Origin of the sequence: Janthinobacterium sp. BJB401 (assembly GCF_013372745.1) — a bacterium.
In the GTDB taxonomy this organism is placed as follows: Bacteria; Pseudomonadota; Gammaproteobacteria; order Burkholderiales; family Burkholderiaceae_D; genus Janthinobacterium; species Janthinobacterium rivuli.
Genome location: NZ_JABXFH010000001.1, coordinates 226395 through 282907, shown reverse-complemented (window position 1 = coordinate 282907; position 56513 = coordinate 226395). Strand labels below are relative to the sequence as shown.

The 56513-nt window shown below is 64.8% G+C and carries 52 protein-coding genes (2 of these 52 cut by a window edge); 17 read left to right on the top strand and 35 right to left on the bottom strand.

Going from position 1 to position 56513, the window contains the following annotated elements:
- Positions 1–414 carry the 5' end (the start) of a DNA-binding protein YbiB gene (gene ybiB, locus HWE17_RS01270; protein WP_176387494.1) on the bottom strand. The gene continues 579 nt to the left of window position 1, outside the view, so 414 of the gene's 993 nt are visible here — the first part of the coding sequence; the start codon lies at positions 412–414; its stop codon lies off the left edge, out of view.
- Positions 415–571: 157 nt separating this feature from the next.
- On the opposite strand from ybiB, the gene HWE17_RS01265 reads away from it, so the two are divergent.
- The gene (locus HWE17_RS01265; RefSeq protein ID WP_176387493.1) at positions 572–1249 is read left to right on the top strand and encodes a hypothetical protein; all 678 of its coding nucleotides are present in this window, start codon (positions 572–574) and stop codon (positions 1247–1249) included.
- Between the two features lie 143 nt (positions 1250–1392).
- Entirely contained in the window at positions 1393–2454 is a 1062-nt protein-coding gene (locus HWE17_RS01260; protein ID WP_099401498.1) for a 3-deoxy-7-phosphoheptulonate synthase, read from the top strand.
- Positions 2455–2569: 115 nt separating this feature from the next.
- On the opposite strand, the gene HWE17_RS01255 is transcribed toward HWE17_RS01260, so the two are convergent.
- Positions 2570–2977: a nitrite reductase (NAD(P)H) small subunit gene (locus HWE17_RS01255; protein ID WP_099401499.1), complete on the bottom strand. Its 408-nt coding sequence runs from the start codon at positions 2975–2977 to the stop codon at positions 2570–2572.
- 208 nt (positions 2978–3185) lie between these two features.
- Here HWE17_RS01255 and tsaD point away from each other — a divergent pair, with 208 nt between their 5' ends.
- Positions 3186–4226 carry a tRNA (adenosine(37)-N6)-threonylcarbamoyltransferase complex transferase subunit TsaD gene (gene tsaD, locus HWE17_RS01250; RefSeq protein ID WP_035821911.1) on the top strand — a complete coding sequence of 347 codons (1041 nt, stop codon included), beginning with the start codon at positions 3186–3188 and terminating at the stop codon, positions 4224–4226.
- A 10-nt stretch (positions 4227–4236) separates the two neighbouring features.
- Here the strand turns inward: tsaD and eutC are convergent, their stop codons facing one another.
- The 21 genes from eutC to ybaK all read right to left on the bottom strand — a co-directional run bounded on the left by eutC (position 4237) and on the right by ybaK (position 25427).
- On the bottom strand, positions 4237–5010 hold the full coding sequence (gene eutC / locus HWE17_RS01245) for an ethanolamine ammonia-lyase subunit EutC (protein ID WP_099401500.1): 774 nt from the start codon (positions 5008–5010) through the stop codon (positions 4237–4239).
- Between the two features lie 8 nt (positions 5011–5018).
- The gene (locus tag HWE17_RS01240; protein WP_176387492.1) at positions 5019–6407 is read right to left on the bottom strand and encodes an ethanolamine ammonia-lyase subunit EutB; all 1389 of its coding nucleotides are present in this window, start codon (positions 6405–6407) and stop codon (positions 5019–5021) included.
- 43 nt (positions 6408–6450) lie between these two features.
- Positions 6451–7914, bottom strand: a complete 1464-nt coding sequence (locus HWE17_RS01235) for a TIGR01777 family oxidoreductase (RefSeq protein WP_176387491.1) — start codon at positions 7912–7914, stop codon at positions 6451–6453.
- On the bottom strand, positions 7911–8549 hold the full coding sequence (locus HWE17_RS01230) for a DUF4166 domain-containing protein (RefSeq protein WP_176387490.1): 639 nt from the start codon (positions 8547–8549) through the stop codon (positions 7911–7913). Before HWE17_RS01230 ends, HWE17_RS01235 begins: the two co-directional genes overlap by 4 nt.
- Positions 8546–9100, bottom strand: coding sequence for a GbsR/MarR family transcriptional regulator (locus HWE17_RS01225; protein ID WP_099401503.1), 555 nt, complete (start codon positions 9098–9100; stop codon positions 8546–8548). The genes HWE17_RS01230 and HWE17_RS01225 overlap by 4 nt, the downstream gene beginning before the upstream one ends.
- A 67-nt stretch (positions 9101–9167) precedes the next feature.
- On the bottom strand, positions 9168–10286 hold the full coding sequence (locus HWE17_RS01220; protein WP_369681697.1) for a fatty acid desaturase: 1119 nt from the start codon (positions 10284–10286) through the stop codon (positions 9168–9170).
- Positions 10283–11398: a sterol desaturase family protein gene (locus HWE17_RS01215; protein ID WP_099401505.1), complete on the bottom strand. Its 1116-nt coding sequence runs from the start codon at positions 11396–11398 to the stop codon at positions 10283–10285. The genes HWE17_RS01220 and HWE17_RS01215 overlap by 4 nt, the downstream gene beginning before the upstream one ends.
- Entirely contained in the window at positions 11395–12018 is a 624-nt protein-coding gene (locus tag HWE17_RS01210; protein ID WP_255206072.1) for a phosphatase PAP2 family protein, read from the bottom strand. The genes HWE17_RS01215 and HWE17_RS01210 overlap by 4 nt, the downstream gene beginning before the upstream one ends.
- 11 nt (positions 12019–12029) lie before the next feature.
- Complete coding sequence (locus tag HWE17_RS01205) at positions 12030–13325, bottom strand: F390 synthetase-related protein (RefSeq protein WP_176387489.1); 1296 nt, start codon at positions 13323–13325, stop codon at positions 12030–12032.
- Positions 13322–14152 (bottom strand): MBL fold metallo-hydrolase, encoded by an 831-nt coding sequence (locus HWE17_RS01200; protein ID WP_176387488.1) that lies wholly within the window; start codon positions 14150–14152, stop codon positions 13322–13324. The genes HWE17_RS01205 and HWE17_RS01200 overlap by 4 nt, the downstream gene beginning before the upstream one ends.
- On the bottom strand, positions 14145–15182 hold the full coding sequence (locus tag HWE17_RS01195) for an NAD(P)-dependent oxidoreductase (protein ID WP_176387487.1): 1038 nt from the start codon (positions 15180–15182) through the stop codon (positions 14145–14147). Before HWE17_RS01195 ends, HWE17_RS01200 begins: the two co-directional genes overlap by 8 nt.
- 10 nt (positions 15183–15192) lie before the next feature.
- A complete protein-coding gene (locus HWE17_RS01190; RefSeq protein WP_099401510.1) occupies positions 15193–16173 on the bottom strand; it encodes a 3-oxoacyl-[acyl-carrier-protein] synthase III C-terminal domain-containing protein in 981 nt (326 codons plus the stop codon).
- A 49-nt stretch (positions 16174–16222) separates the two neighbouring features.
- Positions 16223–17131, bottom strand: coding sequence for an ion transporter (locus HWE17_RS01185; protein ID WP_099401511.1), 909 nt, complete (start codon positions 17129–17131; stop codon positions 16223–16225).
- Between the two features lie 80 nt (positions 17132–17211).
- Positions 17212–18963 carry a cation:proton antiporter gene (locus HWE17_RS01180; protein WP_099401512.1) on the bottom strand — a complete coding sequence of 584 codons (1752 nt, stop codon included), beginning with the start codon at positions 18961–18963 and terminating at the stop codon, positions 17212–17214.
- Positions 18964–19080: 117 nt separating this feature from the next.
- Complete coding sequence (locus HWE17_RS01175; protein ID WP_176387485.1) at positions 19081–20313, bottom strand: metal-dependent hydrolase; 1233 nt, start codon at positions 20311–20313, stop codon at positions 19081–19083.
- 102 nt (positions 20314–20415) lie between these two features.
- Positions 20416–22077, bottom strand: coding sequence for a GDYXXLXY domain-containing protein (locus tag HWE17_RS01170; RefSeq protein WP_176387484.1), 1662 nt, complete (start codon positions 22075–22077; stop codon positions 20416–20418).
- Positions 22074–23033 carry a DUF2157 domain-containing protein gene (locus HWE17_RS01165; protein WP_176387481.1) on the bottom strand — a complete coding sequence of 320 codons (960 nt, stop codon included), beginning with the start codon at positions 23031–23033 and terminating at the stop codon, positions 22074–22076. The genes HWE17_RS01170 and HWE17_RS01165 overlap by 4 nt, the downstream gene beginning before the upstream one ends.
- A 37-nt stretch (positions 23034–23070) precedes the next feature.
- Positions 23071–23361, bottom strand: coding sequence for a DUF427 domain-containing protein (locus HWE17_RS01160; protein WP_176387480.1), 291 nt, complete (start codon positions 23359–23361; stop codon positions 23071–23073).
- A 70-nt stretch (positions 23362–23431) separates the two neighbouring features.
- Positions 23432–24103 carry a DsbA family oxidoreductase gene (locus HWE17_RS01155; RefSeq protein ID WP_176387478.1) on the bottom strand — a complete coding sequence of 224 codons (672 nt, stop codon included), beginning with the start codon at positions 24101–24103 and terminating at the stop codon, positions 23432–23434.
- 90 nt (positions 24104–24193) lie between these two features.
- Positions 24194–24838 (bottom strand): glycerol-3-phosphate 1-O-acyltransferase PlsY, encoded by a 645-nt coding sequence (gene plsY, locus HWE17_RS01150; RefSeq protein ID WP_235211734.1) that lies wholly within the window; start codon positions 24836–24838, stop codon positions 24194–24196.
- A gap of 97 nt (positions 24839–24935) precedes the next feature.
- A complete protein-coding gene (ybaK, locus tag HWE17_RS01145; RefSeq protein WP_176387476.1) occupies positions 24936–25427 on the bottom strand; it encodes a Cys-tRNA(Pro) deacylase in 492 nt (163 codons plus the stop codon).
- Positions 25428–25464: 37 nt separating this feature from the next.
- On the opposite strand from ybaK, the gene HWE17_RS01140 reads away from it, so the two are divergent.
- Positions 25465–26436, top strand: a complete 972-nt coding sequence (locus HWE17_RS01140) for an endonuclease/exonuclease/phosphatase family protein (RefSeq protein WP_176387470.1) — start codon at positions 25465–25467, stop codon at positions 26434–26436.
- 20 nt (positions 26437–26456) lie between these two features.
- On the opposite strand, the gene HWE17_RS01135 is transcribed toward HWE17_RS01140, so the two are convergent.
- Complete coding sequence (locus tag HWE17_RS01135) at positions 26457–28988, bottom strand: bifunctional diguanylate cyclase/phosphodiesterase (RefSeq protein ID WP_176387468.1); 2532 nt, start codon at positions 28986–28988, stop codon at positions 26457–26459.
- Positions 28989–29378: 390 nt separating this feature from the next.
- Between HWE17_RS01135 and HWE17_RS01130 the strand changes: the two genes are divergently transcribed.
- The 4 genes from HWE17_RS01130 (at position 29379) to HWE17_RS01115 (ending at position 35118) form a co-directional block, all read left to right on the top strand.
- Positions 29379–30611 carry an efflux RND transporter periplasmic adaptor subunit gene (locus HWE17_RS01130; RefSeq protein WP_176387467.1) on the top strand — a complete coding sequence of 411 codons (1233 nt, stop codon included), beginning with the start codon at positions 29379–29381 and terminating at the stop codon, positions 30609–30611.
- A 3-nt stretch (positions 30612–30614) separates the two neighbouring features.
- A complete protein-coding gene (locus HWE17_RS01125) occupies positions 30615–33728 on the top strand; it encodes an efflux RND transporter permease subunit (RefSeq protein ID WP_176387466.1) in 3114 nt (1037 codons plus the stop codon).
- A gap of 356 nt (positions 33729–34084) precedes the next feature.
- On the top strand, positions 34085–34807 hold the full coding sequence (locus HWE17_RS01120) for an MgtC/SapB family protein (RefSeq protein WP_035821955.1): 723 nt from the start codon (positions 34085–34087) through the stop codon (positions 34805–34807).
- Positions 34807–35118, top strand: coding sequence for a hypothetical protein (locus HWE17_RS01115; protein ID WP_176387465.1), 312 nt, complete (start codon positions 34807–34809; stop codon positions 35116–35118). The genes HWE17_RS01120 and HWE17_RS01115 overlap by 1 nt, the downstream gene beginning before the upstream one ends.
- Here the strand turns inward: HWE17_RS01115 and HWE17_RS01110 are convergent.
- A complete protein-coding gene (locus tag HWE17_RS01110) occupies positions 35110–36507 on the bottom strand; it encodes an ATP-binding protein (protein ID WP_176387464.1) in 1398 nt (465 codons plus the stop codon). The genes HWE17_RS01115 and HWE17_RS01110 overlap by 9 nt on opposite strands.
- Positions 36500–37180 carry a response regulator transcription factor gene (locus HWE17_RS01105; protein WP_035821962.1) on the bottom strand — a complete coding sequence of 227 codons (681 nt, stop codon included), beginning with the start codon at positions 37178–37180 and terminating at the stop codon, positions 36500–36502. Before HWE17_RS01105 ends, HWE17_RS01110 begins: the two co-directional genes overlap by 8 nt.
- A 236-nt stretch (positions 37181–37416) precedes the next feature.
- On the opposite strand from HWE17_RS01105, the gene HWE17_RS01100 reads away from it, so the two are divergent.
- The 3 genes from HWE17_RS01100 to HWE17_RS01090 are packed head-to-tail and all read left to right on the top strand — an operon-like array spanning position 37417 to position 42903.
- Positions 37417–38541, top strand: a complete 1125-nt coding sequence (locus HWE17_RS01100; protein ID WP_176387463.1) for an efflux RND transporter periplasmic adaptor subunit — start codon at positions 37417–37419, stop codon at positions 38539–38541.
- Positions 38534–41629, top strand: coding sequence for an efflux RND transporter permease subunit (locus HWE17_RS01095; RefSeq protein WP_176387461.1), 3096 nt, complete (start codon positions 38534–38536; stop codon positions 41627–41629). Before HWE17_RS01100 ends, HWE17_RS01095 begins: the two co-directional genes overlap by 8 nt.
- Positions 41626–42903 carry a TolC family protein gene (locus HWE17_RS01090; RefSeq protein ID WP_176387459.1) on the top strand — a complete coding sequence of 426 codons (1278 nt, stop codon included), beginning with the start codon at positions 41626–41628 and terminating at the stop codon, positions 42901–42903. Before HWE17_RS01095 ends, HWE17_RS01090 begins: the two co-directional genes overlap by 4 nt.
- A 69-nt stretch (positions 42904–42972) precedes the next feature.
- Here HWE17_RS01090 and HWE17_RS01085 read toward each other — a convergent pair whose 3' ends face one another.
- From HWE17_RS01085 to HWE17_RS01060, 6 genes are all read right to left on the bottom strand, one after another.
- On the bottom strand, positions 42973–43176 hold the full coding sequence (locus tag HWE17_RS01085) for a hypothetical protein (RefSeq protein ID WP_099401527.1): 204 nt from the start codon (positions 43174–43176) through the stop codon (positions 42973–42975).
- Positions 43177–43256: 80 nt separating this feature from the next.
- A complete protein-coding gene (gene xerD, locus HWE17_RS01080; RefSeq protein ID WP_255206071.1) occupies positions 43257–44174 on the bottom strand; it encodes a site-specific tyrosine recombinase XerD in 918 nt (305 codons plus the stop codon).
- Entirely contained in the window at positions 44171–44683 is a 513-nt protein-coding gene (locus HWE17_RS01075; RefSeq protein ID WP_176387457.1) for a methylated-DNA--[protein]-cysteine S-methyltransferase, read from the bottom strand. The genes xerD and HWE17_RS01075 overlap by 4 nt, the downstream gene beginning before the upstream one ends.
- Before the next feature lie 425 nt (positions 44684–45108).
- Positions 45109–46389 carry a TRAP transporter large permease gene (locus HWE17_RS01070; protein WP_034746868.1) on the bottom strand — a complete coding sequence of 427 codons (1281 nt, stop codon included), beginning with the start codon at positions 46387–46389 and terminating at the stop codon, positions 45109–45111.
- Complete coding sequence (locus HWE17_RS01065) at positions 46386–46958, bottom strand: TRAP transporter small permease (RefSeq protein ID WP_034746865.1); 573 nt, start codon at positions 46956–46958, stop codon at positions 46386–46388. The genes HWE17_RS01070 and HWE17_RS01065 overlap by 4 nt, the downstream gene beginning before the upstream one ends.
- 116 nt (positions 46959–47074) lie before the next feature.
- Entirely contained in the window at positions 47075–48073 is a 999-nt protein-coding gene (locus HWE17_RS01060; protein WP_035821979.1) for a TRAP transporter substrate-binding protein, read from the bottom strand.
- A 130-nt stretch (positions 48074–48203) separates the two neighbouring features.
- On the opposite strand from HWE17_RS01060, the gene HWE17_RS01055 reads away from it, so the two are divergent.
- Entirely contained in the window at positions 48204–50228 is a 2025-nt protein-coding gene (locus HWE17_RS01055) for a PAS domain S-box protein (protein WP_255206070.1), read from the top strand.
- A 32-nt stretch (positions 50229–50260) separates the two neighbouring features.
- Positions 50261–50845 carry a response regulator transcription factor gene (locus HWE17_RS01050; protein WP_035821983.1) on the top strand — a complete coding sequence of 195 codons (585 nt, stop codon included), beginning with the start codon at positions 50261–50263 and terminating at the stop codon, positions 50843–50845.
- 100 nt (positions 50846–50945) lie between these two features.
- Here HWE17_RS01050 and HWE17_RS01045 read toward each other — a convergent pair whose 3' ends face one another.
- Both HWE17_RS01045 and HWE17_RS01040 read right to left on the bottom strand, forming a co-directional pair.
- Positions 50946–51773, bottom strand: a complete 828-nt coding sequence (locus HWE17_RS01045; RefSeq protein ID WP_176387455.1) for a siderophore-interacting protein — start codon at positions 51771–51773, stop codon at positions 50946–50948.
- A gap of 22 nt (positions 51774–51795) precedes the next feature.
- The gene (locus tag HWE17_RS01040) at positions 51796–52344 is read right to left on the bottom strand and encodes a PadR family transcriptional regulator (protein ID WP_255206069.1); all 549 of its coding nucleotides are present in this window, start codon (positions 52342–52344) and stop codon (positions 51796–51798) included.
- A 218-nt stretch (positions 52345–52562) separates the two neighbouring features.
- Between HWE17_RS01040 and HWE17_RS01035 the strand changes: the two genes are divergently transcribed.
- Positions 52563–52940: a DUF3052 family protein gene (locus HWE17_RS01035; protein WP_176387452.1), complete on the top strand. Its 378-nt coding sequence runs from the start codon at positions 52563–52565 to the stop codon at positions 52938–52940.
- A gap of 7 nt (positions 52941–52947) precedes the next feature.
- Here the strand turns inward: HWE17_RS01035 and queG are convergent, their stop codons facing one another.
- Entirely contained in the window at positions 52948–54039 is a 1092-nt protein-coding gene (queG, locus tag HWE17_RS01030; RefSeq protein WP_176387449.1) for a tRNA epoxyqueuosine(34) reductase QueG, read from the bottom strand.
- Between the two features lie 78 nt (positions 54040–54117).
- Between queG and tsaE the strand changes: the two genes are divergently transcribed.
- The 3 genes in view from tsaE to HWE17_RS01015 are tightly spaced (at most 14 nt apart) and all read left to right on the top strand, a layout consistent with a single transcriptional unit that may run on beyond the window.
- Positions 54118–54606: a tRNA (adenosine(37)-N6)-threonylcarbamoyltransferase complex ATPase subunit type 1 TsaE gene (tsaE, locus tag HWE17_RS01025; protein ID WP_034746843.1), complete on the top strand. Its 489-nt coding sequence runs from the start codon at positions 54118–54120 to the stop codon at positions 54604–54606.
- On the top strand, positions 54570–55967 hold the full coding sequence (locus HWE17_RS01020; protein ID WP_035821991.1) for an N-acetylmuramoyl-L-alanine amidase: 1398 nt from the start codon (positions 54570–54572) through the stop codon (positions 55965–55967). Before tsaE ends, HWE17_RS01020 begins: the two co-directional genes overlap by 37 nt.
- 14 nt (positions 55968–55981) lie before the next feature.
- Positions 55982–56513 carry the 5' portion of a D-hexose-6-phosphate mutarotase gene (locus HWE17_RS01015; protein WP_176387448.1) on the top strand. It continues 305 nt past the right edge of the window, so the window shows 532 of its 837 coding nt (coding positions 1–532); its start codon is at positions 55982–55984; the stop codon falls past the right edge of the window.

Genomic DNA, 56513 nt, shown 5'->3' with positions numbered 1-56513 from the left:
GCGGCCCGGATCGCTGGTCACGCCATGCACGAGCACGGGTGCGCCCGCGCGCGCCAGCAGCAGCGCCAGCAAGGCCGTCAAATTCGCCATCTTGCGCGCGCCGTTGTAGCTGGGAATGATGATCGGTGCGAATTCACCGGCCGGCGCGGCCAGCGGTGCAAACGATGCTTCGGCAGCGTCGAGGAAGCCGGCGATCTCGTCGACCGATTCGCCCTTGATGCGCATCGACAACAAAATACCGCCCAGTTCCAGGTCCGACACGCGGCCCTCGAGCATGGCGCGGTACAGGGCATGGGCATCGTCACGCGTCATGCTGCGCGCGCCGTTCTTGCCGCGTCCTATTTCTTTAATGAAACGTGCTGCGGGGAATGGCTCTCCGGCCACATCGGTATGGGGTATGGAAACAGTCGTCATGGCGCCAGCTTACACGGATTTTTTCCCTTGCAGAGGGGCAGGAAGACGCCATAGGCGACTATGCAACAGTCTTTCCAGCTATTTCCTGGATGAAGTGCATCGAGACTGCATCCAAACGCGCCAGCGCTGCGTATAAGACTGCACAGGGGGACTCATCATGGAACACGCAAGCAAAGGGGAAAGCGCCTTCGTCGGCATCGAAACGAGCAAGCTGCTGCTGAAAGCCGTGCTGCTCTCGGGCGGCGAAGTGCTGTGCAAGGTGCTGGAAAACGACGTGGCCGGCTACCGCTGGCTGCGCAACTGGCTGCAAAAGAACGACGTGCCCGTCATGGGATTGCGCGTCTGCATGCGCCTCGATATGCCGTTCAGCGAGGCGCCAGCCCGCATGCTGGCGGACATGGGCATGCTGGTCTGCGATGCCCAGCCAGCGCAGCTGGAGGAATATATCCGCAGCCATGGCTTGCCCGATGACGCGGCGCACAGCGCCGTGGTGCTGGCCAACTACTGCGCGCACAGGCGCCCCGCGCGCTGGACGCCGCCCTCGCCCGCCTATGTGGAACTGCGCCTGTGGCTGCGCCGCCTGCACGCGATGGAAGGCGTGCGCCAGCAGGAATCGGCGCGCCTCGGTGCGCATCTGCAGGCCGGCCAGCATGCGCTGCACGCCCTGCTGTGCCAGCAAATCGCCTGCCTGGACGCGCAGATACGCCAGCACGAAAGCGCCATCCTCGAACATGTGCGGCGCCATCCTGGCCTGCCCCGGCCGCCCGAGCTGGCCGGCAACTACCAGCGCATCGCCCGCTACAGCGTTGGCGCCAGCCTGGCCGGCGGCCATTGAGCGCACAGGGGGCCGGCGGCGTGCCGGCCATGCCATAAAAACAACTGATGCATTCCCGTTTTGCTCCCATCCCCGCCGCCAGGCCGCATTTCCGCTACACTATTGTCTCTTAAGAACGCAATAGCGAAAGCCGAGCCAGAATCATGAATACGCCAGACATCGAAAATATCAACGTCACCTCTTTCGCGCCCATGCCGACACCGGCCGAACTGCACGCCAGGCTGCCCCTGTCGGAAAGCGCCTTTGACACCGTCAGCCGCGGCCGCGAAGCGCTGCGCAACATCATCGACCGCAAGGACCAGCGCCTGTTCGTCGTCGTCGGTCCGTGCTCGATCCACGACCCCGTCGCCGGCCTCGATTACGCGCGCCGTCTGAAAGCGCTGCAAGAGGAAGTCAAGGATACGATGCTGCTGGTGATGCGCGTGTATTTCGAAAAACCGCGTACCACCACGGGCTGGAAAGGCTATATCAACGACCCGTACATGGACGATTCGTTCAAGGTCAACGAAGGCATGGAAAAGGCGCGCCAGTTCCTGCTCGACGTGTGCGAACTGGGCCTGCCCACGGCCACCGAAGCGCTGGACCCGATCTCGCCGCAATACCTGGGCGACCTGATCGCCTGGACCGCCATCGGCGCGCGCACGACAGAATCGCAGACGCACCGCGAAATGTCGTCCGGCCTGTCGACCCCGGTCGGCTTCAAGAACGGCACCGATGGCGACATCAGCATCGCGGTGAACGCGATTTTGTCGTCGGCGCACCCGCACTCCTTCCTGGGCATTAACGGCGAAGGCAACGTCGCCATCGTGCGCACGCGCGGCAACGCGTATGGCCACGTCGTGCTGCGCGGCGGCGATGGCCGCCCGAACTACGATTCGGTCTCGATCGCCATCGCCGAACAGGCACTGGCCAAGGCCAAGCTGCCGGCCAACCTGGTGGTCGACTGCTCGCACGCGAACAGCTATAAAAAGCCGGAACTGCAACCGCTGGTGATGGCCGACGTGGTCAACCAGATCCGCCAGGGCAACCGCTCGCTGGTGGGCGTGATGATCGAATCGAACATCATCGGCGGCAACCAGAAAATCCCGCAAGACCTGTCGCAACTGACCTACGGCTGCTCCGTCACCGACGGCTGCATCGACTGGGACACGACGGCCACCATGCTGCGCGATGCGCATGCGCATTTGGTCAATCGCCCGGCGTAAATACACGGCCAACAATGTTGTCGGATTACGGCCCTGTGGGCCTAATCCGACCTACCCGGCCGGGCGTAGGTCGGCTTAGCGCGCAGCGCGTAAGCCGACACCACCACGAGGCATATCACGCCATCTGCACATGCGGCAGCACGGCGAACGATCCCGCCAGCGCCTGTTCCGCCTTGCTGGCCGGGATATTGAGTTCATTGACGTCCAGGTAGATACGCCCGTCCAGGATGCGCACGGCGTACAGGCGCGCCATGCCCTGCACGGGCGCCACCAGGCGGCCCGAATCGAGCTCGATGATCCAGCTGTTCTTCGGCCCCATCAGGTTTTTCTCCATCAGCACCCCATGCGCCAGCGGGCCGCCCAGGCAAGGCACCGTGTCGAGCAGCGCGTACACCGTGTCGTCAGCCGCGCGAAACAGCGCCACGCCCGGCAAGTCCTGCCACGCCAGTCCCCGCTGCACCATGCGCGCGCCCGCCAGCGGCATGTCCTTCAGGCGGCAAATCATTTTCCATTGTTCCGGCATTGCTAGCTCCTTGAAAAAGGCACACGCTTGCCTAAGCAAGAGCGATGCCAGTGCCGCACAGGCGCAAAGCAGCCAGAATCCCGGGCAAAACCGGCCCGCGCCGCACTGCGCAAGTGCACACTGCCGCCGAAATGGTGCGCCGGCAGCACGGTGGACTGGCCGGCTTTCCTTTACAATGGCGGATTACTCCTCCCTATTTAGCACCTTCATGATTGTTCTTGGCGTCGAATCCTCCTGTGACGAAACCGGCCTGGCCTTGTACGACACGCAACGCGGCCTGCTGTCGCACGCCCTCTATTCGCAAGTCGCCATGCACGAGCAATATGGCGGCGTGGTGCCGGAACTGGCGTCGCGCGACCATATCCGCCGCGCCATCCCGCTGCTGGAAGAAACCCTGACCAAGGCCGGCATCACCCTGCCCGAAATCGACGCCATCGCCTACACGCAGGGTCCGGGACTTGCCGGCGCGCTGCTGGTCGGTTCCTCCGTTGCCTGTAGCCTGGGCCTGGCGATTAACAAGCCGGTGCTGGGCATCCATCACCTGGAAGGCCATCTGCTGTCGCCATTGCTGGCATCCGAACCGCCGGAATTTCCCTTCATCGCCCTGCTGGTATCGGGTGGCCACACGCAGCTGATGCGCGTCGATGGCGTGGGCCAGTACACGATGCTGGGCGAAACGCTCGATGATGCGGCCGGCGAAGCGTTCGACAAGTCGGCCAAGCTGCTGGGCCTCGGTTATCCGGGCGGCCCCGCCATTTCGCGCCTGGCCGAATTCGGCGACCCGCTGGCGTATAAACTGCCACGCCCGATGCTGCACTCGAAGGATTTCAACTTCAGCTTTTCCGGCCTGAAGACGGCCGTGCTGACGGTGGTGAAAAACCATGAAGAAAAAGTCATCGCGAACATCTGCGAGCAGGACAAGGCGAATATCGCGCGCGGCTTCGTCGACGCCATCGTCGACGTACTGACGGCCAAATGCGTGGCGGCCCTCAAGCACACGGGCTTGAAACGCCTGGTGATCGCCGGCGGCGTGGGCGCCAATGCGCAATTGCGCGCCTCGCTCAACGCGGCGGCCGCCAAGAAGCGTTTTAAAGTGTATTACCCGGAGCTGGAATTCTGTACCGACAACGGCGCCATGATCGCCTTTGCCGGCGCCATGCGCCTGCAAATCAATCCCGACGCCGCCAAGCACGATTACTCGTTCAACGTGCGCCCGCGCTGGCCGCTGGACGAAATCCGCGAAGTCTGATCACCACCGATCACTCCAGCAGGAAGTTGCGCGCGCCCGCCAGGGCCGCGCCCTCTTCCACCGTTTCATCCTTCAATGCCACGCCCGACAGCTGCCTGGTAAAGGCCTGCGACAGCAGATAATGCAGCCGGTACGCCGCCTGCGCATACGCCAGCCCCTCGGGGCGCACGTTCGAAATGCAGTTGCGGCGCTCGTCCAACAGTCCCACCTTGGGCGCCCACGTCAGGTACAGGCCCAGGCTGTCCGGAGAACTCAAGCCCGGTCGCTCGCCGATCAGCACCAGCACGGCGCGCGCCTGCAATAACTCACCCACCTCGTCACCGACGGCCACTCGTCCCTGCGCCACGATGTGCAGCGGCGACAGCGTCCACGCTTCCAGCGCCAGCCGTTCGCGCAGGGCGGCCAGGAACGGCGCCGCGTGACGCTGCACGGCCAGCGCCGACAGGCCGTCGGCCGCCACCAGTGCCAGGTCGATTCCCTTGCTACCTCCGGCCAGCCGCGCGCGTGAAGCGTCGTCGAGGCGGCGCCCCAGGTCGGGCCGTTGCAGATACTCGGCGCGCGTGGCGGCCGCGCTGTGCAGCTGCACGCAGCCTTGCCCCTGCGCGGCCAGGACGCGCGCCAGAGCGTCGCCATCGAGCGCCAGGTGCACGGCGTCGCGCGCCTGCGCGTGGGCCAGCTGGAAGGCCAGCTGCGCCTTGGTCGGCACGCTGACGCCGCACAGTCCCAACGCAATGCGCGCCGCCGTATGCGCGCGCAGGGCCTGCCACGGGGTTTTCTCGTCCATGCGTCCTCCTAGTCGTCCAGGCGCAGCAGGGCCGCCTGAAAGGCCGGCGCCAGCGCTTCGCTCAAGCGGCCCTGCGCATCCGTGATCCGCATGCGCGCCAGCCAGGCTTCGAATTCCGGCGCAGGGCGCAAGCCCAGCACCCGGCGCGCATACAGGGCGTCGTGGAACGAAGTGCTCTGGTAGCCGAGCATGATGTCATCCGCGCCCGGCACGCCCATGATGAAATTGCAGCCGGCCACGCCCAGCATGGTCAGCAAGGCGTCCATATCATCTTGATCCGCTTCCGCATGGTTGGTGTAGCACACGTCGCAGCCCATGGGCAGCCCAAGCAGCTTGGCGCAGAAATGGTCTTCCAGCCCCGCGCGCATGATCTGCTTGCCGTCGTACAGGTATTCGGGGCCGATGAAACCGACGACGGAATTGACCAGCAGCGGCTGATACGCGCGCGCCACCGCATACGCGCGCGCCTCGCACGTCTGCTGGTCCATGCCGTGGTGGGCGCCGGCCGACAGCGCGCTGCCCTGGCCCGTCTCGAAATACATGACGTTGTTGCCCACCGTGCCGCGCCCCAGCGACAGGGCCGCCGCCTGGCCCTCGGCCAGCAGGGACAAGTCGATGCCAAAGCTGCGGTTGGCCGCCTGCGTGCCCGCCACCGACTGGAACACGAGGTCGGCGGGCGCGCCGCGGCGGATCGCCTCGATGGTATTGGTGATGTGCGTGAGCACGCAGGACTGGGTGGGAATTTGGTATTGATCGATGACGGCGTCGAGCAGGTGCAGCAGCGACACCACCTGCGCCACATTGTCGGTGGCCGGATTGATGCCGATCACGGCGTCGCCGCTGCCCAGCAGCAGGCCATCGAGGATGGAGGCGGCAATCCCCGTGGCGTCGTCCGTCGGGTGGTTCGGCTGCAGCCGCGTGGACAGACGGTTTTCCAGGCCCAGGGTATTGCGAAAGGCCGTGACGACCCGGCACTTGCGGGCCACCAGCACCAGGTCCTGCAGGCGCATGATTTTCGAGACGGCGGCCGCCATTTCCGGCGTGATGCCGGCGGCGACGCGCGCCAGCGTTGGCGTATCCGTCGCGTCATCGAGCAGCCAGTCGCGGAAGTCGCCCACGCAAAAGTGCGCGATGGGAGCAAAGGCGGCACGCTCGTGGCTGTCGATGATCAGGCGCGTGACTTCATCCTCTTCGTACGGTACCAGCGCCTCGCTGAGGAACAATGACAGCGGTACGTCGGCCAGCGCCAGCTGCGCCGCCACCCGCTCGCGCGCGTTCGATGCCGACACGCCGGCCAGCACGTCGCCCGAACGGGGCGGCGAGGCCTTCGCCAGCAGCTCTTTCAGGCTGGCGAACTGGTAAACATGGCTGTCTATCGTATGGCTGAAGCGGGTCATAGATTGTGCTCCAAGGCATCCCAATGGCCCATTCTACGCCAGGCTACAGGCTGCGCAGCGCCCCTTCCAGCTGCGGATAGCGGAAGGCGAAGCCGTCGGCCAGCAAACGGCGCGGTGCGACCCTTTGGCCTTCCACCAGCAAATCGGCCTGCTCGCCCAGCAAAGTGCGCATGAGGAAGGCCGGCGTGGGCATGACGCTGGGGCGATGCAGCACGGCGCCCGCCACCTGGGCGAAGCGGCGCTGCGCGATGGCTTCCGGCGCGCAGAAGTTATACGCGCCGCCCACTGCCTGCTCTTCGCTGCGGCGCGCCAGATGGGCGATGCCGCGGATGACGTCGCGCACATGCACCCACGTGACCCACTGCTTGCCGCTGCCCAGCGGGCCGCCCACGCCGAAGCGTATCGGCAGCAGCATCTGCGGCAGCGAACCCTGATGACCGAAGACGAGGCCAAAGCGCATGCAGCCCACCTGCACGCCAAATTTCTCCGCCTGGCGCGCGGCCGCTTCCCACTCCTGGCACAGCTGGGACATGAAGATGGCTTGCGGCGCGCTGTCTTCCGTCAATTCCGTCGGATCGCCCTGCGGCTGCACGCCGTAGTAACCGATGGCCGATGCCGACAGCAGCACCCGTGGCTTGTGCTGCGCGCGGGCGATCCACGCCACCAGTTCCTGCGTCAGCGCGACGCGACTGCGGCGCAAGGCCGCCTTGCGCGCGTCCGTCCATCGATGCCCGACGATGCGCGCACCGGCCAGGTTGACCACCATGTCGATGCGCTGCGCATCCGCTAATTCGTCGAACGACTGGATGCAATGCACCTGGCCGTCGAACGTCCACGCGGCCTGTTTCGGCTGGCGCGTCAGCACCGTCACCGCATGGCCGTCGGCCAGCAAGGCGCTGACCAACTGCTGGCCGATGAAGCCCGTGGCGCCCGTCACCAGCACGGACTGCGGTGTGCTGGCAAAGTGCAGGTGTTCCTCTTGCTCTGCGCTCTCCTGTACCTTGCGCCGTCCCAGCTGCCACACGGCATACGCGTCGCGCAGGCCGGACAAGCCCACGCCCACGCCGCACAGGGCGAGGAAGACGCTGAGCCAGCCATACGGCTGCCACACGAGCGCCGTCGGCAAGCTGGCCCATTCGCTGCTGTTCAGGGCCAGCAGGGCGATGAAGGCGCCCGCGTTAATCGCCAGCACCGTGTGCGTGACCCGCTCCGTGGCGGGCAAGAGGCGGGTCTGGTCTTCCACGACGAAGTCCCACAGGGTCAATACGATTTCCACGCCAAAGACGATGACCAGCACCCAGGCCCAGGCGCCATGCCACTCCCAGGCCGCCAGGCCGACGAACAGCAGGCTGTAGATCAGGGCGCGCGTGGCATGGATGGTCAGCTCCAGGCGCGCCGACGCCTTTTGCGGCAGCGCTTCCGTGATTTCATGGTGGTAGATGGTGTCGAAGGCGCCCAGGCAGCCTTGCGCCGCCATCAGTTGCAGGGCCAGCAAATGCGTATTCATGGTGTCTCCTTTTCCGGTGCGGCGGATTCGCGGAACACGCCCGCCTGCGTAAACGTGGTGCCGAACAGGGCGTGGCGAATCTCGATGCGGATGTTGAACTGCTGCGGCGTCTCGTTGCGGTGGCACAGATAGGTCTTGCCGGGCGTGAGTACGCCGGGCAGCGGCATGCGCCAGCCGAAAAGATCGAGAAAATAGCCATCGCTGGTGAAGTGCAGGTTGCCGTCTTCCACGTGCAGCAGCAGCTTCATGCCCAGGCCCATGCCCACGTATTCAAGCACTTCACCCTTTGCGCTTTCGGCCATGTAGGAGGTGAAGCGGATCGGCGCGCGGCCATGCAGGCGGTAGGTGCGCTGCTTGAAGATGAAGGGGCAGCCGGGGCGCGAATAGACTTCGATATCGACGGGGAAATCCGCGTCGTCATACGGAATCAGGGCGCCATCGATGAAGGGGCGCGTGAGCCAGCCGAGGAACTTCCCCAGGCGCGAGCTGCTAAGTTCACTGAGCTCACCCCGGTAGTACAAAGGCTGGCCCGGCGCGGGATTTTTCTCGAAGCGGCGGCGGATGTCCGGGTGCAGGGTAAGCCATTGCTCGCCCATGACCTTTTTGAACAGTTCTCCTTCCGAGGGGCCGCTCATGATTTTGCGCGCTTGCCAGGTTTGTCTTCCGGGCTGAGGAACTTGGCCACCTTGCCCCCCATCGACAGCATGCGCTGCAAGGTCGCTGGCGGCAAATTCTTGTAGTCGCTATAGGTGCTGCTGAGCATTTCCAAAAACGCCAGCACTTCGCCCATGCGCTCGAGCGTCGCCGGTGGAATGGCCGCATCGTGCTCGCCCTCGATCGCGCATTCACGCAGCACCGTCAGGGTGGGATCGATCTCGCGCCGCTTGCGCTCTTCCATGATGACGCGGAAGATTTCCCACACATCCTGCAGGGCGACGAAGTGGTCGCGCCGGTCTTTCAAAACGTGCGTGATGCGGACCAGGCCCCAGCTTTGCAATTCCTTCAGGCTGTTGCTGACGTTGGACCTGGCCACGTTCAGGCTGGCCGCGATGTCTTCCGCCGTCAGCGGTTCATTCGCCAGGAACAGCAACGCGTGGATTTGCGCCACGGTGCGGTTGACGCCCCAGCGGGTGCCCATTTCCCCCCAATGGAGAATGTACTTTTGCGTGGTCGGACTCAGCTCCATGATTTTCTCTTATTTCTGTCGTTACAGAAATGTAAGACAGAAGGAAAACCGCGTCAAGCACGATTCGTCAGGCGTGATCGGGCGGCTGGCCCATGGCGCGCAGGAATTGCTGCTGCGAGGCGTGCAGCTGGCCATAACCGAGTTCGCGGTAGACGAGACCGTGACGGGGCGCCAGTTCGGCCAGGATGCGCGCCAGCGCAGGGTAGTGGCGGTGGTTCCAGGTGGGGAACAGGTGGTGCGTCAGGTGCAGATTCAGGCCGCCCAGCCAGTAGCCGAGCCAGCGCAGCGCGCGCGGTCGCGGCGTCCAGTCGCAGGCCGTGTAAAACGTATGCTGGTACCAGTCGTGCGGCAGGGTGCCATCCTGGCCAGGCTGGAAAAACTCCACTTCGGCCCAATGGGTGCCGAGGATCAGCGCCACCAGCGCGCACGAGGCGATCATCTGCCCCACGAAATACGCGCCCAGCACCACGTTCCAGCCGATGCCGTGCTGCTGCAGCACCCACATGGGCAGCGCCAGCACCAGCGCCACGTGACCCAACTTCCAGCCGAGGAACGACAGCCATCCGCGCCAGCCCTGCAGCCGGCTGTGCGCGGCCACGGGCGTCTTGCCGAAGCGGTCCAGCCAGTCGCCATACCAGTTCAGATACGGCAGCGACAGGGCCGCCACCACGGGCCAATACAGATACTGGTAGCGGTATTGCGGCGACCAGCGTTGGAACGGCGTCTGGCGCAGGAAGGGATTGGGTTCCGTGTCCAGGTCATAGCCTTCCACGTTGGCATACGTATGATGGAAGTGCACGTGGCGGATGGTCCAGAAATCCGTATCCACGCCCACGGGCAAGCCCACCAGGCGGATCAGGATGCGGTTCCAGCGTCCCTGGCGGAAGACGGCGCTGTGGGCCGCATCGTGCAGGGTATTCATGGCCAGCGCCATGGCCGCGACCAGGCAAGCGACATAGCTGGCGACAAACGGCCAGGTGCTGCCGGCGCTCAAGGCCAGCGCATACAGTCCCACCGTCAGCGCGGCCAGGAACACGGTTTTCGCATGCAGGCGCGCATCGCCGAAGCGGTGTTTTCCTTCGTCCGCCAGATAGGCGTCGGCGCGCGCGCGCAATTCGCGGCGGAAGGCGGAATCGCGGGCGGGCTGGAAGCGCAGCGGCGGCAAGGAAGGCACAGGCGGCGTCACGCGCGCGTCCCCGCTGCCGCCGGCCACCACAGGCGGCGCGCGCCATCGAGGCCATGCGCCAGTAGCGCGGCCAAAAATACCATGCCCCACGCATCGCGTGCGCCATACCAGCCCAGATACAGGGCCGGCATGGCCAGGGCGATGGCCACCCAGGCGATGGCGCCCCAGCGGCGCGCATCCGACAAGCCGCCCAGCGCCAGGGTGCCGCCGAAGATCAGCGCGAACAGGATGGCCTGCTGCGCGCCAGCCAGCACCGCTTCGTGGTTGACGTAGTAGATCACCAGGCCAAACAAAATCACGCCGCCGATGCCGATGAACAGCTCGGGCACGTGGAAAGTACCGCGCGACTGCCAGTGGGGAAAGCGCGCGCGCAGCCAGGTAAATAATTTGCCATTGCTGGCCAAGAGCGGGTTGTGCGTGGGCGTCATGCCCTTCACGCCGTAGCGCATTTCCACGCCATCGAGTTCGGGCTGGAAGCTGCCGAACAGCCGGTCCCACAGCAGCAGGGTGCCGCCAAAATTGCGATTGATGTAGCGTTTGTCGGTGCCGTGGTGCACGCGGTGGTGCGAGGGCGTGATCATGAAACGATCGAGGATGCCGGACTTGTTCACCAGCGCATTGTGGTTGTAGAGCTGTACCGTGTAATGCAAGGACGAGACGACGAGGAAGATTTCCAGCGGCACGCCCAGCACGGCCAGGATGGCGATGAAGGGGAAATTCGTCAGCGAGGAATACCAGGAATTGCGCACGCCCAGCGACAGGTTGAAATGCTCGCCCTGGTGGTGCACGACGTGCACGGCCCACAGCAAAGGAATCTTGTGGTGCAGCCGGTGCATCCAGTAAAAGCACAGGTCCCAGGCAAAAAAAGCGAACACCCATTGCGCCGCCACGGGCCACTGGTCGACGATATGCAGGTTCACATGGCGCAGCAGCAGGGCGAAGGCCGCCACTTCCACGCCGCGAAACACCCACATCAGGATATGGCCGGAATTGAGGTTGAAGATCACGTCCTTCCACGGCACGGGGGTCTTGCGTACCCATTTGAGGATCAGCAATTCGGCCAGCACGAAGGCCAGCATGATCAGGAACGACAGGGCAAATGGATTCATCATGGTGCGGTTTTGATGGAAACGGCGCGGCGGGCAGCCAAGGATACCTGCATTTTCGCCAGCATGCCGCCAGCGATGCCAACAGCCAGGCCGGCGGCCAGGTCGATGCTCACGTGCCGGCGCAGCGCGATGATGGCGTAGCAGATGGCCACGCCCAGCACCAGGGACAGCGCAGAGCGCAGCAGCTGGCGTTTGTCGCACAAGGCCCACACGCACAGCAAGGTCAGGGCGCCATGCAGCGACGGCAGGCAGTTTTGCGTGGAGTCCGCCGCCTGCAACATGCGCAGCGCCTGCGTGCTCCAGGCATTCCCGTCACCCACGGGCGGATACGCGAGCGTGGTCGGATACAGCAGGAAGACCACGCCGCACGCCAGCGCGGAGAGCGCCATGGCGCGTGCCAGCCAGCGCACGCGGGCCGCATCGGCCGCCAGGTAGGCGTACGGGATCAGGATAAAGAAGGACAGGTACAGCCAGATGGCAGAGTCGCTGTAGGGGATGGCGCGGTCGATGGCCGTCTCGGGCAGCAGTACCCCCTGCCCTTGCAGCAAGTCGCTGGAAAAATACACGAGGCCGACGCTGCCCCAGCCGGCCAGCAAATGCAGCAGGCGGCTGCGTACGGTCATGGAAGAAGGATTCATGCGGTGGCAAGACGCCGGATGCGGCGCCGTTTCATGGTGGGGTCAAAGGGAGGCAGTTCGCGGCTCGTCGTCCAGGCGAGGCTATCGACAGCCACGCCCAGGCCGCGCAGCACCGTTGCCAGGTGCGCGCGCAGGGCGGCCAGGCCGGCATCGTCGAGCGCCGCATGCAGTTGCAAGGCCGCTTCGCCCGATTGCACCAGGCGGTAATCGGCGTCCGCCGGCAAGGCTTGCGCAAACGCGCGCGTCAGCACGTCGGCAAACACGGCGACGGGGGCGCCGCCGCGTGCAGAGGGAAGCAGCAGCATATCGTCGCAGCGCCCTTCGATGCCATCGATGGCGCGCGTGGCGCGGCCGCACGGGCATGGCGTGGCGCGCGCGATCAGGATGTCGTCCAGGCGGTAGCGCACGATGGGCTGCGTGATGCGCGTAAAGTCGGTAATCACAGGCACAAAACGGCGTTCTTCAGCGTCGAGCCACTGCGGCTCGATGTGCACGTATTCTTCGTTCAAATGCAGCACGCCGTGCTCGCAGCTGCTGGCGAGGAAACCCTCGGTGGCCTGGTAGATTTCATGCACGGTGCCAAACGCCTGCACGATCAGGGCCCGATCCTGCGCTTCCAGCACTTCAGCCACCGAGATGACTTTTTTCGGCGCCAGCGCCAGGCTGCCGTCGATGACGCGCAAGGCCAGCTGACGCAGCACCTGGGCTGGCGCGACGATGACGGATGGCCGGTATTGCGCCAGCCGCGCGCACAGCGCATCGAACGGTTCGAACAGATCGTAAAACGCAAAGGTCAGCCACGGCGAGCGCACGGCCGTGTACAGATTGCTGTTTGCGCGCAGGAACAGCGCGACCCGCTCGCCGGAAAACAGGCCGTCGGGCAGCGCCTTGGCCAGCATCACGCCCGCCCATTGCGCCTTTTCGCGCGGGCTGACGGTAAACACGGCACGCCGCGACGAGGTGCCCGACGACAGCCCCACCGTGATGTCGCCGACGGCCGGCGTGAAGTCGCGGCTATGCTCGGCCGCCATGGCCGCGTCCATCGCCTGCGCCAAAGTCACCCCTTGCGTGTTCATGGCGTCGAAATGCTCGAGCATCAGCGCCTTGTTCATCGTCGGCCACTGCGCCAGCGGCAGCGCGCGATAGGGAGCGAAATAGCGGCTGCGCGCGCACAGCACCTCGATGAAACGGGCCAGCTGCCGCTGCTGGTAGGCATCGAGCTGCGCGCGGTCCGTAAAACGCAGGCGGCGCGTGCGCCAGTACGACAGCAAGAGCCAGACAATACGCTTCACGGGCGGCCCGCCACGGCGATATAGTCGAGCGTGTCTTCATGCGTGATGCGGATCTGCGCATTGCCCGACTGGTGCAACTGGTGCAGGCGATTCAGGGTGGCGTAGTACGGCGCGCGCTTGTGCTGGATGATGAACGACAGTTCCGAGGGGCCGCGCAGCTGCTGGAAGCTTTCCGGCACCCAGGCCGCGTCCGACGCCAGCAGGGTCCAGCCGCCCTCCTGCAGCACGAAGGCGCCCAGATGGCCGATGGCGTGGCCGGGCAAGTCGACGATGTAGATCTCGCCCGTGCCGCTGACGTCGCGCCCGTGCGTGAATGGCAGCAGCGCCGACGGCAGGGCCGTTTCGGGCACGCTTTCCACGAAATCGAGGCGGTCCGCAATATCGTTCGGCAGCAGCTCGGGCACGAAGGCCTGGCGCACGGCGGCCACGCCGGACAGTCCCCGCACCGCATCCCAGCCCGTTTTGGACGCCATCAGCCGCGCGCCGGGAAAATCGCGCATGCCCGCGATATGGTCGGCATGGAAGTGCGACAGCAGCAGGGTGTGGATGTCGCCGGGCGACACGCCATGCGCGCGCAGCTGGCCCTGCAGCGACTCGTTCTCGTCGAAGAAAATCGGCGTCACCCACGCATACAGGCGGTACACGCCTTTCGACGTGGCGGCGCGGAAGTGCTCGGCGTAACCGGTGTCCCACAGGTACAGGCCCGCGCGCGTCTCGATCAGGTAGGCGCGCGAGGGGAAGCAGCGGCTGGCCAGCCCGCTGCCTTTCAAGACCATGCAGGACGGATGGGTGCAGTGGCCGACGCGAAACGCGGTGATCCTAGCCATTGCGCTCCTTGCCCACCTTGTGCGCCGCCGCTTCCTGGCGCATCCACTGCGCCGTGCGGGCGATGCCGTCCTGCAGGCTGACGATGGGACGGTAGCCGAGCACCTTGCGCGCCTTGGCGTTATCGAGCGTCATGTCGAAACTGAGCGCGCCGATGCTGTAGGGCGTGAGCGATGGTTCGCGGCGGGTAAAGCGCGAGGCGAACTGCATCAGGCGGGCGACCACCGCCAGCACGCGGTACGGCACGCTGACGATTTCGAACGGCTGCTGCAGATGGTCGCAGAACAGGGTGCGCAAAATGTCGCACAGGCGCGCCGGTTCGCCATTCGTGATGTTGAAGGCGGCGCCGGATGCGATGGTCTTGTGCACGGTGGCCAGCCACATCGCATGCACGACGTTGTCGACATAAGTGATGTCGATGCTGGCCGCGCCGCCGTTGGGCAGCGGCAGCTTGCCACCGCGCTGTTCCAGCACCCGCGCCAGGCGCGGAATCAGCACCTGGTCATGCGGGCCGAAGATGGCGCGCGGGCGCAGGATCACGCACGTCATGCCGCGCTGGCGGTCGACGCACTCCTGCACCAGTTTTTCCGCCATCGCCTTGCTGCGCGCATACGCGTTGACGAAAGCGTCGGGGCGGAAGGTTTCCGGCACCTCGTAACGGTTGCGGTAATCGAAATAGATGGCTGGCGTGGAGATGTGCACGAAGCGCGCCACGTGCAGGCTGGCGGCCGCGCGCAGCAGCTGCGCCGTGGCCGTGACGTTGGCGGCGATGAAGTCGCGCTCGGCGCCCCAGGGCGAGGACAGCGCGGCGCAGTGCCAGACCGTGTCCATGCCGCGCACCAGTTCATCGACCTGGCGCGGCGATGCCTGCGCCAGGTCGAGCGCCACGAATTGCGCGCCCATGCGTTCGAGTTCGCGGCCGACGGCGGCGTTGCGGCCCGTGGCGCGCACTTCCACGCCCTGCGCCAGCAGGGTGCGCACGGCATTGCGCCCCAGCCCGCCCGTCGCTCCCGTGACCAGTATCCGCCTCATCACACCACCTTCACAGGTCAAGTATCATGCCGCCGATGGTCAGGCCCGCGGCCGTGCCCATCATCAGCAAACGCTGGCCTGCCACGGCCCGCCCCGTCATCACCGCCTCGTGCAGGGCGGTGGGCAGGGACGCGGCCACCTGGTTGCCGTGCGTTTCAAATATCTTGATGATTTTAGCATCGGGGACGTCGAGGATGCGCGCCGCATGCGCGAGGCCCAGCGGGCTGGCCTGGTGCGGCACGACCACGTCGACTTTTTCCAGTCCCGCGCCCGATTCCTTCATTAGTTCCGCGAGGAAATCCGGCATCACCTTGACGGCCAGGCGGAACACGGCCTTGCCATCCATGCGGAACAGGTAGTCGCCCGGTTCGCAGCCGTTGCGCGGGTTGCGCTCGGTGCCGCCGCCACGGATTTCGCAGTAGCGCCGCCCTTCCGGATACGTGCCCATCTTGTAGGCGCGGATGCCGGCGCTGCCGTCGCCCCGCTCGACGATGACGGCGGCGGCGCCGTCGCCGAAGATCATCGACGCTTCCGGCTCGCTCCAGTCAACCCCGCGCGAGGCGAGGTCGGACGAGACGATGGCGATGCGCCGGTAGGCGCCGCCGGCCAGCATGGACGCGGCCACGCGGAAGGCAGCCATGAAGCTGAGGCAGCTGGCATTGACGTCGAAGCTTTGCGTGCCTGGCGGCAAGCCCGCATGTTCGGCCACGAAGCAGGCCGTGTTCGGCAACGCCTGCTCGGGCACGCCGTTGGCGCAGATCAGCAAGTCGATGTCGGCCGGACGCAGGCTGGCATTCTTCAGCGCGTCGAGCAGGGCGGCGGCGCCCAGCTGGCTTTGCGATTCATCGGGCGCGGCGACAAAGCGCGACAGCACCCCGCTCTTGCGCAAGGTATAGCCAGCCGGATGGCCCAGTGTCAGGTCCAGGCTGGCGGAGGTAACGCTGTGCGACGGCACGGCTTTGCCCGTCGCGATCAGGCGAACTGGAATCATGTTGGCCTTAAAAAAGTAAAGTAAATACGGTTGATGAACGGTTGATGCGTTAGTCGCGTGCCAGCGGCGGCAAATCGACACCGCAGTTCTTGCAGAAATTGGCATCGTCATCGAGCCCTTCTTTCAGGCACGTGGGGCAGGTACGCGTGGTGACCAGCTTGGAACTGCGCTGTACCGTCATTTCCGCGCTGATAATGCCGGTAGGCACTGCCAGGATACCCCAGCCGAGCAACATCATCAGCGAAGCGATGGTGCGCCCGATGTCGGTCTTCGGCGTGATATCGCCGAAACCCACCGTGGTCATGGTGCTGATGGCCCAGTATATCGACGTGGGGATGCTGCTGTAACCGTTCTCCGGCCCTTCCACGACGTACATCACAGTACCCAACAGAAAGACCACCATCATGACAAAAGACAAGAAAATGAGGATCTTGCGCCGGCTGGCCAGCAAGGCACGCCCCAGCACCGTGTATTCATGCACATACGACGTGAGCTTGAGGATACGGAACATGCGCAGCAGGCGCAAAATACGCACGTCGATCAGCACGTGCGCGCCCGGCAGCAGCAAGCCGATGTAGGTCGGCACGATGGCCAGCAAGTCGATAACGCCGAAGAAACTCTTGGCATAGCGTACCGGATGCTGCAGGCACGCCAGGCGGGCAAAATATTCGATGGTAAATAAAATGGTGAAAAACCATTCGAGCGCCGTCAGCCAGGTGCCATAGCGCTCGGCCACGGAGGCGACACTGCTGAGCACAACCACCGTCACGCTGATCAGGATGGCGGCGATCAGCAGCAAATCGAAGGCGCGGCCCGTGCGCGTTTCCGCCTCGAAAATGACGGTGTACACCTGCTCGCGCCAGCCCCGCTCGGGCTTGCCATATTTTTGCTGCGTTTCCTGCGCCGCCAGCTGCTGCGGCGTCAGGGGCGCCGCTCCGCTCTTCGTCGCGGCTTTCATGTGGATAGTGTGCTCATATACTATTATTGTATAGATAATTTACAAAGCACGGCGACACGCACGATTGCCTGACAACAACACTACGACAGCTTCTTCGCCAGCAGCACGGCATTGCGCCGCTCGCGCTCGGCTTGCACGATGTCCGTCGTGCGCGCTTCCGACAGGCCCACCGTGTGCAGCACGGTGGCCGTCAGCTGCAGCGCGGACTCCAGCGCCTCGGGCACGACCAGGGTGGCGCCCGCCTGTATCAGGGCCACGGCATGCGCCTCGTCACGGGCCCGCGCATACACGGGCAGCTGCGGATATTCGCGGCGGATCGATTTCACGGCGTGCAGCACGGAGGCCGCATGGTCCATGGTCAGCACGACGGCGGCGGCCCGGTCGGCATTGACTTTTTGCAACAATTCCGCGCGCGACGCATCGCCGAAATACACGGGGAACCCGCGCGGATGCAGGGTCGTCACCAGGCGCGCATCATTTTCAATCGCCACGTAGGCGATATCCTGCTCCGTCAGCACCTTGGCCAGCAATTGCCCCACCCGGCCGAATCCGGCGATGATGACGGTGCTGCCCTGCGGCGGCGGCGCGCCGTGCGCCAGGTCGGCCAGCTGATGGTGGTGGCGCTTTTCCCACCAGTTGCCGAACGCGCGCGCCGCCTTGGCCAGCGCCGGCGTGGCGAACAGACTCAGGCCCACCACCAGCATGACGAACTGCGCCACCTGTGGGCCGATCAGCTTGGTACCGAGCGCATACGCGACGACGATGAAGGCGAACTCGCCGCCCTGCCCCAGCAGCACGCCCGTTTCCACGGCGCGTCCCCAGTGAAAGCCGCCAATGCGGAAAATCACGCTGATGACCAGGGTTTTCACCGCAAACAGGCTCAGCACTGCCAACGGAATCAACACGGGCGACTTGAGGATTTCGCGCACGTCGATCTGCATGCCCACGGACATGAAGAACAGGCCCATCAACAAGCCCTTGAACGGTTCGATCGTCACTTCCACTTCATGGCGAAATTCCGTTTCCGCCAGCAGCAGGCCGGCCAGCAAGGCGCCCAGCGCCATCGACAAGCCCGCCAGATACGTCAGGCCCGCGATGCCCAAGGTGCTGAGCAGGGTCAGCGCCATGAACACGTCGGGCTGGCGTTTCTTGACGAAAAACTGGAACAGGGGGCGTATCACGCGGCGCCCCAGCAGATAGATGAGCAGGATGGCGCCGGCCGACTTCACGGCCGCAAAACTGAGCAGATACGCCAGGTCGTCGCTGCGCCCGCTGGCGAAGACGTCGATCAGGATGAACAGCGGCACCACCATCAGATCCTGGAACATCAAAATGGAAAAGCCCGCCTGGCCGGCCGGCGTTTGCAGCGAGCGCTGGTCGGTCAGCAACTGCATCACCACGGCCGTGGACGACAGCGACAGCACCAGGCCCAGCACGATGGACGCTTCCAGCGACAGGCCAAAGTAATACGCGACGCCGCCGATCAGGCAGGCGCTGACGGCCACCTGTCCCACGCCCGCGCCGAATACCCAGCGCCGCAGCGCCCACAGCCGTTCCGTCGACAGTTCCAGGCCGATCATGAACATCAAAAACATCACGCCCAGCTCGGCCAGGCCGCTTACCTGCTCGGCACGTACGAACGAGAAATACGTCAGCCACGTGAAGTCGCCGGCCCACAGGCCGAAGCCGAAGGGGCCGAACAGGGCGCCTACGGCCAGGAAGCCGAGCACCTGATTGACTCTCAGGCGTTGCAATAGCGGAATAAAAATCCCGGCCAGGGCGAGAAACAGCAGGGTTTCCCGCAAATACGGTAAGGCGTGTTGCTCTTCCAAAATAATCCTAACTCAATGATATTCATGCCGAATTGGCAATTATTACATGCTGGGCCTTGGCAAAACAGGCGCACACGCGATATTTTTTCCCAAGAGCAACATCTCCGCGCTCTCTCTCTATTTCGGCGGCGCCAGCATGTCGGCGCGGGGGCGGTCCCAGCCCGGCACATAGGCGGGACACGGCCGGTTGCGGAACTGCTGCAGTTCCACGGTGGTGAAATTGGGCAGCATGCCGGGGTTGAAACGCACGTCCGTCAGCTTGTCCGCATTCAGTCTGGGCATGCGGGCAAAGCGGAACCAGGCGTCGACATAGCAATTGTCTTCCTGCAAGGCACGCAAGGCGGCCAGGCTACCCGCCGCCTGGGCCGACACGGCAATGCCGGGCGCCAGTTGCCGGCCCTGCTTGCTGGTTTCGGCCAGGCCGGCCGGGCAGGCGGCGGGCGCCAGCGATGCGGGCAGCAAGCTCAGGGTGCCGCGCCGCAAGGTGTACACGTCCGTCTTGCTGTCGAGCGAGACGTAGATCCAGCACAGCGGGTTGCTGGGAAACGCCGTCATCGACACGTCCCACACGCGCGTGCCGGGATCGAGCCGCTGCACGGCCGCCTCGATGCGCGTACGGCCGAGGGCCGACGCCACGCCCTGCGTGCCGATAAACGTGGCGGCCAGCGCGAAAGCCAGCAGCAGCGGACCGCGCCCCCGCTCGCCGGCCCGACCTTGCAGCACGGCCAGGATCGCGCCCAGCCCCAGCAGCACGGCCAGCGAGGCGGGCGCCAGATAGGTTTTATAGGTGAAGAAACACAGTGCCGCCGCCAGCCCCGCCAGCAGCACGCTTTTGACGATGCCGTAGCGCAAGGACATGATCACGGGCACGCCCAGCAGTACCCAGAACATGGGTTCGACAATGAAGACCATGTCGCCATACAGCCAGCGGCTGTCAAATGGATAAAACGGGTGCAAGCCATAGGAATTGAGGAAATCCATGCTCATGTGCAAGCAGAATCCCAGCAACAGACAGGCCGCCAGGCCGATGCGGGCGGGCACGCTTTCCTTGAGTAGACGGCGCGCGCCGGGCCATAGCAGCCACAGCAGGGCCAGCAACAGCAGCGCCTGCGGCAAGGCCAGCAGCAAGGTGTGCGTGTGGCCACGGTGGTGCAACATGTAGCCGAAGGGGCGCGGCAACAGTTTTGTCAGCACCAGGTCCAGGTCGGGCGCGTTGCTGGCAAACCAGGCCGAAAACAGAAACAGCGCACGCCGGGTGCGCTGTGCGGGTAGCTGCTGCTCGGGCGGCAGGCTGCGGTGTACCAGTTCGCCGACCCCGAAGCCGATGACCGAATGCGTAATATTATCCATCGGGCAATTTTACAGGATGCGGCCACCCCAAGAGCAAAGGCTGGGGTCGTACCCTCAGGGTACGACCCCGGATTCTGCCATTGGGTTTGTTCAATCAAGCGGCTACAGCGCCTGTAAATCTTCCCCACGCATGCCCACCAGCAAGGCGCGGCCGTCGGGCAGCACGCGGAACTCGCCATAGCGGGCCTTTTCCCAGCGCGCCGCCTCGCCTTCCTTGAAGAACCAGGCATCGCTGACCAGCACCCAGTTCCCATCCTTCGGCGTCAGTTCGAGCAGGAATTCGCCGGGCGCCAGCGCCTCGCTGGTGTACGGACGCAGCAGTTCCGCCACGCCGCGTGCGTCGCGCGTGGCCACCACGAGGGGCCGGCCAGGTGCCCGCTCCACGCTGGCCAGGGTGGACAGCACGCCGAGGCCCTGGAAATTGAGGCGCATATAGTCTCCCTGCATCAGCGAGCGGGGATCGACGGGCGCCAGTTCCACGAAGATCGCTTGTCCTTTGGCAATCAGCTGCTCTTTTTGCCAGATGCCGCCATTGGCGACCAGCAGCACCAGCAGCAAGCCGCCCAGCACGCCCAGGCGCGCGGCGCGGCGCTCCAGAACCACGTCCGCCGGTTTGCTTTCCACCAAGTGCAGCACGGCGCCGCGCGTGGCCAGCCACGACAGCGCGCACAGCACGGCGCCGGCCACGGCCAGCAGCGCCGCCTTGCTGGCCAGCGGCCAGGCCAGCTGATAATAAAAGCTGCCGATGATCCACGCGGCCGCCAGCGCGGCCGCCACGGCCACGCGCGAGCGCCCGCTCGTCACGCAATACGCGAGGATCAGCAGCACGGGCCCCAGCGCCGGCATGAACCAGGACAGCACGATCAGCACCAGCGCCACGCCGATGGCCGGCAACTGGCGCAATGCGGGCCAGCGCCATCCCGTCCAGGCGGCGGCCGCCGCAGCCAGCACGAGCGACACGCCATTCAAGGCTTGCGCATACCAGGCAATACCCTGGTGCCGCGTCACTTCGCGCGCCACTTCGCCGGCAAAGCCACCGCCCAAGGCGCCGCCCAGCATGAAGGTCATGCCGGACCAGAAGACCAGCCCCAGCAAGATTGCCAGGACCCACCCCGTCGACAGCGATTCCAGGAAGGCGGCGACGGGCGCGCCGCGGCCATCGTTGAACGCTTGCTTCTGCAACCAGTGGGCGGCCAGCCAGAAGGCCAGGGCCAGCATCCAGGCAAAATACAGCTCCGTGGGATCGTTCTCGAAAATCCAGTCGCGCGTGCTATCGACGATGCCCAGTCCCAGCAAGCCGCAGGCGACCAGGCCCAGCAACACGCGCAGCCAGTCGCGCGGCAAGGCGGCGGCGACCATCAGACATGCCAAACACAACAGCAGCGACGCCGTCTGCGTGGAATAGTCGCGGTACAGGGCATAGCCGAGCAAGCCGCCGCCCACCAGCAGGCAGGGCACGGCCAGCTGCTCGACGAACAGCGCCACGCCGCGCGCGCGGATCAGCAGCACGGCCACGACCAGCACGATGGCGGCCACGACGTACGCGCCGGGACCATGGCGCACGACGCTTTCCAGGCCCACGCCCAGCGCGATCATCAGGGGAATGGCAGCCAGCCAGGCGCCGAACGCCGTCATCAGCACCAGCGGCCAAGGACGAACATCCTGCACGGGACGGGTAGCGTTGGGCGGCAACAGGCCGGCGCGCGTGGCGTCGTCGATCAGGGTGGCGAGCGCGTCGGCTCGCTGACTATTCACATTGTTCATGCCGCCTCCCGGCGCGTGCGCCACAGTATGCCCTGCACGGTCAAGGCCAGCAGCACGGCGGCCAGCAAGCCCAGCATGGCCAGCGCTCCCACGCCATCGCCCTGGCCGTTGAACAGCACGTGCGTCAGGCCGCCCACCAGCAAGGTGTTGATACCGAGCGCGACGGCGCTCAGGCCGAACACGTCAAAGAACCGGCCGGTGGCCAGCAAGACGCCGGCCACGAGCAGCAAGCCCAGTCCGGCCCAGTACGGTGATTCGATATCGTGGCCGAACAGGGCGCTGACGGCCGTGCCCGTGATGAGGATGGTGGCCAGCACCAGGCCCAGGCGCAAGGCCCAGCTGCCCGCGCCCGTCCAGCGCGCCAGCAGAGGCGAGACAAACGCACAGGCAAGCAGCACGGCCAGCCAGCCGCTGACGAAAATGCCCAGGTCGGCCGAATCGATGCGCCAGCTATGGCGCGCCTGCGCCTGCATCCACAGGGTGGCGGCCGTCGCCAGTATCAGCATCCACGGCGTCCACAGCACGTCGCTGCGCGCGACAAAACACAGGGGCAAGGCCAGCACGGCCCACAGGGCGAACAGCTGCCACGGATCGGCGCCCGTCTGGTACGTCTGGCCGAAATACGCGAACAGGCCGCCGATGGTCAGCAAGGCCAGCAGCAGCAAGGGGACTTTCGCCCTGGGCACGGCAAACGCTCCCACGCAAGCGGCGGCCAGCACCGCTTGCAACAGCGCGAAGCGGCCCATGCGGCCGAAGTCTTCCCAGTTGGCGGCGACCCAGCAGATCAGCCCCATGCCCAGCAGCACGGCGCCCAGCACGGCCACGCCGCGCGGCAGCCAGTAGGCCAGGCGCCCCGGCTCGCGCTGGAAGCCGGCCACTTCCTGCAACTGCCGGGTTTGTTGGGCATCGAGCGCATGGGCCGAGGCGAGTTGGTACACGGCGAGGCGTAAATCCATCGTCTGCTTTCTTTATCGGGAAATTGGGGGAGCCAGGTCAGCGCTCGACGCTGACGCCACGCCAGAAGGCGACGTGACCGGCAATTTGCTTGGCGGCATCCTTGGGCTCGGGGTAATACCATGCCGCGTTGGCATTCGTCTGGCCATCGACGACGACGTCGTAATAGCTGGCCGTGCCCTTCCACGGGCAGACGCTCGTGTGGCTGCTGGGACGCAGGTAGTCCTGCGTCACTGCCGACAAAGGAAAATATACATTGTTTTCAACGACTTGCACCTGCGCATCGGTGGCTTGCGCGATGACGGCGCCATTCCAGCGGGCTGTTGGCATTTGACTATCCTCCTTCTGCGCCGAGTGTAGCGCAAAAAGTCCGCCATGGCGCGCGCCATTGGCGCCTGGTTCAGGCGCCGGCGATGATCTGGCGCAAGGCTTGCTCGAACACTTCGGCCGGCTGGCCGCCGGAAATCAGGTGGCGCTCGTTGATGATGACGGCCGGTACCGAGTTGATGCCGTTCTGCTGATAGAACTGTTCCTGTGCGCGCACCTCGTCCGCATAGGCGCTCGATGCCAGCACGTCGGCCGCTTTCACGGGGTCTAGCCCCACCTTGCCTGCCACGGCCAGCAACACGTCGTGCGAGGATGGATCCTGTCCCTGCGTAAAGTAGGCATCGAACAGCGCCATCTTGAGTTCTTTCTGGCGCCCTTCCAGAGCGGCCCAGTGCAGCAGACGGTGCGCGTCAAACGTGTTGTAGATGCGGCCGCGCTTGTCCATGGCGAAGGTAAAGCCCAGCTGCTCGCCGCGCGCACGGATGGCTTCGCGCGACTGCGCCATCTGTTCCGGGGTGGAACCGTATTTGCGGGCAATGTGTTCGCCGATATCCTCGCCTTCGGGCGGCATGTTGGCGTTCAGCTCGAAGGGCTGGAAGTGGATGTCGGCCTGGACGGTGTCTTGCAGCTTGTCCAGTGCCTGCTCCAGCGATTTCAGGCCGACCACGCACCAGGGGCAGGAAACGTCGGAGACGAAATCGATACGGACGGGGACGGGTGTGGCGGAGGTGGTGGAAACAGTCATGGTGGGCAGCCTTTGCGCGAGTCGGTGGCGGCCGCACCGCGCGGCGCCGCAAGCACAGCATATGCGTGCGGGCCGCGGGAAATCAAGCGCTTACTTTTTCTTGACGGGCGCCTTGGCCGCATCCTTCTTGCCACCGATCTTGCTTTCCTTACCAGAGAGCAAGTTCGCGATGTTCTGGCTGTGGCGGTAAGCCAGCAGCACGCTCATGACGATGACGGACAGCAAGATGGGATCGACGCCGAACAGCAAGCCATAGTAAAACGGCGCGAACAGGGCCGCCACCAGCGCTGCCAGCGAGGAATAGCGAAACGCGTAGGCAATGATCAGCCAGGTGGCCAGGGTAGCCAGGCCCAGCCATGGATTGATGCCCAGCAGCACGCCGAGGGCCGTGGCCACGCCCTTGCCGCCGACAAAGCGGAAGAACACGGGCCACAAATGGCCAAGAAAAACGGCGATGGCCACCAGGGCCACGGCCATGTCGCCCACACCCAGCGCAGTAGAAAAATGGTCGGCCAGGAACACGGCAAGCCAGCCCTTGGCGCCATCGCCCAGCAGGGTCATGATGGCGGCGCCCTTGTTGCCGCTGCGCAGCACGTTGGTGGCGCCCGGATTTTTCGAGCCATAGGTGCGCGGATCGGCAATGCCGTAGACCTTGCTCATCACCACGGCAAACGATATCGAGCCGAGCAAGTAAGCGGCCACTGTCATTGCCACGGTTGTGATTACTGGATTCATTTCTTCCCTTTATTGTGTTTATTGCACCAGCATCGAGGCTGGCGCAGCAGAATATACACCAGCGCCCAGCCAACGGACAGGGCGGCATCCAGTTTTCTTAATCCTGCAAGGCGCACTGCACCGGCTTGGCCTTGAGCAAATCGAGCAGCACCTGCGGCGCCAGCGAGACGAGAAAACCGCGCCGCCCGCCATTGATGTAGATGCGTTCGAGCGCCAGGATCGATTGCTCGACGTACACGGGCATGGCCTTCTTTGTGCCGAACGGCGAGGTGCCGCCTATCATGTAGCCGGAATGGCGCTGCGCCACTTCCGGCTTGCACGGCTCGACGGACTTGCAGCCGATGGCGCGCGCCAGGTTCTTGGTCGACACCTTGCAATCGCCATGCATGAGCACGATCATCGGCTTGGCCGCCTCGTCCTGCATCACCAGGGTCTTGATCACAGAGTGCTCGGGCACGCCAAGTTCGCGCGCCGAGACGCTGGTACCGCCGTGCTCCTCATACGGATACGGGTGTTCTTCGAAGGAAACTTGATGCTTGCGCAGCAACTGCGTCGCCTGGGTTTCGGAAATATGCTCTTTTTTAGCCATGCGTGATACGCTGATCGTTCAGTGAGGAGTGCTAATTATGCAGGAAGAAATCCGCTTTGCCACATTCAATGTCTGCAACCTGGCCCCCGCCGGGGCGAAATTGTATGACAACCTGGAACCGTTGAGCCCGGCGCAATACGCAGCCAAGGCGGAGTGGACGGCGCGGCAAATCGACCTGCTCGACGCCGAGGTGATCGCTTTCCAGGAAATTTTCTCGCAAGCGGCCCTGCGCGACGTGCTGTCGCGCACGCGCCATTACCGCGAAGCCACCGTGGCCGGCTACGACGCGATGGATGCTAGCGGGCGCATGCTGCCCACGGTGGCGCTCGTGTCGCGCCTGCCGCTGGCCGGCGCTGGTGTTGCCTGGGCGGATTTCCCTACCGGCGTGAGCGTCTCCGCCGAGGACAACGCCTGCCGCTTTGCCCGCGCACCGCTGCACGTCCAGGTCATCTTGCCTGGCGGACAGCTCACGGACGTGGTCGTCGTGCATTTGAAATCGCGCCGGCCCGATTACCGCCATGGCGACGGCTACGATGCGGCCAGCTACGCGCTGGCCAACCTGCGCTCGCTGCAGCGGCGCGGCGCGGAAGCCGTGGCCCTGCGCGTGCTGGCAAGCGAACTGGGCAATAGCGGCCGTCCCCGCATCGTGCTGGGCGACTTCAACGACATCGCCAATGCCGTCACCACGGCCATCGTCATGGGCGCGGGCGCGCCGTGCGAACCGCATGGTGACATGCCGGAAATGCGCGCGCGCCTGTACGACGCCAACGCCATCCAGCTGCGCCAGGATGCCCTGCGCCACGTGGGCTACACGAATATCCACGACAGCGCCTACATGACGATCGACCACATTCTCGTGTCCGAACATTTTCACCCTGCCTCGCCGCGCGCCATCGGCGTGCTGCAGGAGGTGACTTATCTCAACGATCACTTGCTGCTGGGCTTGCCGTACGCATCCGACCATGGCCAGGTGCTGGCGCGCATCAAGCTGCTGGGAAACATTGATTAACTCAGTCACTAATGCAATAACTAATGTAACAACTTCGCCAGCACGCTGCCCTCCACTTGCGCGCTGGCATAACGCCCCTGGTATTGCTGGCAGCCCTGCCCCCGCAGATACGCCAGCTGCTGCGCCGTTTCCACGCCTTCGGCGATCACCGTCAATTGCAGTTCGCGCGCCATGGCGATGATGGTGGCGGCGACCGCCGTGTCGGATTCGCCGGCCGCGCCATCGGCGGCGGGCAGGAAGGAGGGGTCGATCTTGAGTTTGTCCACCGGGTAATGGCGCAGATTGGCCAGGCGCGAATAGCCGGTGCCGAAGTCGTCGATGGCCAGCCTGGCGCCCAGCGCGCGCAGTTGCGCCAGCACGCCGGCTAGGCGCGCGCCGCCCTTCATCAGCAAGGACTCCGTCACTTCCAGTTCCAGGCAGGCGGCAGGCAAACCCGACACGGCCAGCGCCTCTTGTACGCTGAGCAATAAATTATTGTGCAGGCATTGCGCCGGCGACAGATTCACGGCCACTCTCCAGGCATGGCCCGCATCGTGCCACGCGCGCGCGCGCAGGCAGGCGTGGCGCAGCACCCAGTTGCCGATCGATACCATCAAGCCGCATTCCTCGGCCACGGCGATGAAGCGCTCGGGCGGCAGCACGCCCAGTTGCGGGTGGCGCCAGCGCAGCAGCGCTTCGGCGCCGAGGATCTGTCCGCTGGCAACATCGAGCGCGGGCTGGAACTCCAGCACGAATTCATCGCGCCCCAGCGCTTCGCGCAAGCCCTGCTCCAGGCTGGCCCGTTCGACGATTTGCGCATTCATCTCGGCATTGAAAAACTGGAAATTGTTGCGCCCGCTTTCCTTGGCGTGGTACATGGCGATGTCGGCGTTATGCACGAGGCTGTCGATGCCGTCGCCATCGCTGGGAAAGATGGCCACGCCGATCGAGGTCGACACATGCAGTTCGTAGTCGCCCAGCTGGTACACCTGCGTGACGGCATGCAGCAGGCTGGCCGCCACGTGGGCCACCTGGTCGATGCCGCCCACCTCGGCCAGGATGATGACGAACTCGTCGCCGCCATGCCGGCTGACCGTGTCGACGCCGCGCACGCAGCGCACCAGGCGCCGCGCCACTTCCTTGAGCAGCAAGTCGCCCACGTGGTGGCCCATGCTGTCGTTGATGTGCTTGAAGTGGTCGAGGTCCAGGTACAGGATGGCCAGCATGCTCAGCTTGCGCCGCGCGGCCGCCAGCGCCAGCGACAGCCGGTCCAGCAGCAGCACCCGGTTCGGCAGGTCGGTGAGGAAATCGTGCTCGGCCAGGTGGCGCGTGTGTTCCTCGTTTTTCTTGCGCTCGCTGATGTCGCTGAGGATGGCCAGGTAATTGCTCAATTGCCCCTGCGGGTCGCGGATGGCCGTCAGCGACAGCCAGGCCGGGTAGCGCCCGCCCGCCTTGCGCTGACCCATGATGTCGCCTTGCCAATAACCGTTCGCCTCGACTTCGTCCCACACATGGTCGAAAAACGCGGGCGCATCCGGCTCCACGCCCTGCAGGACGAACGGTTTACTAAGCATGTCGTCCAGGCTGTAGCCGCTGATCTCGCTGTACGCGGGATTCATGCTGACGACGCGCTGCTGCGGGTCCAGCACGACGATGGCCTCGCGCGCATGCTCGACCACCTGTGCCGACAGGTACAGAGCCCGCTCGGCCAGTTTGCGCGAGGAAATATCGCGGATCACGGCATAAAACAGATAGGTGTGGTCGAGCGTGACGGACGTGAGCAGCACTTCGCCCCAGAACAGCTCGCCCGTGCACGTCTGATAGCGCCAATCGTAGCGGCAATTGCCGTCCGCGTGGGCCTGCGCCGCCAGTTGCGTGCCGTGCAACGAGGACAATGCGCCATCAGGCTGGCGCAAGGGGGAAAAATCGCTGAGACGGCGCCCCAGCAGCCGCTGCCGGTCTTCACATTGAAACAGGGCGATGGCGGCCGGATTCGCCTCGGCGATATGCTCGTCGCGCAGCAGCAGGATGGCGTCGGCGGATTTCTGGTACAGCTGGCGGAAATTGTCGCCCATCAGCAGCAAGGCGCCCTGCGCGGCGCCATCCTGGCCGCTGGCCGTGATGTCGACATCGATGCAGACCACTTGCCGCACGTGTCCGGACTGCATGACGGGGAATACGGTGGAACAGATGCAGCGCGGCGCGGCCCCGTCGGCGCCCAGCTTCCACAGGCGCGTGCTGCGCGCCTTGCCGCTCTCCCACACGGCCGCCAGTTCGCCGGCAAGCTCCTCGGCCACCGTGGCGGCATCCGGCAACGCGGCGGCCACCCTGGCCCACGGCTGGCCCAGCGCCAGATCGGCCGTCACACCGTACAGACGCGCCGCGCCAACACTCCAGTAGCGCACGATGCCATCGCGGTCGATGCCGCGCACGGCCAGACCCGGTGCCTGTTCGACGGCGGCAACGATGATGGACAGCAAATCGAGCGCCTTGCCGGCCGCGCCCGCCTGCGGTTCGGCAGCGGCCAGCAAACGGCCCGGCGACGGGGCGGCTCCGGCAATCCGATCAGACATCAGCCCCCCGTGGCGCGGCCGCGCGGCAACCGGCGGGCGTATGGCCTGTCCGGTGGCGCAACCATCCTGACCATTCTTGCGCGCCGGCGAATCGGCTTCTTGAGGATGCGCAAGCATCGTGACGTGCGCGGCGTCGACGCGGGCAAGTTGGTTCCGGTCGCCGTTTTTTGCATTCCAGCCCCGATTTTGTGCAATCTGTCGCACGGCGATGGCGGCCAGACTTGAATCTTCCTAAAGTGGCAACATGCGCATCGCCGTGAACGGCCGCAGCGGCAGGCGTGCTGCCTGCGGCCACCACGGTGATGCGCTACCCGAATTCTCCCGGCCAGCGACAGGCCGGCCATACCGAGACCTGGCGCCGAAGCCCTGCGCCGCTCCTGAAAAAAACCTATGAAAAACGAGACCCTGCCCCCCGCCTCCCCCCTTGCCGCCACGCGCCGCCGGCGCTGGCGCACCCCCGTGCTGATCCTCGTCGTGCTGGGCCTGGCCGGCGGCGGCTGGACGGTGATCCAATCGAAGCAGCAAGCCGCCAAGGCGGCCGAACTGCAAGCGAGCAAGAAGAAGGAGCAGGAAAAGACGCCCGTGCATGAACTGGCGCAAGGCGACGTGGCCGCCATCGATGCACGCGCGCTGGCCATCAGCCTGCCCCTGTCCGGTTCGCTGGCGCCCGTGACCCAGGCCACCATCAAGGCCAAGGTTTCCGGCGTGATCGAGGCAACCACATTGCAGGAAGGCCAGCAAGTGGCGAATGGGCAAATCCTCGTGCGTCTGGATGCGGCCGACCAGCGCGCCCGCCTGACGCAGCAGCAAGCCATGCTCGACGAAGCGCAGGCGCGATTGTCGATGGCCGGCAAGAATGAAGCGAACAGCCAGGCCCTGCTCAAGCAAAAATACATTTCGCAGACGGCCTACGACACGACGCAAAACTCGGTCGACCTGGCGCGCGCCAATGTGAAGTCCGCCGCCGCGATGGTCGACATCGCCCGCATCGCGCTGGCCGACACGGTAATCCGCGCGCCGATGGCTGGCATCGTCAGCAAGCGCCACCTGCAGGCCGGTGAAAAAGTCTCGCCCGACATGCCCGTCTACACCATCGTCAACCTGGCGCAGCTGACCCTGGAAGCGCCCGTGCCCAGCGCGGAAATCCCCCGCATCAAGCTGGGCCAGGATGTGCACTTCAAGGTCGACGGCTTCGGCGCGCGCGACTTCGCCGGCAAGGTCACGCGCATCAACCCCACCACCGAGAGCGGCTCGCGCGCCATGCTCGTCTACATCGCCGTCGACAATGGCGATGGCGCGCTGCGCGGCGGCATGTTCGCCAAAGGCAGCATCGTCACCGAGCGCTCAATCGTGGCGCCGCTGGTGCCCCTGACGGCCGTGCGCAATGAAAAGCAGGGTCCCGTCGTGTATGCGCTGGTGAACAACAAGGTCGTCGCCCAGCCCGTCACCCTGGGACTGCGCAACGAGGATGAAGGCTATGCGGAAGTCACCTCCGGCCTGGTGCCGGGCGCGAAAGTCATCATCGCCAAACTCGATGGCGTCAAGCCGGGCCACAGCGTGACCTTCGCCGCACAGCCAGGCGCGCCCGCCACGCCGGCAGCCGTGCTGGCACGGAAGGACTGAGCCATGTGGATGACCAAAGTCAGTATTCAAAATCCCGTCTTCGCCACCATGGTCATGGTGGCGCTGGTGGTGCTGGGCATCTTCTCCTACCGTGGCCTGGGCGTGGAAAGCATGCCCAGCGTGCAGTTCCCGTTCGCCGCCATTGAAGTGAACTACCCGGGAGCCTCGCCCGAAGCCGTGGAAAACGACATCACGCGCCCCATCGAGGACGCCGTCAACACCGTCAGCGGCATCAAGACCATCCGCGCCAACTCGTGGGAAGGACGCGCCGGCGTCTACCTGGAATTCGAGCTGTCGACGAACATGGACAAGGCCATGCAGGACTTGCGCGACAAGGTGGCCCTGGTGCGTCCGCGCTTCCCGAAAGAAGCCAAGGACCCGTTCATCGCCCGCGCCGAAGGCGACAACGAACGCCCCATCGCCACCATCGTATTGACATCGACCGGACATGACCTGCGCTCGCTGTCGACCATGACGGAGCAAATCATCAGCAAGCGCTTCCAGAGCGTGGCCGGCGTGGGACAAGTCAAGCTGCGCGGCCTGCGCGCGCGCCAGATCCTTATCAGCATGAAGCCGATCGAACTCAATGCCCAGGGCATCGGCGTCGATGAAGTGATACGCGCCATCCAGGCCACGAATACCAATCTGCCGGCCGGCTCGATCAGCCATGGCGCGGCCGAGCAACTGGTGCGCGTGGAAGGCAAGATCAAGGATGCGCGCGAGTTCGGCAAGATCATCGTCGCGCGCCGCGCCATCGGCCCCGTGTACCTGGACCAGGTGGCCACCGTGGTCGACGGCGAGCAGGAAGAACTGTCGATCTCGCGCATGAACGGCCAGCAAGCCGTGACGATGGAAATCACCAAGGTGCAGGACGCCAACGTGGTGGAAGTGGGCACCGGCATCCTGAAAGTGGCGGCGGACCTGCAAAAGACCCTGCCGCCCGATATCAAGCTGCGCGTGCTGGACGACGAATCGGAGCGCGTGCAAAGCCAGCTCAATAACGTCAAGCGTACCATCATCGAAGGCGCCGTGCTGACCATGGTGATCGTCTTCCTGTTCCTGCACTCGTGGCGCTCGACCATCATCACGGGACTGACCCTGCCGATCTCCGTGCTGGCCAGCTTCATCGCCATGAAGGCCTTCGGTTTTACGCTGAACTTTTTGACCCTGATGGCGCTGTCCTTGTGCATTGGCCTGTTGATCGATGACGCCATCGTCGTGCGCGAAAACATCGTGCGCCACCTGGGTATGGGCAAGAGCCACTACAAGGCGGCCAACGACGGCACCAATGAAATCGGCCTGGCCGTGATGGCCACCACGTTCGCCATCGTCGCCGTGTTCGTCCCCGTCGCCTTCATGGACGGCATCATCGGCCGCTTCTTCCTGCAGTTCGGCATCACCGTGGCCGTCGCCGTGCTCGTCTCGCTGTTCGTCAGTTTTACCCTCGACCCCATGCTGTCATCCGTCTGGCGCGATCCCGTCAAGGACCGCTTCAAATACGCGCCGTGGCTGGGCCGCTTCATGGCCTGGATCGAGACGGGCATCGACCGCCTGCACGTCTGGTACGGCAAGGTGCTGAAAGTGGCCCTGCGCTGGCGCAAGACCACCCTGGCCACGGCCGTGGCGCTGTTCGCGGGCAGCCTGATGCTCGTGCCCATGATCGGCGGCGAGATGTTCCCCGAGACGGACCAGGGCTGGGTCAACCTGCGCTTCAAGACGCCCGTCGGCTCCAGCCTCGAATACACGGATAGCAAAGTGCGCCAGATCGAAACGGCGCTGAAGGAATTCCCCGAAATCGACAGCCTGGTGGCCAATATCGGCACGCCCGATGGACGCAATGCGGCCGAGGTGAACCTGAAGCTGACGGACATCAAGACGCACAAGCGCCGCTCGCAGCAGGAACTGGAAAAGCTGATCCGCGAACGCCTGGCGCCGATCGCCGGCATCACCCTGTCCGTCGGTAACCGCCCCATCTTCATCGCCATCCTCGGTACGGATGAAGGCAAGCTCGATGCAGTGGCGCACCGCCTGATGGACAAGATGCGCAGCATCAAGGGCCTGGCCGACATGGAGTACAGCCAGGAAGGCGCCAATCCGTCGACCACCGTGAAGATCAATAACGAACTGGCCAGCGATCTGGGCTTGTCGGTGCAGCAGATCGGCAATGCCTTGCGTCCTTTTGTTGCGGGCGACACGGTCAGCCACTGGTTAGCCAGCGACGGACAAAACTACGACGTCAACGTGCAGCTGCCCAAGTCGGGCCGCCAGAAAGTGGCCGACCTGGCCGACCTGTCGCTGGCGTCCAGCAAACTCGATGCGAACGGCAAGCCCGTCATGATTCCGCTGCGCCAGGTGGTCGACTTCGTGCCGTCATCAAGCCCGCAAGTGCTGAAACGCCAGGCCTTGCAGCGCCGGGTCGCCATCTATGCGGGCACGCAGGGCCGCCCCGCCGGCGACGTCGACGCCGACGTGCAGAAAGCCATCAAGTCCATCGACCTGCCACCGGGCGTGCGCTTCGACGTGGCCGGCAATGCGCAGCAGATGGCCGAAACCATGGGCGGCGCCATGATGGCGCTGGGGATTGCCGTGATCTTCATCTACCTGGTGCTGGCGTCGCAATTCGGCAGCTTCCTGCAGCCGATCGCCATCATGGTGTCCCTGCCGCTCTCCTTGATCGGCGTGCTGGCCGCACTCCTGATCACGGGCAGCACCCTGAACATCTTCTCCGTGATCGGCTTCATCATGCTCATGGGCCTGGTCACCAAGAATGCGATTCTGCTGGTCGACTTCACCAACCAGCGCCAGCGCGAAGGCCTGGGGCAATTCGAGGCGCTGATGGAAGCGGGGCAGGTGCGGCTGCGCCCCATCCTCATGACGACCCTGGCGATGGTCTTCGGCATGCTGCCGATGGCCATCGGCATGGGCGACGGCGGCGAATCGCAGGCGCCGATGGGCCGCGCCGTCATCGGCGGCGTGATTACCTCGACCTTGCTGACACTGGTGGTGGTGCCCGTCGCCTACACCTACCTCGATAGCCTGGGCAAGCGCGCCGCGCGCTTCTTTGGCGGCGGCGAGCATGCCGAATCCGCCGGCGACGCCAAGGCACACGCCCACTGATCCACCGGTCGCCTTCACCGTCCCCGCATTGGCGGGGACGACGCGGCGGCTTCCTGAAGAGAGCTTCAGTTGACCAAAGCGGCCCCACTGGCTAGACTGTCCCCGTTATCAATGATATGGAGTGACTCGTGGGTGCTTGTTCCAGTGACAGTAGTCGATTGACCATCGGCGATCGGCCTTAGGCAAGACGCGCGCATTCCGCCCGCCCTGCCCTCGGCAAGGTGTGGTTTTACCAACGGCGATGTTCATTCGCCGCACTTCCCTCATCGTTCCACCGTTGTCGTCTGCTGCCCCCTTTCGGGGCGAATTGTCTTCGCCCTTGCACTCGCCTGTTCCTCCCCAGCCGGGAGAAACTGATGGTGGTATTTGACTTTGCGCTGCGCGTTGCCGCAGCCTTGACCCTGGGCGCCATGATCGGCGCCGAACGCCAGCTGCGCCAGCGCATGGCGGGCCTGCGCACCAACGCGCTCGTGTCCGTCGGCGCCTCGCTGTTCGTGATGGTTTCCGTGCTCGAAGGCGATAGCGCTGGCCATATGCGCATCGCCGCGCAGGTGGTGTCGGGCATTGGATTCCTTGGCGCCGGCGTCATCATGCGCGAAGGCATGACGGTGCGCGGCTTGAACACGGCCGCCACCCTGTGGTGCTCGGCCGCCATCGGCATCCTGTGCGGCCTGGGCTTCGCCCTGGAAGCGGCCATCGGCACGGGCTTCGTGCTGATCGCCAACCTGGTGCTGCGGCACCTGGCGCAACGCATCAACGCGCACGGCAGCGAAGCGGGCATCGAGACGGAAAGCATCTACCGCGTCACGGCCGTGTGCGAGGCGGAGCAGGAAGTCCAGGTGCGCAACCTCATGCTGCGCATGATCAGCGGCATGCCGGCCCTGATGCTGCAATCCTTGCACAGCGAAGACGCGGCGCACGCGGGACGCATCGAAGTGCGCGCCGACCTGCTCACGCCCTTGTCCAGCCTGGGATTGCTGGAGCAGATCGTCAGCCAGGTGAGCCTGGAAGGCAGCGTCTCGGCTGTGCGCTGGGCGCTGGTGAACAACGCGGAATTTGTCGCCGAACGGGGAGTCTGATGATGAAAAAATTCTTCCATTGGTTTGCCCGGCGCGGTCCCGTAGTGGTCACCTACCGCCTGACCGTCACTTGCCCCGCCGCGCAAGCGGACCACGTGGTGCGCCTGCTGCTGGCCGAACTCAAAGGCGCGGGCCTGGCGCCGTCGCAGATGCTGCGCAGCTGGGACGAAGCCCGGCAAGTGGTCCGGCTGATCGCCACGGTGCTGTGCCAGGCCGTGCAGCGCGCCGTGCTGGTGCGCTTCGTCAACCGCGCGGGCGCCTGGCCGCAAGTGCGGCAAGTGCGCTGGGAAGGCGTGGCGCCCTCAATCTGAGGCGGGCAGGCGCATGAGGAACAGGGCGCCGCCTTGCGGACGGTTCCGCGCCTCAATGCTGCCGCCATACGCATGGACGATGGCTTGCGACAGGGCCAGTCCCAGTCCGAAGCCGGGCGCCTCGCCCGCGCGCGCCTTGGCGCCCCGGTAAAAGCGCTCGAACAGATGCGGCAAGTCTTCCACGCCGATGCCCGGTCCCGCATCCGCCACGCCCACAAACGCATGTTCGCCCTCGCGCGACACCTGCACCGTGATCACGCTGTCGGGCGGCGAAAACTTCACGGCGTTATCGAGCAGATTGGCCAGCACCAGATCCACCGGGCCGGCCGCCACCCGCGCCTGCACGGCCACACTGTCATCAACAACGATGCGGATGCCGCGCTGCGCGGCTGCCTTTTCCAGCCGCTGCGCGGCCGCCCGCACGAGAGGATTAAGTGCTATGGTTTCCACGGCATTGCGCTCCTGGCCCACGTCCAGGCGCGTGAGCATCAGCAACTCTTCCACCAGGGTCGTCAGGCGCTGCACTTCATCGAGGCAGGATGCCAGCGCATCGACATACTCGGGCGACTCGCGGGGGCGGCGCAGGGTGATTTCGATTTCCGTGCGCAGGCGCGACAGGGGCGAGCGCAATTCGTGCGAGGCGTCGGCCGTGAAGCGGCGCTGCGCATCGTAGCCGTGTTCCAGGCGGTCCAGCATGGCGTTCAGGGTATCGACCAGGCGGCCGATTTCGTCCTGCGTGCCGGGATGGGGAAGGCGCTGGTGCAGGCTGGCTTCGCCGATCGAATGCGCCTGGTCCACCACGTCGTCGATGGCGCCCAGCACGCGGCGCGTGAGCATTTCGCCAGCCAGCCCCACGGCCGCCAGCAAGGCCAGCGCCATGGCGCCAAACAGCACCGTGGCCGCGGCCAGCACGTGGTTGGTGTCGTCGAGCGAACCGGCCACCTGCACCGCCAGGCCCGCGCCGGACGAGGGCACGGGAATGGAAATCATGCGCAACGGCTCTTCGCCGAACTTGGGCAGGGTCTCGAAGACGGTCTCGCCGGCCGCCAGGCGCGCCAGCAAGGCCGGCGGCGCCGGCAGCTGCGCCGCCTCCAGATTGCGGCTGCGCGCCAGCACGCGGCCTTCGCCATCGATGATCTGCACCAGGCGGTCCAGGCGCGTCAATGAGGGCTGCGCCAGGCCCGGCGCCACCTCGTGCACCTGCACCGGCTGGCGCGGCGCGGCAGGCAGCATGGCCATTTCCGTCTCGGCCAGCGCCATCAGGGCCGCATCGAGCTGGCCATGCACGGCGCGCGACAGGCCCCAGTAGCCGGCCAGCGCCGTGCAGGCGACGATGGCGAGGATGACGGCCAGATGCACCAGCAGCAAGCGTTTTCGAAAGCTAGCCACCGTTGTTTTCCGCCAGGCGGAAACCGCGTCCGCGCACCGTGTGGATCAACGGAGGCAAACCCGGAGCATCGACCTTGCCTCGCAAATTGCGTACGTGGACGTCGATCAGGTTATCGATGCCGATCAGGTCCGCCTGCCAGATCTGCTCGGCCAGACGCGCGCGGCTGACCACTTCGCCCGCCTGGCGCAGCAGGATCAACAGAATCGCATATTCCTTGGGTGTCAGCACCAGCGGCGCGCCGGCCCGCGTGGCCTGGTGGCTGACGGGATCGAGCGTCAAGTCGGCCAGCGCCAGCACCAGCGGGCGGCTGATGTCGGAGCGGCGCAGCAAGGCGCGGATGCGCGCCAGCAGTTCCTCGAACTCAAACGGCTTTGTGAGGTAATCGTCGGCGCCCGTGTTCAGGCCCGCCACCCGGTCGGCCGTGGCGTCGCGCGCCGTCAGCATCAGCACGGGCGTCTGGATGCCGCGCGCGCGCAGGTCGCGGCAAAAGTCGATGCCCTGCTTGCCCGGCAACATCCAGTCCAGCACGATCGCGTCATAGTCGACGGCGTAGCTTTCATCCTCGCCCTCTTCCGCGCTGTGCGCCACATCGACAACAAAGCCTTCTTCCTGCAAGCCGCGGGCCAGCAGGCGCGCCGCCTTGCGGTCGTCTTCCACCAGGAGGATTCTCATGCCTGCCTTTCGCGTCGCGCCGTGTTTTTCATGCTGTCATTTTACCGCGCTCCACCGTGCGCGCACCGAACCTGAAGAATGATTCAGGCGTTCTTGGGCGCTTCTTCAGGAGCACATTGCTATGCTTTCCCGGCGCTGTAGTGACGCTGTGACGCTGCTTGCACTCCCCTCTGACCGCCCGCCTGGGCACGGCATCCACGCATGCCCCCTCACCATCAATAACAAGGAAACACGGGATGAACACGACCACCCGCAACGCCCTGGGCGCCAGCTGCGCCCTCGCTCTCGCCTGCTCGGCCCTGGCCGGCTGCGCCAAGCCGACGGCGGCGGCCACGCCGCCCGCCCAATCGACGCACCTGGACGATGGCAGCATCGCCGTCGACAAGATGTCGCCGCTGCGCCAGCGCCTGCAGATCGCCGCCGTGCAGGAACAGGACATCGCCACGCAGACGGAGGCGCCGGGCAGCATCGAAGCGATGCCGGAAAAACTGGTGAAAATCACGCCGCCGCTGGCCGGGCGCATCACGCGCTTGCAGCGTTCACTGGGCGACAGCGTGAAGGCGGGCGACCCGCTGTTCACGCTCGACTCGGCGGAACTGAGCGCCGCCTACGCGGACGACAGCAAGGCGAAGTCCGCCCTGCTGCAGGCGCGCCAGGAACTCGAGCGCCAGAAGACGCTGTTCGACGCGGAAATCGCCGCGCGCAAGGAGTACGAAGCGGCGCAGGCCGCCTTTGCGCAGGCCGGCAGCGATGCCCAGGCCAGCGCCGACAAGCTGGCCCAGTACGGTGCCGGCGCGCGAGGTTCGCGCCGCGACTACGTGCTGCGCTCGCCCATCGCCGGCACCGTGATCGCCATGGAAGGCGCCCAGGGCGGCTACTGGAACGACATCAACGCGCCCGTCATGACGGTGGCAGATCTCTCCACCGTGTGGCTGTCGGCGAATGTGGCCGAGCGGGATCTGGCGCAGGTGGCCGTGGGCCAAGCGACCCGCATCAGCGTTGACGCCTGGCCCGGCAAGGCTTTCGAAGGCAAGGTCGCGTATGTGGGCGCCGTGCTCGATCCCGAAACGCGCACGGTGAAGGTGCGCGTTGCCATCGACAACCGCGCCGGCGCCTTCAAGCCGGGCATGTTCGCCCACGCGGGATTCGCCGGCGCTTCCCGCCGCGCCCTCCTCGTGCCGGCGGCCGCCGTGCTGCAAAGCGGGCCATCGACGCGCGTGATGGTCGAGCGCAGCCCGCTGGTATTTACGCCGCGCACGGTGGAAGTGGGCGCCAGCCATGGAGACCAGGTCGAAATCGTCTCGGGCCTGAAGGCCGGCGAACGCATCGTCGTCAAGGAAGGATTGCTGCTCAATGATTGACCGTGTCATCGCCACCTGCTGCCAGCGGCGCGGCATCGTCTGGCTCGTGCTGCTGTTCGTCGCCGCCTACGGCGTCTATTGCTGGAAGCAGCTGCCCATCGAAGCCTATCCCGACATCGCCGACGTCACCTCGCAGATCGTCACGCAGGTGCCGGGCCTGGGCGCAGAGGAAATCGAGCAGCAGATCACCATCCCCCTGGAGCGCGCCCTGCTCGGTACTCCGGGCATGCACGTGCTGCGCACGCGCAGCCTGTTCGCGCTGTCCTTGATCACCGTGGTGTTCGAGGATGGCAGCGACGGCTACTTCACGCGCGAACGGCTGCAGGAACGCCTGGCCAGCGTGAACCTGCCGTACGACGCCAAGCCGGGCCTCGATCCCTATACCTCGCCCACGGGCGAGATCTACCGCTACACGCTGGAATCAAAAACACGCTCCCTGCGCGAACTGTCCGAACTGCAGTTCTGGACCGTGATCCCGCGCCTGCAGCAGGTGCGCGGCGTGGCCGACGTGAGCAATTTCGGCGGCCTGACGACGCAGTTCATGCTGGAACTCGATCCCGCAAAGCTGGACAGCTACGGCTTCTCGCTGGCGCAGGTCAAGGACGCCATCAACGCCAACAACATCAGCGGCGGCGGCAGCGTGATCGACCGCGGCCAGCAATCGTACGTGGTGCGCGGCGTAGGTTTGCTGCATACCCTCGATGACATGGGCAACGTCGTCGTCAGCAGCAAGGACGGCGTGCCCGTGCTGGTGAAGGACCTGGGCAGGCTCGCTTACGGCAACGTGGAGCGGCGCGGCATCCTCGGCAAGGACGACAATCCCGATACCATTGAAGGCATCACCCTGCTGCTCAAGGATGTCAATGCCTCCGAAGCGCTGGCCGGCATCCATGCGGCCGTGGACGATTTAAATGCCAAGCTGCTGCCGAAGGATGTGAAAGTCGTGCCCTACCTGGATCGCAGCTCGCTGATCGACGCCACCCTGCACACGGTCGGATTCACCCTCGGCGAAGGCATGCTGCTCGTCGCCCTGGTGCTGCTGCTGTATCTGGGCAGCCCGCGCGCGGCCGCCATCGTCGCGCTGACGATCCCGCTGGCCCTGCTGATCGCCTTCATCTTCATGCACCATTTTAAGATTCCCGCCAACCTGCTGTCCCTGGGGGCGATCGACTTCGGCATCCTCGTCGATGGCTCCGTGGTGGTGCTGGAAAACATGCTGCGCCGCCGCGAACGGGATCAGGAACGGCCTCTCACCCTGCAGGACGCCATCGACGCCACTTTGCAGGTGGCGCGCCCCATCATGTTCGGCATGGCCGTCATCATCGCCGCCTACCTGCCCCTGTTTGCCTTCCAGCGCATCGAATACAAGCTGTTCTCGCCAATGGCGTATGCGGTGGGTGCGGCGCTCGTGGGCGCGCTGGTGGTGGCCTTGGTGCTGATCCCGGGCCTGGCCTGGCTGGCCTTGCGCAAGCCGCGCCGCACCTTCCATAACCGCGCGCTGGACAAGCTGGCGGGCGCGTACGGCCGCTTCCTCGAGCGCATGGTGGGCAGGAAGCGCTGGGTGGCGATGGTGTGCGCAGGATCGCTCGCGGCGCTTGCCATCCTGGGCGCCAGCATCGGGCGCGATTTCCTGCCCTACCTCGATGAGGGTTCCTTGTGGCTGCAGGTGCAGATGCCGCCCGGGATCACCCTGGACAAGGCGTCCGGGATGGCCAGCGAATTGCGCCGCGCCGCGCTGGAATTCCCGGAAGTGTCGACCATCGTCACGCAGACGGGACGCAACGACGACGGCACCGATTACTGGACGCCGTCGCACATCGAGGCGAGCGTGGGACTGCATCCGTACAAAAGCTGGAAGTCCGGCATGAGCAAGCAGCAGCTGATCGCCAAGATGAATGCACGCTTCTCCCGCATGCCCGGCTTTACGGTGGCCTTCATGCAGCCGATGATCGATGGCGTGCAGGATAAATTGTCGGGCGCGCACAGCGACCTGACGGTGAAAATCTTCGGCAATGACCTCGATGAAGTGCGCGCCATCGCCGGCAAGGTGGCCAATGTCTTGAAAACTGTCCACGGCGCCTCCGACGTGGCCGTGGACGTCGAGCCGCCGCTGCCCAACCTGAAGGTGGAACTGGACCGCGCCAAGGCGGCCCGCTACGGCATCAACGCGGCCGACGTGGCCGACCTGATTGCCACCGGCATCGGCGGCGCGCCCATCGGCCAGGTCTACGTGGGCGAAAAAAGCTACGACATCGCCGTGCGCTTCCCGCCCGCCACGCGTTCCAGCCCGGACGCCATCGCCAGCCTGAAACTGACGGCCGCCAATGGCGCGAAGATCCCGCTGGCGCAGGTGGCCACCATCAGCACCACCTCGGGCGAGAGCGTGATCGTGCGCGAAATGGGACGGCGCCACATCATCGTGCGCCTGAATGCCCGCGGGCGCGACCTGGCCGGTTTCCTGGCCGAAGCTCGCCCCCTGGTGGCGCAGGCCGTGGCCAACGAGCATCAGCGCATCAGCGTCGAATGGGGCGGCCAGTTCGAGAACCTGCAGCGCGCGCAAAGCCGTTTGGCCCTGATCCTGCCGATGACCCTGGGCGCCATGTTTTTGCTGCTGTTTGGCCAGTTCCGCAACCTGCGCCAGCCCGCGCTGGTCTTGCTGGCCGTGCCGCTGGCCATGCTCGGTGGCCTGGCCGCGCTGCACCTGCGCGGCATGACCTTGAACGTGTCGAGCGCCGTCGGCTTCATCGCCCTGTTCGGCGTGGCCGTATTGAATGCCGTGCTGATGCTGGCGCAGATCAACCGCTTGCGCACCGACGAGGGCAAGAGCTTGTGCGAGGCCGTGCTCGAAGGCGCGCGCGACCGCATGCGCCCCGTGCTGATGACGGCCACCGTGGCCGCCCTGGGCCTGACGCCGGCCATGCTGGCAACAGGCCTGGGCAGCGACGTGCAGCGACCGCTGGCGACCGTCGTCGTGGGCGGCCTGGTGACGGCGACGGCACTGACCTTGTTGCTGTTGCCGGCCCTGTATTACCTGATCGAGGCGCACCTGCAAAAAACGCCAGATGCATACCGAAGGAGAGACCCATGACACGTTTTAATGTATTGCTGGCGGCCTGGCTGATCGCGCCCGGCGCCCTTGCCACTCCGTTGAGCTTTGACACCTATCTGTCCGCCGTGGAAAGCCACAGCCTGGAACTGCAATCGCAGCAGGAAAGCATCGTTGCGGCCAAGGCCGGCGTCGGCATCGCTGGCTTGCGTCCCGATCCCGAGTTAACCTTGGGCGCCACGCGCGAAACCGTGCGCAGCGTCGAACACCGTCCCGTCACGTGGAACCCGGCCATCAGCATGGCCATCGAGATGGGCGGCAAGCGCGCCGCGCGCATCAAGGCGGCGCACAGCAACGTCGCGCTGGCAGAGGAAACGGTGGCCGGCTTCAAGAGCGAACTGTATGGCACGGCCGCCGCCGCGTTCACGGAAGCGTGCCGCACGCGCGAAGTCGTCGCGCGCAAGGAGCAGACCATGGCGGCCCTGTCGACAGTGGTGGAAGCGAACGCCGTGCGGCGCAAGGCGGGCGACGTGGGCGGCATTGAGCTGCTGCAGTCGCGCGTGGAGCGCGACCAGTTCCAGGCCGAGCTGGCACAGGCGCGCAGCGAGGCGGACAGCGCCATGTTGAATTTGTCGCCGCCCTTGGGGCGCCAGTTCGACGCGCTGTTTCCGGACGCGCAGCTGGCGTGCGACTTCGCCGCGTATGCCGACCAGAATGCCAGGGTGCTGGTGCCGCAAGCGCTCAATGCGCGCAGCGACGTGCGCATCGCCCGTGCCACCGTGGACAATCTGCGCGACGGCGCGGCCCTCGTGCGCGCCAACCGCTCGGTCGATCCGACCGTCACCGTGGGCCTGGCCGCCGCGCGCGGCTACCATGACGGCATCGATACTGGCGGCAATCCCGTCGACGGTTCGCCCCGTTCGCGTGCGCTGTCCATCTCGCTGGCCATCCCCATTCCCCTGTCGCGGCGCGACAAGGGTGACATCGTGCAGGCGGAATCAAGTGTGACGCAGGCGATGCTGGCCCTGCGCCAGGCGGAACTGGCGGCGGAGACGCAGGTGCGCACGGCGCAGCGGCAGCTGCGTGCGGCGCAGGACAGGCTGGCGCGCTACCGTGACGGCGTGCTGCTTGACGCGCAGAAGGTGGTCGACGGCATGCGCCTGTCTTACGTCAAAGGCAATGCCTCGCTGCTGGAATGGCTGGCGGCGCAGCGTTCGGCCGATGAGGCCTACCAGGGCTATGTGCAGGCGCGCGCCGATGCGGCCATCGCCAGCACGCAGCTGCAACTGGCGATCGGCCAGCGGCCGCGCTTGTAGCGGGGAGAAAGTAAAACGAGGGGATACCGGCGCGGCGATGGTGCCGCACCGGTCGTCAAGAACGGAGAGTTACTGCGGCTGGACGGGAGCGTCGCCTTCGGCGGCCGGATCTGCGTCATCGGCGTCGTCCGCTTCCGGCTCATCGCCTTCGCTGCCATCGGCCGGCTTCGGATTGTTCTTCGCTTCCAGCTTGCGTCTGGCTTTTTCCTCGGCTTTCTTCTTCTTTTCCAGCTCTTTTTGCCGTTTTTCGTATTGGAAATTTGTCTTGGCCATTTACTACCTCTTTAGTTTTTTATTGTTACAGATAAGCACATAGGGCACATTATGACGCAGTTGGAGCAAATACAAAATTTTTAGCCGCGCGGATGATGCTGCGCATGCAGCAGTTTCAGCCGTTCGCGGGCCACGTGCGTGTAAATCTGCGTGGTGGAAATATCGGAGTGCCCCAGTAACAATTGCACAACACGCAAGTCCGCGCCATGGTTGAGCAAATGCGTGGCGAACGCGTGACGCAAGGTGTGCGGCGACAGCGGCGCCGTGATGCCGGCGCTCATCGCATGTTTCTTGATGATGACCCAGAACATTTGCCGCGTCATGGCGCCGCCGCGTCGCGTGACAAACAATGCATCGTCCATCTGACCGTCGAGGATGACGCCGCGCGCTTCCTTCAGATAACGCTCGATCCACAGCCGCGCCTGTTCGCCGAACGGCACCAGGCGCGTCTTGCTGCCTTTGCCCGTGATGCGCAGCACGCCATCGTTGAGGCTCAGCTCGACGGATTTCAAGTCCACCAGTTCCGACACGCGCAAGCCGCTCGCATACATGAGTTCCAACATCGTGCGTTCGCGCAGGCCCAGCGGCGTGCTCACGTCGGGCGCCGCCAGCAAGGCTTCCACCTGCGCTTCGCTCAGGGTATGCACGAAGCGCGCGGGCTGCTTGGCCGAGACCATCTTCAGGCACGGGTCGGCCGCGATATGCTTGTGCCGCAAGGCCAGCTGGTAAAACCGCTTGAGCACGGACAGGCGCCGGTTCGACGACGTGGCCTTGCTCTCGTCGTGGCGGGCCGCGAAATACGCTTCGATGTCGGCCGTGGAGACTTCGTACAGGCCCTCGCGCCCGGGCCGCGCCACTTCCAGCCAGCGCGCAAACAGCCGCATGTCGCGCCGGTAGGCATCGAGCGAGTTTTTCGACAGGCCGTCTTCCAGCCACAGGCTGTCGCAGAATTCATCGATCAGGGTGGCGTTGTCGGGCGCCAGCAGGCTGTTCATCATCGTGTTGACCACCCCATGCCCGCCACGCCTTCATGCGCCAGCAGCCAGCGCTTGACACCCAGGTGGAAACCCGTCGCATCGTCGTGATGGGCAAAGCCGCCCAGGCCGCCAGCAGCCGTGACCCGGTGGCAGGGGATCACCACGGGAAACCAGTTGGCGCCGCAAGCCTGGCCCACGGCGCGCGGGGCCGAGCCGATCAGGCGCGCCACGTCGCCATACGTGCGCACCTGGCCGCGCGCAATGCCGCGAATCGCCGCCCACACCCGTTGCTGGTAGGCGCTGCCCGAGGCGGCCAGCGGCAAGTCGAAGACATAATCGGGATCGCGGAAATACCGGGCCAGTTGCTGGCAGGCCCGCTCGGAGACGGCATCCTGCGCGTCTTTTTCGGCAAAGTGCGGCGGCAGATACACCAGCTCGCATACCTGCCCATCCTGCGCGCGCACGCCCATGGCGCCGAACGGCGCGGCCACGATGGCGCTGAACAGTTCACTGCCCTGTTGTTTTTTCATCTGCTGATCATTGTTCAAGTGTGGCAAATATGCAACCTGCCGGAGCGGGAAACGGCGCCACGGGAATTATGCACCGTCTTTGGGCGTGCCGGCGGACGTTTCCCGCGCACGAAAAAAAAGCGCACCAGTCGGTGCGCTTCAAATATTGCTTCACGTTCCCGGTCGTTTGGGTCCGCCGGTGCCGGCTTTTGGCCGCAGACAGCTATGACTCAACAACTTCTGTGAAACGTGTGTCTCCTCAATATATCCCCGGTATCAATACCGTTTTTATAGACCACTCCCCCACTAACCTTGTTGCCAATTCTGTATTTCAGCCTTGCTACCGGGGCGCATATGCATATACGTGTTTCCCCTTAAGGCTGCCCATCATAGCGCATTTATTCGGCCGTATCGACTTTTTTTGCACCATGACGGGGACAACTGTTTTAGTTGTAAATTAAATTTGGCAGCCACAGCGAGATTTGTGGTACGTAGGTAATCAAGCCCAGGAAGGCCAGCATCGTCAGCAGCCATGGCATCACGGCCACGGTCAGCTCCGAGATGCCCATCTTCGTGATGCCGGACGCCACATACAGGTTCAAGCCCACGGGCGGATGGCACATACCCACTTCCATGTTGACCACGATCAGGATGCCGAAGTGCACGGGATCGATGCCCAGCTTCATGGCGACAGGGAACAGAATCGGCGCCATGATCAGCACGATGGACGACGGTTCCATGACGTTACCAGCCAACAACAGCAGCACGTTGACCACCAGCAGGAAGCTGATCACGCCCAGGCCCTTGCCCGTGATCCATTCGGCCATCGCTTGCGGGATGTTTTCACTGGTCATCAGGAACGAGAACAGCACGGCATTTGTGATGATGTACAACAGCATCGCCGACATGGCGGCCGAATCGAGCAAGACCTTGCCCACTTGCTTGATCTTCAAGTCCTTGTAGACGAAGACCGCGATGATGAAGGCGTACACGGCAGCCATGGCGGCCGCTTCCGTCGGCGTGAAGGCACCCGAATAGATGCCGCCCATGACGATGACGATCAGCAGCAAGCCCCAGGCGCTCTTCTTGAACGTGACGAAGCGCTCGCCCCAGCTGGCCTTTTTCATGCGCGGATAGTTGTGCTTGCGCGCCAAAAACCACGTGGTCAGGCCCAGCAGCATGGCCAGCATCATGCCGGGAATCACGCCCGCCATGAATAGTTTACCGACCGAGGTATTCGTGCTGACGGAATACATCACCATCACGATCGACGGTGGAATCAAAATGCCCAGCGCGCCCGAAGTGGTGATGACGCCGGCGCCGAAACCGCGCGGATAGCCCTGTTTGACCATGGCCGGCAGGATGATGGAGCCGATCGCCACCACGGTGGCGGGGCTGGAACCGGACACGGCGGCAAACAGCGCGCACGCCATCACGCCGGCCAGCGCCAGACCGCCATGCCAGTGGCCGACCATGGAGCTGGCGAAGTTGATCATGCGCCGCGCCACCCCGCCATGCGTGAGGAAGTTACCCGCCAAAATGAAGAACGGGATGGCCATGATCTCGAATTTCTCGATGCCCGTGAAAATCTTCAGGGCCACCGATTCGATGGGCACGCTGGTCATGGTAAACAGGAACGTCAGTACCGTCAGGCCCAGCGAAATGGAAATCGGCATGCCGGTCAGCATCAGCGCCAGCAGCAACACAAAAATGATCAGCGCGTTCATGCCTTGGCTCCTTTTTCTTCAGCCGTCAGTTCGTCTTCCAGCCCCTCGACATGCGAGTGGTCGTGTTTCGGCAAGGCGCCCGTCTTGATGAAATGCACCATCACTTGCAGGAAGCGGAAGCACATCAGATAGGAACCGAGCGGCACGGCCAGGTACACCAGCCACATGGGGATTTCCATGTCGGCAGAGGTCTGGTCCGTGTGGCCGATCGACCACACGAAGCTGGCACCCAGGGTCCCCACGATGCCCGTGAACAGGGCGCCGGCACCCAGGCCGAAGACGATGAAACGGTCGCGCCAACGCGGGTTCATGCGGTTGATCAAGACGTCGACGCCCACGTGGATGCCCGTGCGCACGCCATACGCGGCGCCGAACTTGGCCATCCAGACGAACATGTAGATACACAGTTCCTGGGCCCAGCTGGTATTGATTTGAATCAAAAAGTCTTGCAGGCCGGGGATAGGCAAGCCTGCCAGGTAGCGGTGCACGACCGCGACGAAAATGATGAAGGTGGCCGCGCCCATCAGGGTCGCGATCAGCCACTCTTCCAGGTGATCCAGAAATTTCATGGTGGACTTTCAAAGAATGCGGGTACGCTGGCACCCGCGCAGGACGCGCAGGTGCCGTTGCTGCAGAAAGACAGGGAGGTCCCTGACAGCCGCGCCGGGTGGCGCGGCCAGCGCGATTACTTCGCGCTTTCCTTGTTGATGGCCGAGATCAGATCCTTGCCGATGCGCCCTTCCATGGCCTTCTGCACGGGCGCCAGCGCCTTGCGCCATTCGGCCTGTTCCTGCACCGTCAGGGTATAGATCTGCGTCTTGCCCGCTTTCTTGATGGCGTCGAGGGCCTGGTCGTTGTCGCGCTGGGCGATGGCTTTTTCAAACGTGGTCGCCTCGCGCATGGCTTTTTCCAGCTGGCCGCGTATATCGGGCGGCAAGCCATCCCAGAATTTCTTGTTGACGATGACGGCATAGCCCAGGTAGCCGTGGTTCGACACGGTCACGTGCTTTTGCACTTCATGCATCTTTTGCGTGTACATATTCGATGGCGGATTTTCCGTGCCGTCGACGACGCCCGTCTGCAGCGCCTGATACACTTCCGAGAAGGCCAGCACCTGCGGATTGGCGCCCAGCGCGCGCATTTGCGCGTCGAGTACCTTCGACGACTGGATGCGCATTTTCAGGCCCTTGAAGTCGGCCGGCATGTGCAGCGGCTTGTTGGCCGACATCACCTTGAAGCCGTTGTCCCAGTAGGCCAGGCCCGTGATACCCTTGGGTTCCAGTTTTTTCAGCAGGCTCTTGCCGATTTCGCCTTCGGTGACGTTGTACAGCGCCGTCTTGGTGGGGAAAATGTAGGGCAGGTCGAAGGCTTCGAATTCCTTCACGCCCAGCGGGCCGAACTTGGCCAGCGACGGCGCCAGCATCTGCACGGCGCCCAGCTGCAGGGCTTCGAGTTCTTCCTTGTCCTTGTACAGCTGGCTGTTCGGGTACAGTTCGACCTTGACCTTGCCATTCGTGGCTTTCTCGGCCAGCTGCTTGAAGCGCTCGGCGGCCTGGCCTTTCGGCGTGTCGGTGGCCACGACGTGGCTGAACTTGATGACGATGGGGGCTTGCGCGTAAGCGTGCACGCCGGCGGTGGCGCCGATGGCCGCGCACAGCGCGACGAACATGGTTTTCATCTGCATTTTTGTCTCCTGAGTGGTTTTTGAAAAAACTTTATTATTTGTCTACTTGGATATTGTGCCAAAGAAACTGCTTCGGCTATTGTGGTTAACCACAATAGCCGTCTCCCGATAAGCCGCTACCCTGCCAGCCATGCCGACTCCCCCCACCCTTGCACGCCGCTTCAAGCTATCGAGCCCGATGCGCTGGCTGCTGCCCGTCATCCTGCTGCTGCTGTTCCTGTCCATCCTATTCTGGCTGCCCTGGCAGGCGCGCCAGATGGAGAGCAACGAACGCCAGGAGCAGCTGATCGCCGACACGCTGTGGGTGGAGCAGACCATCCGCTTCCAGCTGGCGCGCAACGAGGAAAGCCTGTTCAACCTGGGCGTGGACATCGCCAGCGGCTCGCTGGGCGCGGAAAAAGTGCACGAACGGCTGCAGCAGATGTTGCGCAATGGCCGCGAATTGCAGCGCGTGCTGTGGCTCGACACCAGCGGCAAGGTGCTGGCCACCAGCGACAACAGCCTGCCGCACGCCCTGTCGTTTTCGCCGGCCTCGCTGACGGCGGCCGACAATGCGCGCCGTTTGCACCGGGGCCAGTACGCCCAGCCTTCGCAGCAGACGGGCTTTCCCGACGCGCCGCCCGGCGCCATGCTGATGGATTACCATCAGCCCCTGTTCGACGGCCAGCGCTACGTGGGCAGCCTGGTGGCCACCTACCAGATCAGCAGCCTGCTCGATGAAATGGTGCCGTGGTGGTTCGCCCAGGATAACCAGATTTCGCTGATCGACCGCGACGACAAGGTGCTGGCGCGGCGCGCCGCCGCCGGTCCCGGCCACGGCGTGTACACGCACAAGCGCGCGCTCGACGTGCCCGGCGCCAGCATCACCCTGTTTACCGACAGCGTGAAAAGCCAGCCGAAATTGCTGCCCAATTTGCTGGTCGGCTCCGTCATCGCCCTGTCGCTGGGCTTGCTGTGGAGCTTGCTGGCCCTGTGGCGCCACATTTCGCGCCGCCTGGTGGCCGAAGGCGCGCTGCGCCAGCAGATGCTGTTTCGCACGGCGATGGAAAATTCGCTGGTGACGGGCATGCGCGCGCGCGACCTGGAAGGCAGAGTCACCTACGTCAATCCCGCGTTTTGCCAGATCGTCGGCTATCCGCCCGAGGAAATCCTGGGACGCCTGCCGCCCATGCCCTACTGGGTGCCCGAAGCGCTGGAGGAATACCAGCAGCGCTTCGTCAAGGCCCTGGCCGGCAATCCCACGCCGCAGTTCGAAACCTATTTCCAGCGTCCGGACGGCACGCGCGTGGCCGTGCTGATCTTCGAGGCGCCCTTGGTGGACAAAAACGGCCAGCAGACGGGCTGGATGGGTTCCGTGCTCGATATTTCGGACCGCAAGCGGGTCGAGGAACTGAATCGCCAGCAGCAGGAAAAGCTGCAAACGAGCTCGCGCCTGGCCACCATGGGCGAGCTGGCGTCGATGCTGGCGCACGAATTGAACCAGCCGCTGGCGGCCATTTCCAGCTATACGACGGGCGCCTTGAATTTGATCCGCCGCGCCATCGACAGCGGTGCACCCGTCGAGCCGAATACATTGAAGCCGGCGCTGGAACAGGCCAGCGCGCAGGCGCAGCGGGCCGGCCAGATCATCCGCAGCGTGCACGATTTCGTGCGCAAGAGCGAGCCGCAGCGCCAGGATATCGCCATCCGCACCCTGATCGACGGCATCCGTGCGTTGATCGACCTGCAGGCGCGCAAATACTATGTCACCATCCAGGAAGAGCTACCGCCGGATCTGCCGCTGCTGCGCGCCGATCCCGTGATGATCGAGCAAGTGCTGCTGAACCTGACGCGCAACGCCATCGAGGCCATGCAGGACGCGGCGCCGGGACGGCGTATCATGCGCCTGCGGGCCAGCCACGACGCGCAGCAGGACATGGTGACGGTCGACGTGATCGACCATGGACATGGCATTCCCCAGGACGTGGCCGAGCGGCTGTTTTCGCCGTTTTTCTCGACCAAGTCCGAAGGCATGGGCATGGGCCTGAACATCTGCCGCACCGCCATCGAATTTCACGGCGGCGCGCTGACCTTCGGCGCCAACCCCGCTGGCGGTACGATCTTTACATTCAGTGTGCCGGCCGCGCCGCGCGCCACACCAAGCAATAACGAATAACGCATAACGCATAACGACAAGCCGGAGACCCCATGCTACACATTATCGACGACGAAGAAGTCGTACGCGACTCCCTGTCCTGGCTGGCCGCCTCGCGCAGCATCGAATCGCGCAACTACGCCAGCGCCCAGCAATTTCTCGATAGCCTCGATGGCAGCTTCGATGCCGCCGGCGACTGCGTGCTGCTCGACGTGCGCATGCCCGACATGAACGGCATCGCCATGTTCGACCAGCTGGTCAAGCGCGACCTGACGGCGCGCCTGCCCGTGATTTTCCTCACCGGTCACGGCGACGTGCCGATGGCCGTCGACAGCCTGAAACGGGGCGCCTTCGATTTCTTTGAAAAGCCGTTCAACGACAACGACCTGATGGACAGAGTGCAGCAGGGCCTGGCCAACTCGCGCCAGGCGGGCGAACTGGCCGCCGTGCACGCGCGCCTGGCCACCCTGTCGACGCGCGAACGCGAAGTGCTGGACCTGATTTTGGCGGGCAAGATGAACAAGGTGGTGGCCGACAAGCTGGGCATCAGCATGCGCACCGTGGAAGTCCACCGCGCGCATATCTTCGACAAGATGCAGGTCAAGACGGCGGTGGAGCTGGCCGGGTTGTTGAAATAATGACCGTCATGTTGGATTACGCGGCGCTGGCGCGCCACTAATCCAACCTACATTCCACTGTAGGTCGGCTTAGCGCGCAGCGCGTAAGCCGACACCACCATCACTCATCGTGATGCTCATGATGCTCGGCCGCCCCATGCTTCCAGTAACTGGCCACATGCAGATGCTGCTTCGGCACCCCGCCTTCAATAAAGTGCCCGCGCAAGCCCTGCACCTGCGCATGCTCGCACGCCACCCACACGTAACCGTCGCCATCCTGCGGCAAGGCCACTTGCGCCAGCGCTTCCAGTAGCAGCGGTCCCTTGCGGCCATTGCGCGCCACCCAGCGCACGTCCAGCTGGGCGGCGCACTCGAGCGCGATCCGTTCGCCGTCTTCGACGATTTCGATCACGGCGATCGCCCGCGCCGTGGCCGGCAGCTGCTCCAGGCGGCGGGCGATGGCCGGCAAGGCCGTCTGGTCTCCCACCAGCACATACCAGTCGAAATCGAGCGGCACCAGCATCGAGCCGCGCGGGCCGCCCACGCCCAGGGTCTGGCCGGGCGCGGCTTGCGCCGCCCAGCTGGCCGCGGGGCCGTCGCCATGCAGCACGAAGTCGATTTCCAACTCGCGCCGCGCGGCGTCGTAGCGGCGCGGCGTGTAGTTGCGGGCGATGGGGCGCGCGCCTTGCGCGTACTGGATGGGATTCGGTCCATTGCCCAGCACGGGAAACACGGGGGTGGTCTGCCCCGGGGCGGGGAAGAACAGTTTCACATGGTCGTCGTGCGCCGGCGAGACAAAGCCGTCCAGGTCGTCGCCAGCCAGGGTGATGCGGCGCATGTGCGGCGTGATCTGCTCGGTGCGCACGACGGTGAGCACGCGCAGTGTCAAGTCATGCCGCACGCGCTCGATGGCGTGCGGGCGTGGAGTTGCAGGTGAGGCGTTAGTCATTGCTTGTCCTTGTAAAGTGGGCTCAGTGGCCGTCGACGATGGCGTTCGCCGCCTGTTCCAGCACGGCGGAGACGCGCTCGGCTTCCGCCTCGTTCCAGCTGGTCTTGTTCAGCAACAGTGCATGCTTCAAGGTGTGCATGGCCTGGCGCACGCGCTCGGGCAAGGCGTTGCGCGCCTGGACGCGGGCAAACATGTCGAGCCGGGCCAGGATGCCATCGACCTGGGCGCGGTTTTCGTCCAGATACGCGCGCCCCAGGTCCGTGATCGTGTAGAGCTTCTTGCCGCTGGCGCTTTCGGAGGACGTCACATGGTCCTGCTCTTCCAGCAAGGTCAGGGTCGGATACACGGCGCCCGGGCTGGGGGCGTACGCGCCGCCGCAACGCTCTTCGATGGCCTTGATGATTTCATAGCCGTGGCGGGGGCTGATTTCGATCAGCGCCAGCACGATCAGGGGCAAGTCGCCGCGGCCGAAGACGCGCTCGGCCCGTTCGCCGCGCCCACCGCGCCCGCCAGGACCACCGCCCATGCCATCACCGCGCTCGTCGAAGCCGCGCGGACCACGGCCGTGCATGAAGTATTCGTGGCGGTGTTCGCCATGGTGGTGGTGGTGCTGACCGCAATGGCCGTGATGATGATGGCCGCCGTGGCCGTGTTCTGCGTGGTGTGAGTTTCTCATGTTTTCTCTTTAAAGATATATCGTTAGTAGGTATCGCCATTTTATAACGATATATCGATAAGTCAAGGAGAAATTTGTTATGCTCGTCTTTTCACCATCCACACGCCGATGCCATGCCTGAAAAAACCGTTGCTGAAAAAATGGTTGTGAAAAATGCCACGACCCTGGCCGTGCTCAATGACGGCGGCGAGCATGGGACATTGCTGGCGCAGTTGCCGGCGGAGCGGCTGGTGCGGGAAGGTGACAATGCCGACTGGATCTTGCTGTTCGCGCGCAGCCGCGCGGAACTGGAACAGTTCCTGCCGGTGGCGCAGGCGCGCCTGGCGCCCGGCGGCGCCGTCTGGGTGGCGTACCGCAAGGGTGGAATCAAAGCGGGCAGCGACATCCACCGCGACGATATCCGCTTGTATGCGCAGGAATCAGGACTCGACAGCGTGGCGATGGTCGCCATCGATAACGAATGGTCGGCGCTGCGGCTGAAGCAAGCTTAAACGCAGGTCAAGCGACGCCGTGCAAGGCCAGCGCCCACTCGACGTGTTCGCGCACGATGGCCGACGGGTGCTCGCGGCGCGACAGCAGGGCCGCGACGATGTCGGCCTGGCCGTGGGCCTTCGTGGCCGCATTACCCATGCCGACGGCCAGGTTGCGCAGCCAGCGTTCGTGGCCGATGCGGCGAATGGCGCTGCCTTCCATGCGGCGGTTGAATTCCTCTTCCGTCCAGGCGAACAGCTCCACCATGCCGGCGCTGCCCAGGCTGTGGCGCTCGTCGAAGTCGGGCACGACGGCGCGCTGGGCGAACTTGTTCCACGGGCAGACGGTCTGGCAATCGTCGCAGCCGTACACCTTGTTGCCGATCAGGGGGCGCATCTCGACGGGTATGGCGCCCTTCAATTCGATGGTCAGGTAGGAAATGCAGCGGCGCGCGTCGAGCTGGTACGGTCCCAGAATGGCTTGCGTCGGACACACCGTGATGCACGCCGAGCACTGGCCGCAGCGCGGGGTCTCCGGCGGGTCGACGGGCAGCGGCACGTCGATGAGGATCTCGCCAAGGAAAAAGAAGGAGCCGCCCTGGCGGTTGATCAGCAAGGTGTGCTTGCCGCGCCAGCCCAGCCCCCCCTTTTGCGCCAGCTCGACTTCCATCACGGGCGCCGAATCGCTGAAGACGCGGTAGCCGAAGTCGCCGATCTCGCCCTTGATGCGCTCGGCCAGCTGCTGCAGGCGCGAACGCATCACCTTGTGATAGTCGCGGCCCCGCGCATACACGGAAATGACGGCCGCCGACGGGTCGGCGTCGCGCGCCGCCTCGTGCTCACGCCAGTCGGGACCCAGCGCCGGCGGCAGATAATTCATGCGCGCGCTGATGGCGCGCACCGTGCCCGGCACCAGTTCGGCCGGGCGCGCGCGCTTCATGCCGTGGCTGGCCATGTAATCCATTTCGCCGTGATACCCTGCATCGAGCCAGGCTTGCAGGGGCGCTTCCATATGCGACAGGTCCACGTCGGCGATGCGCACCTCGGCAAAACCCAGCTCGCGCCCCCATTCTTTGATGGTGCGCGCCAGGACGGCGAGATCGGTGATGGTGGCGGACATAGGGGACTTTACGGAAAACGGCAGGCGCGCGGGCGGTTACAATGACAGCAGCCTCCATTTTATGCGATACCGAAGATCATGACCGAACACTTCAAAGCCCACCTCCACGACGAAGCCGGCACCGCCGCGCTGGGCGCCGCGCTGGCGCGCGCGCTGGCGCCGGGCCTGGCGATCTACCTGCACGGCGACCTCGGTGCCGGCAAGACGGCCCTCACGCGCGCCTTGTTGCACGCGGCCGGCCATGCTGGCCACGTGAAAAGCCCCACTTATACGCTGTCCGAACCGTACACGGTGCAACTCGATGGCCAGCGCGTCAACGTCATCCACTTCGACCTGTACCGCATGGGCAGCGCCGAGGAATTCCTCGACGCGGGCTTTCGCGAAGACTTCGACGGCCGCAATATCTGCATCGTCGAATGGCCGGAGAAAGCCGAACCGGTGCTGCCGCCGGCCGACCTGAATATTTATTTGAACGTTGCGGGTACAGGACGTGATGTAGAATTGCAAGCGTCTTCTGAATTGGGTCTGTCATGCCTTCACCGTCTCAAATTCGCCCCGAACCTTTGATCTCCTCGCCCATCACCCGGCGCACGGTACTCAAGGCCGGCGGCACCCTGCTGTTGTCCGTGTTCGCGCCCATGTCGGCGATGGCGGCGCAAATTCTCGCCGTGCGCGTCTGGCCGGCCGAGGACTACACCCGCGTCACACTGGAAAACGACAGCATCCTCAAGGCGACCCACTTCATCGTCAAGGACCCGGAACGCCTGGTGGTCGACATCGAAGGCCTGGAACTCAATCCCACCCTGAAGGGCCTGGTGGCGAAGATCCAGTCGAACGACCCGTACATCAAGCAGGTGCGCGTGGGCCAGAACCGGCCCAACGTCGTGCGCCTGGTGTTCGACCTGAAAGAAGAAGTCACGCCGCAGCTGTTTACCCTGCCGCCGGCCGGCTCCTACAACCACCGTTTGATCTTCGACCTGTATCCCGTGCGCGAACCGGACCTGATCGCACAGATGATCGAAAAAGGCGACTGGTCGAGCGACCCGGCCAAGCCGCCCATGGCCGACACGCATACGCCGCCGCCCGCGCTGCCCCTGCCCGAGAGCGGCAAGCCGCCCGTGGCCGCCGTCGCGCCGGTAACGCCCATCGTGCCGCCCGTGCCCGACGTGCGTCCGGAACAGCGCCCCGAAGCACGCCCGCTGCCGGGCCAGAAGGTGGTGCGCATGATTACCATCGCGCTCGATCCCGGCCACGGCGGCGAAGATCCGGGCGCCATGGGCAGCCGGGGCAGCCGCGAAAAAGACGTGGTGCTGGCCATCGCCAAACGCCTCAAGACCAAGCTGGAAATGCAGCCGAACATGCGCGTCATGCTCACGCGCGACGCCGATTTCTTCGTCCCGCTGGGCATGCGCGTGGAAAAAGCGCGCAAGGTGCAGGCCGACCTGTTCGTCTCGATCCACGCCGACGCCTTCATCCAGCCGACGGCGCGCGGTTCGTCCGTGTTCGTGCTGTCCGAAAAGGGCGCCACCTCGACGGCCGCGCGCTGGCTGGCCAACAAGGAAAACCAGGCCGACCTGATCGGCGGCGTGAACGTCAAAAACCACGACAAGCAGCTGGCCAGCGTGCTGCTCGACCTGTCGACGACGGCGCAGATCAATGACAGCATGAAGCTGGGCAAGGCCGTGCTGCGCGAAATCGGCGGCATCAACCGCCTGCACAAGGGTTCCGTCGAGCAGGCCGGCTTCGCCGTGCTCAAAGCGCCGGACATCCCTTCCATCCTGATCGAGACGGCGTTCATCTCGAATCCGGAAGAAGAAGCCAAGCTGACCGACAACGGCTACCAGGACCAGATGGCCGACGCCATCGTCACGGGCATCAAGAATTATTTTGCCAAGAATCCGCCGCTGGCGAAAAGCCGCCTGACCTGACATGAAAGCCTAGCATGAGCGAGAGTATCTTTGGCCAGCTGCCGGCCGTGACCATCCGCGCGGCCGACGGCGCGCAAGCGACCGTCACCCTGTACGGCGGCCACCTGGTGTCGTGGCGGACCAGCGATGGCCAGGAGCGCCTGTTCTGCAGCCGCGCATCAAGCCTCGACGGCAGCCGCGCCATCCGTGGCGGCGTGCCCGTGATCTTCCCGCAGTTCGGCGCGCGCGGCACCGGCATGCGCCACGGCTTTGCGCGCGTGGCGACGTGGCAGCAGGAATCGAGCGGCGAGGCCAATGGCGCCGCATGGGCGCAATTTATCCTGACCCAGGCTGACCTGCCGGCAGCGATCGCCGCCAGCTGGGCTTACGACTTCACCCTGCGCCTGCGCGTGGCCGTCACGGCCCAATCACTGGAGTTGCACCTGTCCGTGCACAACACGGGCGAGCAGGCGTTTCCATTCTCGGCCGCCCTGCATACGTATTTTTCGATTGATGATTTGAGCGAAGCGCGCATTGGCGGCTTGCAGCGCGTGCGCTACTCGGACG

What these genes read in the sequence shown, in the direction of transcription:
- HWE17_RS01185 (WP_099401511.1), bottom strand. Translation starts at nt 17,131, where the DNA reads ATGAAAGCCGCGACGAAGAGCGGAGCGGCGCCCCTGACGCCGCAGCAG.
- HWE17_RS01240 (WP_176387492.1), bottom strand. Translation starts at nt 6,407, where the DNA reads ATGACCCGCTTCAGCCATACGATAGACAGCCATGTTTACCAGTTCGCC.
- HWE17_RS01050 (WP_035821983.1), top strand. Translation starts at nt 50,261, where the DNA reads ATGCTACACATTATCGACGACGAAGAAGTCGTACGCGACTCCCTGTCC.
- HWE17_RS01200 (WP_176387488.1), bottom strand. Translation starts at nt 14,152, where the DNA reads ATGGCTAGGATCACCGCGTTTCGCGTCGGCCACTGCACCCATCCGTCC.
- plsY (WP_235211734.1), bottom strand. Translation starts at nt 24,838, where the DNA reads ATGAATCCAGTAATCACAACCGTGGCAATGACAGTGGCCGCTTACTTG.
- HWE17_RS01165 (WP_176387481.1), bottom strand. Translation starts at nt 23,033, where the DNA reads ATGGATTTACGCCTCGCCGTGTACCAACTCGCCTCGGCCCATGCGCTC.
- HWE17_RS01175 (WP_176387485.1), bottom strand. Translation starts at nt 20,313, where the DNA reads ATGGATAATATTACGCATTCGGTCATCGGCTTCGGGGTCGGCGAACTG.
- HWE17_RS01090 (WP_176387459.1), top strand. Translation starts at nt 41,626, where the DNA reads ATGACACGTTTTAATGTATTGCTGGCGGCCTGGCTGATCGCGCCCGGC.
- queG (WP_176387449.1), bottom strand. Translation starts at nt 54,039, where the DNA reads ATGTCCGCCACCATCACCGATCTCGCCGTCCTGGCGCGCACCATCAAA.
- HWE17_RS01140 (WP_176387470.1), top strand. Translation starts at nt 25,465, where the DNA reads ATGCAGGAAGAAATCCGCTTTGCCACATTCAATGTCTGCAACCTGGCC.
- HWE17_RS01040 (WP_255206069.1), bottom strand. Translation starts at nt 52,344, where the DNA reads ATGCACGGCCGTGGTCCGCGCGGCTTCGACGAGCGCGGTGATGGCATG.
- HWE17_RS01120 (WP_035821955.1), top strand. Translation starts at nt 34,085, where the DNA reads ATGGTGGTATTTGACTTTGCGCTGCGCGTTGCCGCAGCCTTGACCCTG.
- HWE17_RS01115 (WP_176387465.1), top strand. Translation starts at nt 34,807, where the DNA reads ATGATGAAAAAATTCTTCCATTGGTTTGCCCGGCGCGGTCCCGTAGTG.
- HWE17_RS01100 (WP_176387463.1), top strand. Translation starts at nt 37,417, where the DNA reads ATGAACACGACCACCCGCAACGCCCTGGGCGCCAGCTGCGCCCTCGCT.
- HWE17_RS01230 (WP_176387490.1), bottom strand. Translation starts at nt 8,549, where the DNA reads ATGAGCGGCCCCTCGGAAGGAGAACTGTTCAAAAAGGTCATGGGCGAG.
- eutC (WP_099401500.1), bottom strand. Translation starts at nt 5,010, where the DNA reads ATGGACGAGAAAACCCCGTGGCAGGCCCTGCGCGCGCATACGGCGGCG.
- HWE17_RS01255 (WP_099401499.1), bottom strand. Translation starts at nt 2,977, where the DNA reads ATGCCGGAACAATGGAAAATGATTTGCCGCCTGAAGGACATGCCGCTG.
- HWE17_RS01135 (WP_176387468.1), bottom strand. Translation starts at nt 28,988, where the DNA reads ATGTCTGATCGGATTGCCGGAGCCGCCCCGTCGCCGGGCCGTTTGCTG.
- HWE17_RS01065 (WP_034746865.1), bottom strand. Translation starts at nt 46,958, where the DNA reads ATGAAATTTCTGGATCACCTGGAAGAGTGGCTGATCGCGACCCTGATG.
- HWE17_RS01125 (WP_176387466.1), top strand. Translation starts at nt 30,615, where the DNA reads ATGTGGATGACCAAAGTCAGTATTCAAAATCCCGTCTTCGCCACCATG.
- HWE17_RS01215 (WP_099401505.1), bottom strand. Translation starts at nt 11,398, where the DNA reads ATGATGAATCCATTTGCCCTGTCGTTCCTGATCATGCTGGCCTTCGTG.
- HWE17_RS01155 (WP_176387478.1), bottom strand. Translation starts at nt 24,103, where the DNA reads ATGACTGTTTCCACCACCTCCGCCACACCCGTCCCCGTCCGTATCGAT.
- HWE17_RS01170 (WP_176387484.1), bottom strand. Translation starts at nt 22,077, where the DNA reads ATGAACAATGTGAATAGTCAGCGAGCCGACGCGCTCGCCACCCTGATC.
- xerD (WP_255206071.1), bottom strand. Translation starts at nt 44,174, where the DNA reads ATGATGAACAGCCTGCTGGCGCCCGACAACGCCACCCTGATCGATGAA.
- ybaK (WP_176387476.1), bottom strand. Translation starts at nt 25,427, where the DNA reads ATGGCTAAAAAAGAGCATATTTCCGAAACCCAGGCGACGCAGTTGCTG.
- HWE17_RS01130 (WP_176387467.1), top strand. Translation starts at nt 29,379, where the DNA reads ATGAAAAACGAGACCCTGCCCCCCGCCTCCCCCCTTGCCGCCACGCGC.
- HWE17_RS01160 (WP_176387480.1), bottom strand. Translation starts at nt 23,361, where the DNA reads ATGCCAACAGCCCGCTGGAATGGCGCCGTCATCGCGCAAGCCACCGAT.
- HWE17_RS01070 (WP_034746868.1), bottom strand. Translation starts at nt 46,389, where the DNA reads ATGAACGCGCTGATCATTTTTGTGTTGCTGCTGGCGCTGATGCTGACC.
- HWE17_RS01225 (WP_099401503.1), bottom strand. Translation starts at nt 9,100, where the DNA reads ATGGAGCTGAGTCCGACCACGCAAAAGTACATTCTCCATTGGGGGGAA.
- HWE17_RS01190 (WP_099401510.1), bottom strand. Translation starts at nt 16,173, where the DNA reads ATGATTCCAGTTCGCCTGATCGCGACGGGCAAAGCCGTGCCGTCGCAC.
- HWE17_RS01045 (WP_176387455.1), bottom strand. Translation starts at nt 51,773, where the DNA reads ATGACTAACGCCTCACCTGCAACTCCACGCCCGCACGCCATCGAGCGC.
- HWE17_RS01235 (WP_176387491.1), bottom strand. Translation starts at nt 7,914, where the DNA reads ATGAATACGCATTTGCTGGCCCTGCAACTGATGGCGGCGCAAGGCTGC.
- HWE17_RS01020 (WP_035821991.1), top strand. Translation starts at nt 54,570, where the DNA reads ATGCCTTCACCGTCTCAAATTCGCCCCGAACCTTTGATCTCCTCGCCC.
- HWE17_RS01210 (WP_255206072.1), bottom strand. Translation starts at nt 12,018, where the DNA reads ATGACCGTACGCAGCCGCCTGCTGCATTTGCTGGCCGGCTGGGGCAGC.
- HWE17_RS01195 (WP_176387487.1), bottom strand. Translation starts at nt 15,182, where the DNA reads ATGAGGCGGATACTGGTCACGGGAGCGACGGGCGGGCTGGGGCGCAAT.
- HWE17_RS01095 (WP_176387461.1), top strand. Translation starts at nt 38,534, where the DNA reads ATGATTGACCGTGTCATCGCCACCTGCTGCCAGCGGCGCGGCATCGTC.
- HWE17_RS01265 (WP_176387493.1), top strand. Translation starts at nt 572, where the DNA reads ATGGAACACGCAAGCAAAGGGGAAAGCGCCTTCGTCGGCATCGAAACG.
- tsaE (WP_034746843.1), top strand. Translation starts at nt 54,118, where the DNA reads ATGACCGAACACTTCAAAGCCCACCTCCACGACGAAGCCGGCACCGCC.
- HWE17_RS01085 (WP_099401527.1), bottom strand. Translation starts at nt 43,176, where the DNA reads ATGGCCAAGACAAATTTCCAATACGAAAAACGGCAAAAAGAGCTGGAA.
- tsaD (WP_035821911.1), top strand. Translation starts at nt 3,186, where the DNA reads ATGATTGTTCTTGGCGTCGAATCCTCCTGTGACGAAACCGGCCTGGCC.
- HWE17_RS01060 (WP_035821979.1), bottom strand. Translation starts at nt 48,073, where the DNA reads ATGCAGATGAAAACCATGTTCGTCGCGCTGTGCGCGGCCATCGGCGCC.
- HWE17_RS01055 (WP_255206070.1), top strand. Translation starts at nt 48,204, where the DNA reads ATGCCGACTCCCCCCACCCTTGCACGCCGCTTCAAGCTATCGAGCCCG.
- HWE17_RS01035 (WP_176387452.1), top strand. Translation starts at nt 52,563, where the DNA reads ATGCCTGAAAAAACCGTTGCTGAAAAAATGGTTGTGAAAAATGCCACG.
- HWE17_RS01260 (WP_099401498.1), top strand. Translation starts at nt 1,393, where the DNA reads ATGAATACGCCAGACATCGAAAATATCAACGTCACCTCTTTCGCGCCC.
- HWE17_RS01105 (WP_035821962.1), bottom strand. Translation starts at nt 37,180, where the DNA reads ATGAGAATCCTCCTGGTGGAAGACGACCGCAAGGCGGCGCGCCTGCTG.
- HWE17_RS01075 (WP_176387457.1), bottom strand. Translation starts at nt 44,683, where the DNA reads ATGAAAAAACAACAGGGCAGTGAACTGTTCAGCGCCATCGTGGCCGCG.